This is a genomic window from Streptomyces sp. NPDC001153, assembly GCF_053598315.1.
The window spans coordinates 133256-188383 of record NZ_JBSFJZ010000014.1; the positions used below are offsets into that span (position 1 = coordinate 133256).

Genomic DNA, 55128 nt, shown 5'->3' on the forward strand with positions numbered 1-55128 from the left:
GAGGCCGGCGGCGAGGCCGGCGGTGCCCGGGACGGCGTACTGCTTGCCCGCCCCGGCCCGCGCGGCTACGCGGACGGCTCCTGCGGGGGGTCCTGCGGCGGCCACGGTGTCCCGATTCCGTGCGGGGCGGGCCACCGTGATCCGCGGCACCGCCTTGAGGCCGGCGGCGAGGCCGGCGGTGCCCGGGACGGCGTACTGCTTGCCCGCCCCGGCCCGCGCGGCTACGCGGACGGCTCCTGCGGGGGGTCCTGGGGCGGCCACGGGTCTCCCCACTCGGCGTCCCGGGCGGCCTTGTACAGGTGGCCGTGGCGTTTGGTGACCGTGGTACGGGCCAGCCGTTCACCCGCCTCGCACAGGTCCAGGAGCACCTGGCCCTTGCGGATCTGCGGGCGCCGGATCACGCGGGAGGGGGCCGGCTCGGCGGGCAGGCGGGTGGCGGCGACGTACGAGAACTTCTCGTCCTCGTACGGCAGGGTGCCGCCCTTGACCCGGCGGTGCAGCGAGGAGCGGGCGACCCGGGCGGAGAAGTGGCACCAGTCCCGGCCGGGCTCGATGGGGCAGGCGGCGCTGTGCGGGCAGGGGGCGACGACGTGCAGTCCGGCGCGGATCAGGCGGTCGCGGGCCTCGATGACGCGGGCGTAGCCGGCCGGGGTGCCAGCCTCCACGATCACCACGGCCTGCGCGGCGGCCGCGGCGGCGTCGACGAGGGCGGCGCGGTCGGGCTCGGAGAGCTCGTTGAGGACGTACGACACCGTGACGAGGTCGGTGGCCTCCAGGGTGAGGTCGGCGCCTATCCGGGCGCGCTGCCAGCGGGCGCCCCGCAGGTCCGGGTTGGCGGCGGCGAGCTCCCGGCCGAGGGCGAGGGCGGGCTCGGCCCAGTCCAGCACGGTGACGCCGCGCTCGCCGGGCCAGGTCGCGGTGACGGCCCAGGTTGCGGCGCCGGTGCCGCCGCCGACGTCGACGTGGCTGCCGGGCGTCCAGTCGGGGAGGGCCTGCGCGAACGCCTCCAGCGCCGAGTGGACCGCTTCGAAGGTGGCCGGCATGCGGTAGGCGGCGTAGGCGGCCACGTCGGCGCGGTCGCGGAGGATCGGGGCGTGGGTGGGGGTGTCGCCCCGGTAGTTGGCGATGAGCCTGTCGACGGCGCCGGCGGCCTGGGTGGGCGGCAGTCCGTCGAGCAGGTCGGCGAGGCTTCTGCGGAGGGCTTCCGCCGGTGGTACGGGGGCGTTCACCCGGAGATTCTATGGCGCCCCGCGCTGGTGCGGACCCTGCTGCGGGCTCCGCCCCCAGACCCCGGCCCATGCCCACCCACCAGCCGTCCCGGTCGGCTGGAAGGAGCCGTCACGAGATAACCGCCCTCGCCAGCCGCGTGGCCAGCGCTGCCCTTGGCCCGCTGTCCGGCGGGCGCCTTCTCGGGTGGACCGTGTTCGCCAGCAGCACCAGGAACGTGTCCGTCCTCGGGTCGAGGACGAGCGACGTACCCGTGAAACCCGTGTGCCCCGCCGCCCCGTGGCCCGAGAGTTCGCCCATGAACCACGGCTGGTCGACGGCGAAGCCCAGCCCCGGCGGGGTGAGCAGGAGCTCGACGAAGTCGGGGCCGAGGATGCGGGCGGGGCCGTAGGAGCCGCCGGCGAGCAGGGCGCGGCAGAAGACGGCCAGGTCGCGGGCGGTGGAGAAGAGCCCGGCGTGTCCGGCGACCCCGCCCAGCGCCCAGGCGTTCTCGTCGTGGACCACTCCCCGCAGCATCCCGCGGTCCGCCTTGGCCCAGGGCCGTCGCTGGTCCTCGGTGGCGGCCGCGCCGGGGCACGGCCCGAAGCAGGTCGCCGTCATGCCGAGCGGGCGGGTGATGCCGTCCTGGACGAGGACGTCGAGGCCACGGCCGGTGATGCGCTCCAGCACGGACTGGAGCACGAGCATGTTCAGGTCGGAGTACAGGTACCGGCCAGGCTCGCCGGCCGGGGCCTCGGCGCGCAGCCGGGCGAGCCGGCTCGCGTGGTCCGGGCAGTCGTACAGCGGCAGCTCGGGGCGCAGCCCGGAGGTGTGGGTGAGCAGCTGCCGCACGGTGATGCCATGGGCGGCCGCGGCGTGGAAGTCGGGCAGGTAGTCGCCGACCCGGGCGTCCATGCCGAGGGTGCCGCGCTCGATCTGCTGCACGGCGGCGACGGAGGTGAACAGCTTGGTGAGGGAGGCCAGGTCGAAGGGGGTGCCGACGGTGGCCGGAACCCGGGCGGCGGGCGGCAGTTCGACGCCGGCGTCGCTCTCGGGGTCGTAGGCGGAGTAGCGGACCGCCCAGCCCGTGGCCTCGGCCACGGCGATCACCGGTCCGCGTCCGGCCAGCACGACGGCGCCGGCCGCCCAGGGGCGGTCTCCGGCGGTGAGGGCGTGCACCTCGCCGACCAGGTGCCCGAGTTCGGCCGGGTCCAGCCCGGCCCGTTCCGGTGTGTCGGCGCGCAGTCTCGGTGCGCTCAGTTCTCGTCTCCCTCCGACCCCGCACGTGTGTTCCCACGCGTGTTCCAGGGACGGCACATTCCCATGAAGCAGGCCGCCGCGACCAGTGATCCCGCCAGTTGGACCACCGCCATGGGGACGGCGGTGTGCTCTCCGGCGACGCCGACGAGCGGTGAGGCCACCGCTCCGACGAGGAAGGAGGAGGTGCCGAGCAGCGCGGAGGCGGAGCCGGCGGCGTGCCGGGTGCGCAGCAGGGCGAGGGACTGGGCGTTGGGGAGTGTGATGCCCATGGCGGACATGAGGACGAAGAGCGCGGCGGCGATCGGCGGCAGACCGACCTCGCCGAGGGCGCCGGCGGACATCAGCAGCAGGGCGGCCGCGGCGAGCACGATCACCGCCAGGCCGCAGGCCAGCACCTTCTCCAGGGCGACCCGGCCGACCAGCAGCTTGCCGTTGACCTGCCCGGCGACCACAAGGCCGACCGAGTTGAGGCCGAACAGCAGGCTGAAGGTCTGCGGGGAGGCGCCGTAGATCTCCTGGATGACGAAGGGGGAGGCGGATATGTACGCGAACAGCGCCGCGAAGGCGAAGCCGCCGGCCAGCATGTAGCCGGTGAAGGGCAGGTCGGCGAGCAGGCCGCGCATCGCGCGCAGGGCCGTCCCGACTCCCCCGTCGTGCCGTTCCGACGGCGGCAGGGTCTCGGGCAGCCGCAGCCAGACGAGCGCGGCCAGCAGCACGCCGACCGCCGTCAGGACGACGAACACCCCCCGCCAGTCCGTCACCCGCAGGATCTGCCCGCCGATCAGCGGCGCCACGATGGGCGCGACCCCGGAGATCAGCATCAGGGTGGAGAAGAAGCGGGCCATGGCCACGCCGTCGTACAGGTCGCGTACGACGGCCCGGGCGATGACGATCCCGGCGGCGCCCGCGAGGCCCTGGGCCAGCCGGAAGGCGACCAGCGTCTCGACGTTCGGGGCGAGGGCGCACAGGGCGGTGGCGAGGAGGTAGACGGCGAGTCCGGCGAGCAGCGGACGGCGGCGGCCCCAGCGGTCACTCATCGGGCCGACGACGAGCTGCCCGAGGGCCATGCCCAGCAGGCAGGCGGTGAGGGTGAGCTGGACGGTGGCGGCGGGCGCGTGCAGGGACCCGGTGACCTCCGGCAGGGAGGGGAGGTACATGTCCATGGCGAGCGGGGGTGTCGCGGTGAGGCCGCCCAGGACGAGGGTGACGAGCGGGCCGGTGCGGCGGGTGGCAGCGGATGTCCGGGGCGGGGTGGGCGACCGGTGGGTGTCCGGTGTCGGTGCCGCGGCGTACTCGGGCATCTGTCCCCTCCCCTTGGTGAAACGACCGCCTCGGTGAAACGACCGCCTCGGTGAAACGACCGCCTCGGTGAATCGGCCGCTTGCCGAAAACGACCGGCACCCATGCTCTCAGCTCGCACACACTGCCGGGGTACACATGACCGATGGATGGGGTGAGGGCGGAGCGGAGGTGGCGCCCGCCCTACGCGGGTCCCGCGTGAACGGCTCCCGCCCGTTGCGAGGTGGCCGCCATCCCGGGTAACCGTATGGCGGACGCGGCATTCCGCATGGCGGACTCGCCGCCTACGCTGCGGTGCCATGACTGACAGGGAATCGAAGATCGCGGTGGTGACCGGCGCCGGGTCCGGCATCGGGCGGGCCGTCGCCGTGGAACTGCTGCGGGCCGGCTGGTCGGTGGCGCTGGCCGGCCGGCGCACCGAGACGCTGACGGAGACCGCGGCGCTGGTGCCGGAGGGCGCCTCCCTCGCCGTCCGCACCGACGTGTCCCGGCCCGAGGACGTGGACGCGCTGTTCGCGGCGACGGCGGACCGGTTCGGGCGAGTGGACCTGCTGTTCAACAACGCGGGGACCTTCGGGCCCGGCGGGGTGCCGGTCGAGGAGCTGTCGTACGACGCCTGGCGGCACGTGGTGGACACCAACCTCAACGGGGCGTTCCTGTGTGCCCAGGCGGCGTACCGGCGGATGAAGGAGCAGGATCCGCAGGGCGGCCGGATCATCAACAACGGCTCCATCTCGGCCCACACGCCCCGCCCGTTCTCGGTCGCCTACACCGCCACCAAGCACGCGCTGACCGGCCTCACCAAGTCGCTGTCGCTGGACGGGCGGCCGTACCGCATCGCCGTCGGGCAGATCGACATCGGCAACGCGGCGACCGACATGACGGCCCGGATGGAGACCGGCGCGCTGCAGGCCAACGGCGAGGTGGTCCCGGAGCCGGTGATGGACGTGGCCGACGTGGCGCGGACCGTGCGGCACATGGCCGAGCTGCCGCTGGAGGCGAACGTGCAGTTCGCGACGGTGCTGGCGACGGCGATGCCGTACATCGGGCGGGGCTGAGCCCACGTCCGCAAGCGGAATTCGAACATCCGCGGTATTGCGGCATGTCGCGCCTATATGCTCAACTTTCCTTCACGAGAGCTTCACAGTTGAAGCACGGGGATTCCGCAGCCATCACCGAGGGGGGAGGCGACGGCCGTTCCACCGGGCCGGAGTTGGGGGTGGACCTCGCGACGGGACGCGAGGTGCACGCCGGTCGGTGGAACGGCCGCCGCACTGTTCAGCGCCGGTGCCGGCCGCCGGGCTCCGTGGCGCCCGCATCATCCCCGTCGGGCCTGTCGAACGCCCCGGACCTCTCGGACCTCTCGGATCTCTCGGACGTCCCGGCCGGTGCTGCCGCCGCAGCCGCCCTGCGCCGCCGTTTGACCACCACCGCCCCCGCCGCCGCCAGCAGCAGCGCCGTACCGGCCGCGCCCTCCACCAGCCGTCCGGGGGACGGGCCGCCGGAACCCGAGGAGGGCGCGCCGGCCGCCGCCTGTGCCGCATTCCGCGCGGGCGCCGGACCCGCCTTCGCCCCGCCCTCGCTGAGCGGATCGACCAGCGTGCCCACGGCCCGCGCCGAACGCCCGGGCCCGAAGCCCCAGTCGAGCAGCGCGGCGGTCTGCTCGTAGACGGCGTTGCTGCCCTCGGCGGGGTGCATGACCGTCACCAGCAGGGTGCGGCCGCCCCGGGTGGCGGCGCCGGTGAAGGTGTTCCCGGCGTGGCTGGTGTAGCCGTTCTTGACGCCGATCAGGCCGTCGTACGTCCTCAGTCCCCACGCCCCGGTCAGCAGGCGGTCGGTGTTCTGGATCTGGAAGGTCTTCCTGCCGCCCGCCGGGAAGTCGGCGGTCCGCGTGCCGCAGTAGCCGCGGAAGTCGGCGTTCTTCAGACCGTGACGGGCGAACAGCGTGAGGTCGTACGCCGAGGAGATCTGGCCCGGGTGGTCGAAGCCGTCGGGGCTGACCACATGGGTGTCCAGGGCCTGCAGGTCCTCGGCCTTGGCCTGCATCTCGGCGACCGTGCCGGCGATGCCGCCGTTCATGTGGGCGAGCACGTGCACGGCGTCGTTGCCGGAGCGCAGGAACACGCCCTGCCACAACTGCTCGACGGTGTAGGTGATGCCGGGCTTGACGCCGACCAGGCTGGAGCCGGCCGGTACGTCGGCGAGGTCGGAGTCCTTCACCGTGTACCGCTCGGTGCGGTCGAACTTCTTCAGCACCGTGTCCGCGAACAGCATCTTCAGCGTGGACGCGGGCGGGAGCCGCCGGTGCGCGTTGAACGCGGCGAGTACCTCACCGCTCGCGCAGTCGGCGATCAACCAGGAACGGGCGGTGAGCTTCTCGGGCAGTCCGGAGGCACCGCGCACCTGGACGCCGGTACGGGCCAGTTGCTCGCCGCCGATCACGGTCGCGGCGGACGCCGGGGTGGACGCGGACAGGGGAAGGGCGGCGGCCGTCAGTCCGAGGACGGCACGCCGGCTGAGCCGGGAACATTCGCGCACTCGGGGACGGTACACCGCGCCCAGCAGCGGATTCGGCAGCGCGGGCCCGTCGCGGCCGTGGAATTTGCCACGTTATGAAAATCGGATGAGTTACCCGGTTTCCTCAGCCCTTGCACACCCTTCGCCCAGGGCGGCTCAAGGTTCCTCCCTGGCCTGTGGCCGCGCCCCCAGTGGGCGCCAAGTACCCTCGAGAAACGGGATGTTCGGCATCTGCCCGGGTCTGCATCTGCCCGAGTCCGGCGCTCGGTATCGCGCTGTTCATCACCGTCAACTCGGTGTCGGCCGGCATGACGCAGGCACGGGACAAGGTCCTGAAATCGCTCTACGGACTACGGCCTACGGCCTCGGCACCGACGGCGGGCAGCTCGCCTCTCAGGGGCCGCGATTCCAGTTCGGCCCGGCGGTGGCTCGTCCCAGGGTCCTCTTCGTGCTGTCCGTCATGCCCAGGGACGCCAGGAGGTGGAGCGCACACGAAGGCAAGACCCGGAGCCTTCTATGCCTGCCCGGTCTCGAACCGCGAGATCCGCCCGTCGTCCTCGACGGTGAAGGCCCACTTGGTGCGCATCTCGCCCCAGGTGTCGTTGCGGTAGCGGGCGATCAGGGCCCGGCCGCCGGCGGACTCGTTGTCGACCTCCATGTGACCGTGGGAGGAGAAGATCTCCCGGTCGATCCACTCGGCGAGGTCACGGTCGGAGCCGTCGTCGGCCATGGTGGCGCCGGGGGCGAGCAGCGCCATGAAGCCCTCCCTGTCATGGGAGTTGACGGCGTTGACGAAGGCCCGGACGGCCGGATGGCTGAGTTTGGCTGGCTGAATCGTCATGGCGTCAGAGTCACACCGCCACCCCGGTCCCGCCACCCGAACGCCATCCACAGCGGGCCGACCGGTGCCGGACCTGCGACGGTGGGCACACGAGCCTCTCCGCCTCTCCTTCCGGGAGTCACCGTGAGCTGTTCCGACCGACGTGATCTGGGCCTGCTGCTGCTCCGGCTGGGCACGGGCGGGGTGCTGGCCGCGCACGGCGCGCAGAAGCTGTTCGGCTGGTTCGGCGGGCACGGGCTCGAGGGCACCGGCCAGTTCATGGAGTCCGTCGGCTACGCGCCCGGCAGGGCGAGCGCGACCGCAGCCGGCCTGGCGGAAGCCGGCGGCGGCACCCTCCTCGCCCTGGGCCTCGCGACCCCGGCGGCGGGCGCGGCGGCGGCCGGCGCGATGGCCGGTGCGGCGACGGTCCACCTGCCCAACGGCTTCTTCGCCCAGGAGGGCGGCTACGAGTACGCGGCGAGCCTCGGCCTCGCGGCAGCGGGCCTCGCGGTGACGGGCCCCGGCCGCCTCTCCCTCGACCACGCCCTCGGCCACGTCTTCGACCGGGGCTGGATGGTGCCGGTGGCCCTGGGCGTCACGGCGGCGGCGACGGCACTGGTGATCGGGGCGCGGAACCAGCGGGTGCGGTTCAGGGCGGAGGGGCAGCAGGAGGTGCTGTTCGAGGAGTAGCCGATGACCGGTAGCCGGTACGGCGCGGTGCCGCGACCATGGGAAGCTGCCCGGCATGACCGATCAGGACACCACGGGCACCGCCGCCACGGCCCTCTGGCCGACCATCGACGAACTCTGGTCCCGCCTGGAGGCCACCCGCAGGCACGCGGGACAGGAGGGCCTGCTCCTGCGCATTCTCAAGCTGTCCGAAGAGGTCGGCGAAGTCGCGGAGGCGGTGATCGGGGCCACCGGCCAGAACCCTCGCAAGGGCGTCACCCACACGTGGGAGGACGTCCAGGCGGAACTGTGCGACGTGGCGATCACGGCGTTGGTGGCCCTGCGGACGTTGACACCTGAGGCACGGGAGGTGTTCGAGGGGCATCTGGAGGGGGTGCGGGAGCGGCCGCTGAAACCGCCGGTGTGAAACCGCACTCGGGTTCGCGATCCGCGCTTGCGTGATGCCCAGGCTGCCTCAGCCTACGAACGTTTCTGCACGTGAGTCCCGCTCTGCCTGCGGGCCGGCGCGTCGGCCTTCCGCTGTTCCCACTCGTCCCACGCCATCTCAGGGCCTCCCCCCGTAGTTGCTGTCTCCGTACCACGGCGTCTGCCCCGGCCCCGGTGGCATGGCTACGTGAGTCTGGGCTGCCGCCGCTGAGCGTCGGCGCCTGCGCACCGCTCCGGCGGTGAGAACCCCACCGGCAAGCACTACGGCTCCAGCGCCCCCGAGAATCCATGGCAGTGCAGAGCCGCCGCTCCCAGATGCGGATGCTGCCGGCGATGGGCTGCTGCCATCCTTCGCGGGGGCCGTGGCCGACCCGTTGGGTGTCTTGGGCGCCGCTTGCTTGAAGTCGGGCAGAGGGTAGACGTCGGCCGGGCCGGGGTCGCCGGGGTCGGTCAGCGCGATGCGGGGGCGGACGGCGCCGTAGCCGAGGTAGTCGGTGCGCTCCTTGCCGCTCGTCGGCTTGCTCGCCGTGTTGAGCATGACGCGCAGGACCTGGTTGTTGGTCCAGTACGGGTGCCTGGACCAGATCAGGGCGGCGGAGGCGGAGGCGAGGGCTGTGGCGTCGCTGGTGCCGTGCGTCTTGCACACTTCCGTGCCGCCGATGCACGCGGCGACCATGTCCTCGCCGGGCGCGACCAGATCGACCTGCGGGCCGTGCTCGGACTCCTGGGTGGCCTTGGCGTTGCTGCCGATCGCTCCGACACCCACCACGCCAGGTGTAGCCGCTGGGTACTCCACCTGGTTGAGCGCAGCACCGTCATTGCCCACACCAGCGAAGATCAGCTTGCCCTTGGACAGCGCGTAGGCGACAGCATCGGTCAGCTCCTGGGAGTGTGCGGTACTCGCCTGCGAGATATTGATGACCTGGGCATCCGAATCGGCCGCGAACCGGATGGCCTTGGCCATGTACGTGGGGTAATCATCCGGATTGCCATCGGCGCGGCTTTGCTCGATGAAGTCCGGGATACGGATCGGCATGATCTTCGCTCCCGGGGCAAGGCCGTAGGACCCGTTGGCGGGGCCACGGGCGCCTGTGCCGGCGATCAGGACAGCCATGCCGGTGCCGTGGCCGTCGTAATCACTGCGTTCGTCCCCGGGACGCCTGGAATAGTTCTTGCCGGCCACGACCTGGCCCCGCAGATCGGGGATGTCGGCCTGGACACCGGTGTCGATCACCGCGACCGTGATGCCCTTGCCCGTGCTGGCCTTCCACATCTCATCGGCGTGCATGGCATCGAGGTACCACTGCCGCTCGCGGACGGTGTCGGCGTACGCGGGAGTGACGGCGATGCTCGCCAACAAGGCCCCCACGGCTGCGGACACGGCCCGGCTGTGCCGGCTTGCCCGCTCGCTGCGGCTGCGCATGGTCATCCTTCTCGTCCTATGTCTCCATCGGGCCCTTCGGGCAGGGGCGGTGGGAGCGTTCGCTTCTTCTTCTCCTCTGCCTGGTGCTCCCTGTCCTCCGTCCGGTCGGTCTCGCGGCTGCCAGAACGCCTGTCGCGGGCGGAGCGGTCGTCACGCTTCGGGGCGGGGGCGGAGACACCACGCGATGGTCCAACTCGCTGCTGCGACGGCTCGTTTGCGCTCGCTTCGCTTGCGGGTCGGACACCTCTCGAGGTGAAACCTGCCCGCTTGCGGTCTCGGGAAGGTCTGGGCTGCCCCCCGACGATCCCGTTGGACGAGGCAGGCATTCGCCCTCGCGCCGCACCCTCCCGGTTCGCAGTGCGGTCTTCGTCGCGGGCCGGCGTGGCTCCTGCGGCACGGCTTCTCAGCCCGGCGCCACGGCCGCTGGGAGCTTGCTGCTCGATCGGGGTGCCGCCGACGACGTTGCCACGTGGAATCGCACCGGCAGGCCGTCCCGCCGTTGGCGGAACGGGACGACCGCCTGTGATGCCACTGACGCTTCTGGCAGAGGGGGAGCCGGTCGGCCCGGGCTCAGCGCCGGACTGACCACCGGTCGCACCGGGGCCGTAGGGGCCGGAGAATCCGCGTCCTGGGATACGCGGGCTCGTGGATGTGCCCGGTCCGGATGGCGTGGTCAGGGGGCCCCGGCCCCCGTACACAGGACGCGAACCGCCTTCCCGAACACCCGGTGGCTGCGTTGTTCCACCCCCGAACACGGGTGGGAGCACGCCTGTCGCAGAAGGCGTCCTGACGTCCGGGCCGTTTGGCCCGGCTGGCGGCGCCGAGTGGGTGGAAGGCACGGTCGGGGCGGGTGGAAGGGAACCTGTGCTGTCGATCGCCGTGTTCGGTACCTCAATGTGAGCGTTCGGCGGCACGTGATGGGAGTCATCGACCAGGTCCTTCAGACGATGCGTCGTGGAGGGCTGAGGTACCGGGCCGGCCCCGCCGGAACGGGAGCCGGCGGCGCCCTCATACGTGTTCGACTTCACCCGCCTGGCCGTCCCTGGTCCCGCGCTTTCCTGTGTGGTCGGGGCGGAGACGTGCGTTCCATCATCGACCTTGGGCGGTACGAACCGTTCCGGCAACTCCGGAAACCTCGGTGCCTCCAGCGCGCTGATCTGCTCCGTCGAGGCCGTGTACGACTGGGCGAGCTTCATCATCAGCCCCCCGGCCTCGGCACGGGTGCTGGCGTACTGGGTCTTGGCCTTCGTCACCTCGGAGTCCGACGGGCCGCCGCCGTGATCGCCGACGTTCGTCGCCTTCGCCGCGTGCGCCTCCAGCACCGAGCGCGGGCCCGCGCTCTGCTTGCGCAGGATCTCGAGCTGCGGCTTGACCTCGTGCAGCGTGTCCGCCGCGTGGCCCAGCCATTTGCCTGCGTTCTCGCTGTAGTCGCCCAGGCTCACTGTCGTCAGCGCCGCCTGGTGGCACCAGGTCCGGAACGCCTTGCCGCCCTCGCCTTCCCACTGGACCGCCATGCTGTGGGTCAGCAGATCGCCGCCGATCTCCTTGATCGTCTTGGCGGCCTCCGTCAGAAGCTTTCCGAGGGCGCCGGCCGTCGGCCCGTCGGCCGACTCGACCATGGCCCACAGCTGTTCGGGGTCCTGGAGCAGGAACCGCTCCTGCCTGACCGACTCCCACATGCGGTTGGCGAAGTCAGACATGGAGTCCCACCGCCTTCCCTTTCGACACCATCCCGTCGCGCTGCCTCATCACCACGGACATCACAGGCCGCCCGCCTGCGAGTCGGACGTGGAGCCGTGTCGGCCATGGCCGGGTGCATCCGTCCCGCCGTCAGCGTGTCCCTTTGCCTCCGGCCGGGCCTCATCGACAGCCAGCTTGTCGGCTTCGACACGGATGCGGTGCAGGCGATCGCGAACGTCGACGTCGAGATGGTGATAGTTGCTCTTCGACGCGTCGACCGTGACCATCAGCCCCTCGATCTGCAGCGCCAGCATCTTGGAAAGGCGCTCCAGTTGGGAATGCACCTGGGTGTAGGCACCGTGGAGCGCGTCGGCTTCGTCGAAGTTGCCCAGCCGGCCCGTCGGCAGGGCGCCGTCCGCGATCCTGTGCGGGGCGGCCTTCGAGTTCTCCAGCCGGGTCAGGAGGTCGTTCACCCGGTTCCTGAAGGCGGTCAAAGTCTCGGCCTCGACCCGCAGTTCCCGGGCCATGACGGCCCCGATGCCTGCGATCGGCCCGATGCCGGACGCGGCCAGCGCGCCGGCCGCCGATTCCAGCGCAGCCGCCGTTGCCTGCGGATCCCCCGTGTTGTCGGCCATCGAGTCCTCCCCCGTGCGGTCAGCACCTCAGCGGCACCTCAGCCACTGGTTTGTGGTGCCCCTGCCATCTCCATCCGTAACAGAAGCAACCCGGGCACGATACTCGTGATCTTTCCTGCTCACGGAATCTTGACGCCGCCCCGGTGCACGACTGACCGGAAAGTGGGCATGCCGTACGTCACAGGCACGCCGCTGCCTCCAGCCATGTCCTTGTTGCAGCCGGGAACGGGGCAGGGGCGTAGGCCCCATGGCACCCGGCCGCGGTGCACAGCGCGTGCGCAGTCACCCGGGAACCCCCGCGAGGCCGCAGGTGCGGGCAGAAACCCCAGCCGGACACACAAAGGCCCCGGCCAGGACGTTCCCTGGTCAGGGCCCCCATGGCAGACGAGTCGGGCTGTACGCCGGGTTCTGTTCCCCGGTGCCCTCGCGGGCGTCGGGGCGACGGCCATCCATCTAGGGCCGGTGTTGCCACCGGCCTCGTGCGGTCTACCCGCGGACTCGGGCGGGCAGCCCTCGAGCGTCCGCGCAGAAACACCGGAGTGTTTCCTTTTGACCTTGCTCCGGGTGGGGTTTACCTAGCTGCCCAGGTCACCCTGGGCACTGGTGGTCTCTTACACCACCGTTTCACCCTTACCAGGGGCCGCAGCCCCGGGCGGTTTGCTTTCTGTGGCACTGTCCCGCGGGTCACCCCGGGTGGCCGTTAGCCACCACCCTGCCCTGTGGAGCCCGGACGTTCCTCGGGAAGCCCCCTAGGGGGACTCCACGCGGCCGTCCGCCCGGCTCGTCTGCCGTGTCGACCATGGTACCGGGCGCCGGGAGCGGCGCGGACCCGCTGCCGCCGTCGCCAGGACCGAGCCCATCAGGATCAGGGCGAAGGCCATCAGGACCGTCGCGGACAGGCGCTCGTCCAGGAAGATCGCGCCCGCCGCCACCGCCACCGCCGGGTTGACGTACGTGATCACCGTCGCCCGCGTCGGGCCCGCCTCCTTGATCAGCTCCAGGAACGCCACGAAGGCCACCGCCGTGCAGAGCACACCCAGGCCGGCCAGGGACGCCAGCGCGGAGGACGAGGGGACGGACGTCGGGCGCGTGGCCATCGCCAGCGGGGCGTAGACCAGCGCCGCCAGGGTCAGGCAGGCCGAGGTCAGGTGGAGTGACGGGACGTCCTTCATGCGGCGCGCGGCTATCAGCGGAGCGGTCGCGTAGCCCACGACCGTCACCAGGACCTCCGCCAGGGAGCGGCCGTCGCCGCCGGTCAGGTGGGGCAGGGTCAGGACCGTCACGCCGGCCAGCCCGAGGGCGAGGCCGGACAGCCGGCGGGCTCCCAGGTGTTCCGTGTCGCCCAGGAGACGGGCCGCGATCAGGCCCACGATCGGTACCCCCGCGATCAGCAGGCCCGACGTCGAGCTGGACAGGTGCCGTTCGGCGTCCGTGAGGGTGAACCAGGGGATCATGATCTCCAGGCACGCGAAGGCCAGCATGGGGCGCCAGTGGGTGCGTACGGTCGTGAGCAGGCCGCCCTGCCGTACGGCGAAGGGGAGCAGGAGGGCCGCGCCGAGCGCGCAGCGCGTGAACACCAGCACCGACGGGGACACCTCGGTCACCGCCACCTTGATCATGAGATAGGGGATGCCCCAGATCACTCCCATGAGGGAGAACAGGAACCAGCCGCGTGCAGTCATACGGTGAGTTTCGGCCGGCGCCTCACCGGGCGTCTTGAACGCTGTTGCGGTACGCCGCCGGCGTCACCCCGAGCACCCTGCGGAACCAGCGGGTCAGATGGGCCTGGTCGGCGAAGCCCACCAGCCCTGCCACCTCGGCCGGGCGCAGGCCCGCCTCCAGCAGTCCGCGCGCCCTGCTCACCCGGTACTGGGCGAGCCAGGCGTACGGGGGTATGCCCATGGTCGTACGGAAGGCGCGCAGGAGCTGGTAGCGGGACAGGCCCAGCTCGGCCGCGAGGTCGGCCAGCGGTGGGGGTGCCGTGAGGTCGTCGGCGAGGCGGTCGCGGACCGTCAGGGCGATCGCGCCCGCGCCGGGGATCTCGTCGGAGGTGGCCCTGGCCGTGGAGTGGCGGCGGGCCAGGGCCGTCAGCAGCCAGGGCAGGACGGACTCGGCCTGCAGCGGGTCCGGGCAGGCGGCGAGTTCCGTGTGGGCGCGGTGGAGGGCCCCGGCCAGCTCGGGGTCGTCCAGGAGGGGTTCGCGGAAGTGCGGGAGGCCGCAGAGGGTGCCGTCGGCCAGGAGGGACGGCTCGGCGTACAGGGCGCGGTAGGCGTAGCCGTCGGTGGCGTTGCCGGGGCCGCCGGTGTGCATCTCGCCCGGGTCGAGGACGACGATCGTGCCGGGGCCGGTGCGGATGTGGCCGCCCCGGTAGTCGATCACCTCACTGCCGCCGACGCAGACGCCGATCGTGTACTCGTCATGGGCGTGCGGGGCGTAGGTGTGCCGGCGGAAGTTCGCCGTCAGCAGGTCCAGCGGAGGTCCGCCGTGCCCCAGCCGGGCGCGCGTCCACAGCGCCTGTTCCGCCATCCCCCATCACCCCTCTCCAACCAAGAGTGCAACGCTTTCGGGCCCCGCTTCCATGCCGCACCCAGGTCGGCTTCCGCGGGAACGGCCGGAGTTCGGCACGGGGCGGGGGCTGTTCGGTGGCGAGGCGGTACAGGTGGGGGTGGAGGGCCGGGTGCCGGCTCTTCGACGGCGCCCCGGCGCCCTTCAGGACTGGCTGGGCCGGGTGGCGGCCCACCTCAGGGAACCATCCGCTCCAGCGCCCCGAACGCCGACTCCAGCCGCATCCGGTGATCCCGCGCCACCTCCTGCACCGGGTCCCCGGCCAGCAGCCGGCAGGCGGAGGTGACGTAGACCGTGCGGTACGCCGCCACGGTCAGGGCCGCCAGGAGGGGCGGATCCGGCCCGCCTGCCTCCCCGAGGGCGGTCGCGAGCGCCCGCTCCACCTCCTCGACGCCCTCGCGGGCGCGGGCGCGCAGGGCGGGCGAGGCGATCACGGTCCGCCAGAAGGGCAGGAAGGTCTCCCCCACCCCGCTCAACGGGTGCCGCCGGTCGAGGAGTTGGAGCGCGAGCCGGTGCAGGGCGGCCAGCGGGGTCTCGTCCGCCGTGCGCTCCCGTACGGCGGCGGCGAACAGCCCGACGGCCTCCGGGATGCGGTCGAGGAAGAGATCCTCCTTGCGCGGGAAGTAGTTGAAGACGGTCATCGCCGAGACGCCGGACACCCGGGCCACTTCGGCGACCGTCACCGCGTCGAAGCCCCGCTCCACGAAGAGCCCCGTCGCGATGTCCGAGATCCGCTGCCGCGTGGCGCGTTTCTTGCGCTCCCTCAGTGGAAGGCCCTCGTCCGGTTCCTCGCTCATGCGGAAAACTATAGCCACTCAAAACTTTTAGTCACTACAGTGAGGGCATGACGACGACGGATCACGCGGACACGGACTACGACGTGGTGGTGGCCGGCGCCGGCCCCGTGGGCCTCTTCCTCGGCTGTGAGCTGGGGCTCGGCGGGGCGCGGGTGCTGGTCGTGGAGCGGCTGACCGAGGTGGACGAGACGATCAAGGCGGGCTCGGTCAACATCCCGAGCGCGGTCGCCCTCTACCGGCGGGGGCTGCTGCCCGAGCTGGCGTCGGTGTGGGAGGCGGTGCGGGAACGGCTGCGTGCCTTCAGGGAGAGCGGCGGGGCCAAGGCCGCCATGAAGACCCCGCCCAAGTTCGCCGGGCACTTCGCCGGGATCGCGATGGACCCCGACCTCTTCGACGGCTCCGACCCCGCCTGGGAGGACGTCGGCCCCGCCGCCGACAGCGGGCTCGGCGTGCCCCAGGCCGAGCTGGAGCGGATCCTGGCCCGGCGGGCCGCGCGGCTCGGGGTTCAGGTGCGCCGGGGCGTGGAGCTGACCGGCTTCGACGCCGACGCGGACGGGGTCGCCGTGCACACCGGTGACGGGACGGTCCGGGCCGGCTGGCTGGTCGGCTGCGACGGCGGCCGCAGCACCGTCCGCAAGCTCGCCGGGTTCGACTTCCCGGGCACGGACCCCGAGATCACCGGCTATCAGGCGGTCGTGGAGATGTCCGGCGACGAGCGGCTGGGCGTGGGCTGGAACACCACCGACGTGGGGACGTACGTCAACGGGCCGTTCCCCGGCCGGATCCTCACCGTGGAGTTCGACGGACCCCCGGCCGACCGGTCCGCGCCCGTCACCGCCCGGGAGCTCGAGGCCGGTCTGCGCCGGGTGTCGGGCGTGCCCGAGGTCACCGTCCACAAGGTGATCACCGCGACGCGGTTCACCGACAACGCCCGCCAGGCCACCGACTACCGCAAGGGCCGGGTGCTGCTCGCGGGCGACGCGGCGCACGTCCACTCGCCGTTCGGCGGGCAGGGACTCAACCTCGGCCTCGGGGACGCGATGAACCTGGGCTGGAAGCTGGCCGCCGTCGTACGCGGCACGGCGCCCGAGTCCCTGCTGGACAGCTACACCGCCGAGCGGCACCCGATCGGCGCGTGGGTGCTCGACTGGACGCGGGCCCAGATCGCGGTGATGCGCCCGGACGGGCACGCCCGCGCCCTGCGCCGGGTGGTCACCGACCTGGCGCTGACCACCACGGGCACGACCTACTTCGTGAGCAGGATCTCCGGCATCTGGCAGCGCTACGACCTGCCCGGCGACCACCCGCTGACCGGCGCCAGCGCCCCCGACCTGGTGCTGGCGGACGGCTCCCGGCTCGGCGACCACCTGCACACCGGCCGCGCCCTGCTGCTCGACCTCGCCGACGACCCCGCGCTGCGCGCCCACACCGAGGGGTACGGCGACCGGCTGGACGTCCTCACGGCCGCGTGCCCGGACCGGCCCGCCCTGAAGGGGCTCTTCGTACGGCCGGACGGTTACGTCGCCTGGGCCGGCGAGGACGAGGGCGGCAAGGGCCTGCCGGAACCCCTGGAACGCTGGCTCGGCCTGCCGCAAGCCGCCGCTTGACCCTGCCGCGACGTCAACGTCTGTACTGGTCCCATGCGGATCGGAGAACTCGCCGCCGCCGTCGGCGTCACGACGCGCACCGTGCGGCACTACCACCACCTGGGCCTGCTGCCCGAGCCCGAGCGCCTCTCCAACGGCTACCGTCACTACACGCTCCGGCACGCCGTCGTCCTCGCCCGGATCAGACGGCTGACCGAGCTGGGGCTGGGCCTGACCGAGGCGCGGGACGTGCTCGCCGACGACGCCGGGAAGGACCTGGTCGAGGTGCTCACCGAACTCGACGAGGACCTCGCCCGGCAGGAGGCGGAGATCCGGGAGCGCCGGCGGCGGCTGCGGGCGCTGCTGGACGCCGGGGAACTGCCGGCCGAAGGCCCGGTCTCACCTCAACTGGCCACGCTGCTCGCCGAGTTTCCCGGCGACGACTCCCCCATGGCCGCCAGGGACCGCGAGGTGCTCGCCCTGATCGACACCGGGGCGGCGCCCGAGGACCGGGAGCGGCTGATGTCCGCGCTGCGTGGCGCCCTGGACACCCCGGGCGCCCTCGCCCGGGCCCGGGAGGTGTACGCGCTGCTGGACGCGCTCGCGGACGCGGAACCGGACGACCCGCGCGTGGGGGAGGCGGCGCGCGCCCTGGCCGACTGTGTCCCGGCCGGGCTGCTGCCGGCGGCGACGGCCGACGCCGACCACGCCGTACTGCGCGCCCTGTACGCCGACTTCGCGCCGGCGCAGGCCGAGGCGATCCGCCGCGGCCTCAATCTCCTTGCGGGAGGGGGAAGATGAGGGTGCTGGGCACACTGGGGCGGCTGGCCGGGCACGAGGCGCGGCTCTGCGCGAGCCTCGTGCTGTGGCCGGCCCGGCGCACTCAGGGCACCGCCGGCGGGCGGGCGTTCGGGTACATGCGCGGGCAGGGCGCGACGATGGCCGGACTCGTCTTCGTCTGCCTGGTCGAGACGGTCGGCGTGTCCGCGATGCTGCGCGGCATGCCCACCGCGCACGACGTCCTGCTGGTGCTGGACATCTACACCGTGCTGTTCGTCGTCGCCCTGCACGCGGCCTGCGTGGTCCGCCCCCATGTGCTGACCCCGGAGACGCTGCGGGTGCGCTACGGCGTCCATGTGGACCTGCGGATACCACGGGAGGCGATCAGCGTCGTGCGCCGGGAGACGCGGAACACGCACACTCCCGCGGACGAGACGCTCGACCTCGCCGTCGGCTCGCAGACGTCGGTCACGCTCGAACTCGCCGAGCCCGTCACCCACACGTCCTTCCTCGGCCGGGCGCGCGAGGTGAGCGTGGTGCGGCTGCATGCCGACGACCCCGGCGCGCTCGTCCGGGCCCTCATGCCGCGGTGACCCTCAGGCCACGGTGAAGAGGACCTTCTCCGTCACCGGGTCGGCCCGGACCAGCCGGACCCGCAGGCGTTCGCCCAGCGGCAGCCGGTCGCCCTCGATGCGGCCGATGACCGCCGGGGAGTCCACCTGGACCGTCCCGGCGGTCGGCCGGTGCTCGTCGACGTCGACCACACAGCCGTCGAAGACGTCACCGACCCGGTCCTTGAGCAGGGCCGCCTCGACGATGTCCACGCACTCGCGCTCGACCGTGCCGGCGATCCGGGAGCCGTCGGCCATCCGCCGGGGCAGCGCGTCGAGCACGGCGAGCACCCAGTCGGGCGGGGCCTGGCCGGCGACGGCGGCGAGGCAGAGCTCCGAGGCGTAGCGGTCGGCGAGGCGCCGCAGCGGGGCGGTGCAGTGGGTGTAGGGGGCGGCGACGGCGGAGTGGGTCGTGATCGCGGGGAGGACGCCGTCCCGGAAGACGGTGTAACCGGCGCCGCGCAACAGGGTGGTGCACTCCTGGAGGAAGGCCGCGTGGTGGGCGTGGTGCGGGTCCAGGGTCCGGATCAGCGCGGCGTACGACACATGGTGCGGCCAGTCGATGTGCAGCGCGGTCGCGGTATGGCGCAGCCGGGCGACGGCGCCGTCCGGGGCGGCCGGGAGGGTGCGCAGGATGCCGGTGCCGTGGGCGAGCATCAGGTCGGCGGCGGCCATCCCGGTGAGCAGGGACAGCTGGGCGTTCCAGCCCTCGGCGGGCAGCGGGGCCCGGTAGCCGAGGACGTAGGTGTGGTCCTGCTCGGTGATCTCCTGCTCGGGCACGTTCAGGGAGATGCCGCCGCGTTCGGTCTCCTGTCGCTCCCGGGCCTCGCCGATCTCCTTGAGCAGCGCGACCGGCTCCTCGGCGGCCCGGGTGTCGATCTCCCTCTGCACGCGCGCGTAGTCGAGTCCGGCGCGGCTGCGGACGAGGGCGCGGCACACGTCGACGGCGATGGTCCGGCCCTCCGCGTCCAGGTCGATCGTCCACAGCACGGCCGGGCGGACCTGGTCCGGCAGCAGGCTTGCCGCGCCCTCGCCGAGCACGGTGGGGTGCAGCGGGATCCTCCCGTCGGGGAGGTAGAGGGTGTTCACCCGCCGGTGCGCCTCGGCGTCCAGCGCTCCGCCGGGTACGACGAAGGCGGCGACGTCGGCGATGGCGTACCGGACCCGGTATCCGGTGCCCTGCCGGGAGAGGTGCGTCGCCTGGTCGAGATCGGTGGCGCCCGGGGGGTCGAGGGTGAAGAAGGGGACGTCCGTGGCGTCGTACGACGGCAGGGCGGGCGCCTTCGCCGCGCGCTCGGCCTCGGCCCGCACCTCGGGCGGGAAGTCCTGCGGCAGCCCGAGCTCGGCACGCAGCGCGGCGAGGGCCGCTCGCAGGGGAGCCTCGGGGGCACCGGTCACGCGGATCTTGCGGCGGGGCATACAGCGAGCGTAGGTCGGGGTCGCGAGGGCGGCACGCCGTACGCTGTCGCGGAGGTCTACGTGAGGAGTACGTGTTGCTGGTCCTGCTGCCGCCCTCGGAAGGCAAGGCGAGCTCGGGCGAGGGCGCCCCGCTGAACCTTCAGTCGCTGTCCCTGCCGGGGCTGACCGCCGCGCGGGAGGCCGTGCTCACCGAGCTGGTCGAGCTGTGCACGGGTGACGAGGAGAAGGCGCGCGAGGTGCTCGGGCTGAGCGAGGGGCTGCGCGGCGAGGTCGCGAAGAACGCCGTCCTGCGCACGGCCGGCGCCCGTCCCGCCGGGGAGATCTACACCGGTGTCCTCTACGACGCCCTCGGCCTGGCCACCCTGGACGCGGCGGCCGGGAAGCGCGCGGCGGACTCGCTGCTGGTGTTCTCCGGCCTGTGGGGCGCCGTACGGGTCACGGACCGCATCCCCTCCTACCGCTGCTCGATGGGCGTGAAGCTGCCGGGGCTCGGCACGCCGGCCGGACACTGGCGGGCGCCGATGGCCGAGGTGCTGCCCGAGGCGGCCGGGGACGGCCTGGTGCTGGATCTGCGCTCCTCGGCGTACGCGGCGGCCTGGAGGCCGAAGGGCGAGCTCGCGGGGCGCACGGCGACGGTACGGGTACTGCACGCGCCCACCCGGAAGGTGGTCAGCCACTTCAACAAGGCGACCAAGGGCCGGATCGTACGGAGTCTGCTGACGGCCGGTACCGCCCCGGAGAACCCCGCCGAGCTGGTCGGGGTGCTGCGGGAGCTCGGGTACGTCGTGGAGGCGGAGGCGCCGGGCAGGGCGGGCAGGGCGTGGTCGCTGGACGTGCTGGTGGAAGAGATCCACTGAGGACCTCGGGGCATTGCAGCATGCGCAACGTTCATTGCGTGTGCTGCAGCGGCTGGGCACGATGAGGGCATGACCTCACCGCCGCCCTCCTCTTCGGCTGCCTCCGTCCTGGATCTCGCGCCCGTCGTGCCCGTCGTGGTCGTCTCCGACGCCGCCGACGCCGTACCGCTGGCGCGGGCGCTGGTGGCGGGCGGGCTGCCGGCGATCGAGGTGACGCTGAGGACTCCGGCGGCGCTGGACGCGATCCGGGCGATCGCCGCCGAGGTGCCCGGGGCCGTCGTCGGCGCGGGCACGGTGATCAGGCCGGAGCAGGTCGGCGCGTGCGTGGCGGCGGGGGCGCGGTTCCTGGTCAGCCCCGGGTGGACGGACGCGCTGCTGGCGGCGATGCGCGGGTCCGGGGTGCCGTTCCTGCCCGGGGTGTCGACCACCTCGGAGGTCGTGGCGCTGCTGGAGCGCGGGGTGCGGGAGATGAAGTTCTTCCCCGCGCAGGCGGCGGGCGGTACGGCCTATCTGAAGTCGCTGGCCGGACCCCTGCCGCAGGCCCGCTTCTGCCCGACCGGCGGGATCGGGCCGGCGAGCGCGCCGGAGTATCTGGCGCTGCCCAACGTGGGCTGCGTGGGCGGCAGTTGGATGATCCCGGCGGAGGCGGTGGCCGCCGGGGACTGGGCGCGGGTCGAGGAGCTGGCGCGGGGGGCGGCGGGGCTCAGGGACGCAGGTGGGACGTGTCGTTGAACAGCCGTACGCTCGCGTTGCCGTCCGCGTAGTAGGCCACCGCCGACAGAGACGCCGCCGACAGTTCCATGCGGAACAGAGACTCGGGCGGGGCGCCGAGGGCGAGGCGGACGAAGGTCTTGATCGGGGTCACATGGCTGACCAGCAGGACCGTGCGGCCCGCGTGGGCGGCGACCAGCTTGTCACGCGTGGCCGCGATCCGGGTGGCCGTCTCGGCGAAGCTCTCGCCGCCGCCGGTGGGGTGGGCCTCCGGGTCGGCGAGCCAGGCGTTCAGGTCCTCGGGGTAGTGCTCGCGGACCTCGCCGAACGTGAGGCCCTCCCAGGCGCCGAAGTCCGTTTCACGCAGGCCCTCTTCGATCGTCACGTCGAGGCCGAGGCGGGTGGCGACGATGGCCGCGGTCTCGCGGGTGCGGGTGAGGGGGGAGGCGATGACGGCCTGGACGGTGCCGCGCCTGGCCAGTGCCTCGGCCGTGCGGTGGGCCTGTTCGCGGCCGGCGGCGGAGAGGGAGGGGTTGGTGCCGCCGCTGCCGGAGAAGCGCTTCTGGGGGGTGAGGGGGGTTTCGCCGTGGCGGAGCAGCACGAAGGTGGCGGGGGCACCGAGGTCCGGGGCGCTGCCCCACCCCGGGGTCGAGACCCGCTGCTCGTCGGGGGCGGCAGGACGCTGTCCGCCGGCGGCGGACGACGAGGTGTCCAGAGCCGCCGTGGACTCCGAGGGTGACCACTGCTCTCCCCTCACCCCCGCGTCCATCGCCTCGTTCGCCAAGCGGTCCGCGTGTCTGTTCTGCTCGCGGGGGATCCACTCGTAGGTGACCTGGTCCGGGGGGAAGACGGACCTCGACTCGGTGGCCAGGGGCTTCATGTCGGGGTGTTTGATCTTCCAGCGGCCCGACATCTGCTCGATGACGAGCTTGGAGTCCATGCGGACGTGCACCGTCGCGGTCGGGTCGAGGGCGTGGGCGGCGCGCAGGCCGGCCAGCAGGCCCCGGTACTCGGCCACGTTGTTGGTGGCGACGCCGATGTACTCGGCCACCTCGGTCAGCGGCTCGCCCGTGGCCGCGTCACGCACCACCGTGCCGTAGCCCGCGGGCCCCGGATTGCCCCGCGACCCGCCGTCCGCCTCGACGATGAACTCCCGCACCCCTGAAGCCCCTTACCGACTCTTACAGACCCGACTCGGCCGTACGCACCAGGATGCGGCGGCAGTTCTCGCAGCGCACCACCGTGTCCGGCGCCGCCGCCCGGATCTCGTTCAGCTCGGTGATGGCCAGCTCCTGACGGCAGCCCTGGCAGGTGCGGGCGTACAGCTTGGCCGCGCCGATGCCGCCCTGCTGCGCGCGCAGCTTGTCGTAGAGCTTGAGCAGCTCGGCGGGGATGCTGCCCGCGATGACCTCGCGCTCCTTCGTCACCGTCGCCACCTCGCCGTCGATCTCCTCGAACGCGGCGTCCCGGCGGCCGCCCGCGTCGTCGATCTTCGCCTGCACCGACGCGACGCGCTCGGTCAGCTCCCTCACCCGCTCCTGCGCGGCCTCGCGGCGCTCCATGACCTCCAGCACCACGTCCTCCAGGTCGCCCTGCCGCTTGGCGAGGGAGGCGATCTCGTGCTGGAGGTTGGACAGGTCCTTGGGCGAGGTGACCGCGCCGGAGTCCAGGCGCTGCTGGTCGCGGGCGGCGCGCTGGCGCACCTGGTCCACGTCCTGCTCGGCCTTGGTCTGCTCGCGGGCGGTGTCGCTCTCCTCGGTCTGCGCGGCGACGAGCAGGTCCCGCAGCTGGACGAGGTCCTTGTTCAGCGAGTCGATCTCGGCGTGCTCGGGCAGCGACCTCCGCTTGTGCGCGAGCTGCTGCAGGCGGACGTCGAGGTCCTGGACGTCGAGGAGGCGGATCTGGTCGGCGGGCGCGGCGTTCAGTTGGGGGCTCCCGAATCAGCTAGAGGTGCTAGAGGTGGTGGACGCCGCGTGGGCGGTCCAGGGGTCGGTGACCGTCTTGGAGACGTGGACGCGAAGGTCCCAGCCGTGGCGGTCGGAGATCTCGTCGAGCTGGCTCGCGGCCAGCTCGCACCAGGGCCACTCGGTGGCCCAGTGCGCCGCATCGAGCAGCGCGAGGGGGGTGTGGGCGACGGCTTCGGACGCCGGGTGGTGGCGCAGGTCGGCGGTGAGGAAGGCGTCGGCTCCGGCCGCGCGGACCTGGTCGAAGAGGCTGTCGCCGGAGCCGCCGCTGACGGCGATCGTGCGGACGAGCCGCTCGGGGTCACCCGCCACCCGGATGCCCTGCGCGGTGGCCGGCAGCCGCTCGGCCACGCGCGCGGCCAGCTCGCGGACGGTGAGCGGGTGGTCGAGTTCGCAGACGCGGCCGAGGCCGCGGCGGCCCTCCGGATCGGTGGGGTCCGGGACCAGGGGGCGTACGACCCTCAGGTCCAGCGCGCCCGCGAGCGCGTCCGAGACACCCGGGTCCGCCGTGTCGGCGTTGGTGTGGGCCACGTGCAGCGCGATGTCGTTCTTGATCAGCGTGTGCACGGCACGGCCCTTGAAGTGGGTGGCCGCGACCGTGGTCGTCCCGCGCAGATAGAGCGGGTGGTGGGTGACCAGCAGGTCGGCGCCCAGCTTCACCGCCTCGTCGACGATCTCCTGCACGGGGTCGACGGCGAACAGGACCCGGGTGACCTCCTGGTCGGGGTCGCCCACGACCGTGCCGACCGCGTCCCAGGACTCGGCCCGCTCGGCGGGCCACAGGTTCTCCAGCGCGGCGATGACTTCAGACAGACGGGGCACGAAGGTAAGGCTACCTGGCTGGTCCCGGCGGCCGTACCGCATCCGTCCGGTCTGACCCCGCTCAGCACAAAGGCCCCGCTTTCCTCAGGTGAATCGCTTCTGCGCCACCCGTATGTGTGAAGCAGGAGTCGCCCCGTCCCCCGCCTGTGCGTACGAAAACTAGCTTCGTCGCCGGAGGTGACCGAACGATGACGGCCTGTGCGATCGAACCCCCCTCCACGGGCGGGCACGACAGTGTGCCGGGGACGGCGTTCGCCGTGACGGCGGACGGCGCGTACGCGGCCCGGCTCGCCCCGGCCGGGGACTGCTGGTTCCCCGAGCGCTGGACCCTGGACGGCCCGGAGCCGTACGCCGTACCGCTGCCCGGCAACCAGCCCGAGGAGCCCGGCACCGAGGTGCAGCCCCTGTCCGACGGCCGGGTGCTGATCCACCGGCTGGTCGAGCACCGGCACGCCTTCTCGCTGCTGTACCCGACCGGCCCCGGCACCGGTGAGCTGCCGCTGGGCGCGGTGGAGTGCCCCGAGCCCGGCACCCGGCTCACGCTGCTGCCGCCCGCCCCGGGAGGCGTACGGGCGTACGCCCTCGCCGTAGGGCCCCGGTCGAGTGCGGTGTGGCTGGTGGCGGGCGGGGCGTTCGGGCCCGAGCGGCTCGCCGAGGTGCCGGGGCGCTGTTCGGGCGGGGTCTGGCTGGACCGCGCCGGGCGGATGCTGGCGCTGGACCGGGAGCCGGCCGGCGGGCCGGTCAAGACGGTCGTGGTGGACCTGGAGCGCGCGGAGGTCTCGCCGCTTTTGCAGATCGCGGCCGGGAGCGACGACCGGCTACTGCTCGCCGACCCCGACAGCGGGCTGCTGCTCATCTCCTCCGACGCGCCCTCGCCGGGGCGGGAACGGCTGGGCTGGGGCGTGCTCGGCAGCACGCTGCCGGTGCGTTTCCCGGAGTGCCTCAGGGTGCCGGACTGCGCGGTGAGACCGTTCGCGATCCAGCCGGGGCAGGTGCTGATGCCGGAGAACTGCGCGGTGGCGCTGCGCGTCGACGGGCCGTTCGGCAACAGCTGGGTGGGCATCTGGCGGCCGGCCGGGCGGGAGGTGAGTCATCTCCCGGCGCCCGGGGGCTGGCGGGCCGGGGCCGGGCTGTGGACACGGGACGGGGTGCTGCGGCTGCCGTACACCACGGAGGAGACTCCGTGCGGCGTGGCGGAGCTGACGGCGCCCAGGGGGGAGATGGCCGCGGGGAGCGGTACTGCCGCGGTCATGGGGGGTTCGGGGGGATCCGGGGGCGCGGGTCTGGAGGGTCCGGTCCGGGACGGCACGGCTTCCGGGGCGCTCGGGGCGTCCCCGGAGCCGACGGAACCGGATCCTCCGGAACCTGTGGGACCAGGTACTCCGGAGCCTGCCGCACCAGGCGCTCCGCAGCCCGCGGCATGGGGCACGCCGGAACCGGCGGAACCGGCTTCGGCGCCCGCGGAACCGGGCGCTCCCGAGCCTGTGGCGCCGGGCGCTCCGGGGCCGGTGATGGCGCGTCCGGTGCCGTTGCAGCAGGCGCCTCTGGGACGTCTTGTAACGAACTAGTGCCGGTTGGCGTGTGCGCCTGGATTCGGCCCGTGGTGCGCCGGTTAGACTCGCCCGGCTGTACGAAAGATCATGTTGACGGGGTGAATACTTCCGATGAGCGACACCAGCACCACGAACCAGCTGTCTGCCGACTCTCAGGAGGCTGCCGGCCACGGCCGGCACCGGGGCCAGATCGCGGCCCAGGAGAGCGAGTCCGCTCCGCACGGCCGGCACCGCAAGCCGGCCGAGGAGACCGCGGAGGCGGCTGCCTGACGGTGGGAAACGAAAGGAGGGGGCGTCCGACGGGCGCCCCCTCTCCGTCTTTCCTCACCCGTTGTCACCCACGCTTCAGCCCCAGCACCTCCGCAGCCGCGAAGGTCTCCCCCGGCGGCCGGTCCGCGTAGTGCGGGGTGAGCAGCGCGTCGAGCTCGTCGTAGCTGAACGTCTCCTGCTTGCTGTCGAACTTCGCCTGCACCCGCGGCCGTTCGACGATCGCGACCATGCCGCCGTGCACGACGAGCAGCTGCCCGTTGACCCGGGCGGCGGCCGGTGCGGCCAGGTAGCCGACGAGCGGGGCGACATGCTCGGGGGCCAGCGGGTCCAGACCCTCGGTGGGCTGCTCGAACCCGGCGAAGACGTCCTCGGTCATCCGGGTCCGGGCGCGCGGGCAGATGGCGTTGGCCGTGACGCCGTACCTGGCGAGGGCGAGGGCGGTGGAGGTGGTCAGGCCGACGATTCCGCCTTTCGCGGCAGCGTAGTTGGGCTGCCCGGCGGAGCCGGCGAGGAACGCCTCCGAGGAGGTGTTGACGATCCGCCCGTAGACCTTCTCCCCCCCGGCCGCCTTGGACCGCTCCCGCCAGTGCCGGGCGGCGAAGTGGGTGGTGTTGAAGTGGCCCTTGAGGTGGACGCGGATCACCGAGTCCCACTCGTCCTCGGTCATGGAGAAGACCATGCGGTCACGCAGGATGCCCGCGTTGTTGACGAGGATGTCGAGCCTGCCGAACTCGGCGATCGCCGACTGCACCAGCTCTTCGGCCTGTTGGAAGTCGGCGACGTCTCCGGTGTGGGCGACCGCCCGGCCGCCTTGTGCGCGGATCTCGGCGGCGACCTGTTCGGCCGGTCCCGCCGAGGCCTCCCCCGAGCCGTCCCGGCCGGGCTGCCCGTAGTCGTTGACGACGACGGCCGCGCCGAGCCGCGCGAGTTCCAGGGCCTCGGCCCGGCCGAGCCCGCGTCCCGCACCCGTGACGACGGCGGACAGCCCCTTCAAAGGTCCCTCGGATGGCAGTGCCATGCCGGTCCCCGTCCTCAGATCTCGATGCACGTACGCAGGGCGGTCCCGGTACGCATCTGGTCCAGTGCCTCGTTGATCCCGGTCAGTTGGACCCGGTGGGTGATCAGGCCCGCCAGGTCGACGCGGCCGGCCCGCCACAGGGCGATGGTGCGCTCGTAGGAGCGCAGCACGTCGCCGCCGCCGTACATGGACGGCAGGATGCGCTTCTCGTCGAAGAACAGCTCGAACATGTTGAGCCGCAGGAAGTCGTCCATGGCGCCGGCGCCGACCACGACGAGGGTGCCGCCGCGCCGGGTGTTCTCGTAGGCGGTGCGGGCGGTGGCGGACCTCCCGACGACCTCGAAGACGTAGTCGAAGCCCTCGCCGCCGGTGACCTGCTGCTTGGCGTCGGCCAGCTCCTCCGGCGCGACCGCCTTCGTGGCCCCGAACCTGAGGGCCGACTCGCGCCGGGAGGCGACCGGGTCCACGGCGACGATCTCGGCGGCGCCCTTCAGCCGCGCCCCTTGCACCGCCGAGATGCCGACCCCTCCGCACCCGATGACGGCGACCGACGAACCGGCCTCCACATCGGCGGTGTTGAGGGCGGCACCGAGACCGGTGGTGACCCCGCAGCCGATCAGCGCGGCGATGTCGAAGGGCACGTCGTCCGGGATCGGCACCGCGCAGCCGGCGTCGACCACGACCTCCTCGGCGAAGGTGCCGGTGCCGGCGAAGCCGAAGACGTCACCGCCGGAGCGCCTGAAGTTGGGGGTGCCCGCGTTCATGAACCCGGCCAGGCACAGCTCGGTCTGCCCGCGCCTGCAGGCCGGACAGGCGCCGCAGGCGGGCAGCCAGCAGATGACGACCCGGTCGCCCGCCTTCAAGTGCCTTACGCCCTCCCCCACTTCGAGGATCTCGCCCGCACCCTCGTGCCCCGGCACGAACGGCGCGGGCTGCGGCAGCACCCCGTTCATCGCGGACAGGTCCGAGTGGCACAGCCCCGTCGCCCGCACCCGGACCCTGACCCTGCCGGGGCCGAAGCCCACCGCCTCGACGTCGTCGAGGACCTCCAGCTTTTCCTGGCCGATCTCGTGCAGTACGGCTGCGCGCATGGTGCGGCTCCCCTCGATGCTGGTTTCAGGAGTGCTCTACGACGGTGTCCACGAGGACCGGCGCATCCCCCCGCTCGACGGCGCTCACGGCCACCCGCACGCTTCCGTCCTGCCGCCACATGCGGATGCGCAGGGTCTCCCCCGGGTAGACGACGCCCGCGAACCGGGTGGCGTACGACCGCACCCGGCTCACGTCGCCGCCGAGCAGCGTGTCCACGACCGCCTTGAGCGTGATGCCGTAGGTGCACAGGCCGTGCAGGATGGGCTTGTCGAAGCCGGCGAGCTTGGCGAACTCGGGGTCGGCGTGCAGCGGGTTCCAGTCGCCGGAGAGGCGGTAGAGGAGGGCCTGGTCCTCGCGGACGGGGCGTTCGACGATCCTGTCCGGTTCACCGCTGGGCGGATCGAGCCGGTTGGAGGGGCCCCGGTCGCCGCCCCACCCGCCCTCCCCCCGTACGAAGATCTGGGCGTCGTTCGTCCACAGCGGGCCGTCGGCGTCGGCGACCTCCGTGCGCAGGACCAGGATGGCGGCCTTGCCCTTGTCGTAGACGGCGGCGAGCCGGTGGGTCGCGGTCGCCGTGCCCTCGGCCGGGATGGGGCGGTGGATCTCCAGGGTCTGTCCGCCGTGCAGGACCTTGGCGAGCTCGACCTCGACACCGGGCATGGACAGCCCGCTGATCACGCCGGGCGCGCCGGAGCCGGCGACGGTGGCGAAGCTCGGCAGGACGTGCAGCCGGGACTCCAGGGTGTAGCGCAGCTCGTCGGGGTCGGTGGCGGGGGCGTCCTTGTCGGGGTTGGCTCCCGCGCCGATGCCGAGGTGGTAGAGCTGGACGTCCTTGGTGGTCCAGGAGATCTCGCCGGTCCGGGGTCCGGCCGCGAGGGCTCGGCTTGCGTCGATGGGCATACGGCTCCTGACACTGGCGGTTCAAGACCCCGGTGCGGACGTCCGCACCGTCGGCCGCACCGAGGTCGCTACGGGCCGATCTAGAACGCGTTCCAGTCCGGCGCCCTCTGTATAGCCCAGGGCTCCACAGTTGTGAAGGCTCCTGACACTGTGTCAGCTCAGCGGGACAGTGACATTCGTACTGCCCGAGTCCGTACATGCGCATCTGCCGGGGCGGGCCCGCGCTCCCTAGCGTCGTAGGCATGACACAGACGGAGAACACCGCCGTGTCCTTCACGGGGGCGGTCAAGACGTACGGCGCGGTGCGCGCCGTGGACGGGGTGGACCTGCGGATCGGGCGCGGGGAGACCGTGGCGCTGCTGGGCCGCAACGGCGCCGGCAAGTCGACCACGATCGGCCTGCTGCTCGGGCTGTACGAGCCCGACGCCGGCGCCGTGGAACTGTTCGGCGCGGCGCCCGAGCGGTCGGTGCGCGCGGGCCGGGTGGGTGCGATGCTCCAGGACGCCCGCCCGGTGCCCCGGGTCACCGTGGGCGAGCTGGTCACCTTCCTGGCCTCCCGCTGTCCGGCGCCGATGCCGGTGGCGCGGGCCCTGGAGCTGGCCGGGATCGCGGACCTGGCCGGGCGGCGGGTGGACCGGCTGTCCGGGGGTCAGGTCCAGCGGGTGCGGTTCGCGCTCGCGCTGGCCGGGAACCCCGCGCTGCTGGTGCTGGACGAGCCGACGGCGGCGCTGGACGTGGAGGCACGGCACGCGTTCTGGGAGTCGATGCGCACGTACGCCCGGCGCGGCCACACCGTGCTCTTCTCCACGCACTACCTGCAGGAGGCGGACGCGTACGCCGACCGGATCGTGGTCATCGACCGGGGCCGGGTCGTCGCCGACGGCACGGGCGAGGAGCTGCGGCGCGCGGCGAGCGGCAACCTGGTCGCCGTGGACCTGGCGGGGCGGGAACCGGAGTCCTTCGGCCTGCTGCCCGGGGTGCACTCGGTGGAGGTGCAGGGCGACAGGGTCCGGCTGCGCACCGACGACTCGGACGCGACGGTGATCGCCTTGGCCGAGCTGGGGGCCATCAGGGGGCTGGAGGTGACTCCGGCGTCCTTGGACGACGCGTTCCTGGCCCTGACGGCCAGGGGAGGCGCCCCCGAGGGGCGCGGGGAACTGCGCGAGCGACCACACACATCCCGCACTCGAAGGACGACCGTCTGATGCTCGCCTACATCCGCCTGGAAACCTGCCGCACCCTGCGCGACCCCGGCTTCGTCATCGGCGGAATTGCCATGCCGGTAATGATGTACCTCCTGTTCACCAACCTCGGCGGCGAAGACAGCGGCCAGCGCACGGCGGCCATGGTCGGCATGGCCGCCTACGGCGCCGTGGGCTCCGCGCTGAACACCGGCGGCGCGGTGGCCGAGGACCGCGCGACCGGCTGGCTGCGGCAGCTCCGCGTGACCCCCATGACCCCACGCGAGGTGGTGACCGGTCGGGCCCTGACCGGTGTGGTGACCGTGCTGCCCTCGATCGTCGCGGTACTGGCGGCGGGCGGACTGTTCAACGGCGTACGGCTGGCGGCCGGCCAGTGGGCGGCGATCGCGCTGCTGCTGTGGCTCGGCTCGGTCCCGTTCACGCTGCTCGGCCTCGGCAACGGCTACCGGCTGACCGGGCCGAGCACCGGCGTGGTCAACATGGCGTGCAACCTGGGGCTCGCGGTGCTCGGCGGCCTGTGGTTCCCGATCAGCCTGTTTCCCGGCTGGCTGCAGGCCCTGTCGGCGTACACCCCCACCCATCGGTTCGCCCAGCTGGGCACCGCCGTATCCGAGGGGCACGCACCGGGTGCCGGTGCCATCATCGTGCTGACGGCCTGGCTCTTTCTGTTCGGTTCGTACGCTGTGCTGTCGTACCGCCGTCGTGCGGGGACCATCTGACCGGGGGAAACATCAGACATGACGTGGGTACGGGGAGTTGGGTGCCAGCTACAGGCCTTTCGGGCCGAGCGGCGCCAGTGGCGGGCCGAGCACGAACGCTTCAAGGCCGCGCAGCGGGCGGCCCGGAAGGAGGGCAGGGCGCCGGACGTCGACCATCCGGGCCCGCCGCCCACCGGCTTCGCCCTGCTGCCCTGGCTGCTGATGGGGATGGGGTCCTTCTCCAACCTGCTCCAGGGCAAGACCCCCAGCCCATGGGTCGGCGGGCTGGGCCTGATCGCCTTCAACTCCCTGTACATCTACGTCACCTTCCGCTCCTTCGACCGCGAGAGGCGGGCGGCCGCCTCCACCCGGGTGGCGCTGCTCCTCATGGTCCTGGTGACCACGGGCCTCGCCCTCGGCTACGGCGGCAACTGGCTGATGTTCTTCCCGTTGCTCGGCCTCGCCGTGGGCGCCGCCCTGCGCGGGCCGTGGCTGGGCCGCACGGGTCTGCTGCTGACGGTGTACGCGGCCTGCGTCTCCGCCGTCCGCGGCGGCTGGGGGGACGCGACGAACATCGGCTATGCCACCTTCCTGTCCAGCATGGTGACCGCCGCCATCCTCGGCCTGTCCGAGGCCGTACGGGAACTGCGTGCCGCCCGCGAGGAGTTGGCACGGCGCGCGGTGGAGAAGGAGCGGCTGCGCTTCTCCCGGGATCTGCACGACCTGCTCGGGCACACGCTGTCGGTGATCGTGGTGAAGTCGGAGGCGGCCCGGCGGCTGGCCGCGCGCGACATGGACGCGGCGCTGGGCCAGATCACGGACATCGAGTCGGTGGGCCGGCAGGCGCTCACCGAGATCCGCGAGGCGGTGACCGGCTACCGGGAGGGAAGCCTGGCCACCGAGCTGGCCCGGGCCCGTTCGGCGCTGTCGGCGGCGAGTGTGGAGGCGGTGGTACGGCAGTCGGGGGCACCGCTCGAACCGCAGACGGAGGCGCTGCTGAGCTGGGTGGTGCGTGAGGCGGTGACGAACGTGGTCCGGCACAGCGACGCGCACCGCTGTGAGATCACCGTCGAGAGCGGGGCCGAGCAGGCCCGGCTCACCGTCACCGACAACGGCAGCGGCAAGGCGGTCAGCCGGCCCCAGCAGGGCATCGGCGGCACCGGACTGAAGGGGCTCACCGAGCGCCTCGCGGCGGCGGGCGGCTCGCTCACGGCCGGCCCGTCGCCGCGCGGCGGTTTCACGGTGACCGCCGAACTCCCGGTTCAGTCGGCGGAGTTCGCCAAGGCGGTGGCTACGGCGCCCAGGGCGGGCTGACCGCCCAGGTGACGTCGTCGGTCCAGGACGTGCTGCTGTCGAAGTCGTTGGACCCGCCGTCGCTCGCTATGTACAGGTTGTAGTCGTAGTGGCGCAGGTACCTCGTCGGGTAGTTGTACGAGGCGAACGAGGTGCCGGTGCCGCTCTTGCCGGTCTGCGGACAGAAGGTGGCGTCGGCCCGGAACTGGGCGGTGCCGTCCATGGGCTGCCGGTAGAGCTTGTAGTTGTAGTGGCGCAGGTAGTCGCCGGGGTAGTTGCGTGACTCGAAGGAGACGCAGGAGCTGCTCGCGAGTCCCTTGCGGACGATCCAGGTGGCGTCGTTCTTGTCCAGGCCGGAGCTGCCGGAGGTGATGGCGGAGACTACGCCGGCGTTGTTCTGGTGGCGGACGTAGTCGCCGGTGCAGCAGGAGGTGGTGGCGCGCAGCGAGATCTCGGAGCCGGCGCCGAGCGTGCCGGCGCTGCCGGTCGCGCCGCCGTAGCCGACGGAGACGATGTCGGCCTGGACGGCGTTGTCGGCGGCGTCGGTCGGGATGCCGGAGGTCATGACGCCCTCGAAGAAGGAGCCGATGGAGCCGTTGCTGTTGTCGCCGCCGGTGCCGAGGACGATCGCCCCCTCCTGGTGCATGGGCGAGTATCCGCTCGTGGTCGGCTCACCTCCGGAATAGGTGGTCGTCAGCCCACCGGATTGTGCATTCCCCCATTTGAGTGCGAAATGGTTCTGGCCGTTGTTCTTGAGCAGCGCGGTCACGAACGGCAGGGGTCCGGTGCCCGTGTCGGCGGAGTTCTTGCTGTATCCGGCGTCGGACTGGAACAGCCCGTTCTCCAGGTCGGCCTGGACCCAGGGGCCCTGTCCGTAGCAGGGGGAGAACCAGCACTCGGTGCCGAAGTTGATGGCGTCCATGTGGCCGTTGCCGGTGTCCTTGTTGTTGGTCTCGGCGTTGCCGTAGTCGAAGCAGCAGGCGCCGTTGACGTGGGTGCCGGAGGTCACCATGTACATCCCCTCGGCGGCGCCGTTGGTGGCGACGCCGGAGGTGGCGTCGTTCCGGTAGCCCATGCCGGCGGAGATCTCCAGGCCGTAGACCTGGTGGCCGCCGACGGTCACCGGCAGCGCGTCGGCGGGCGCCCCGACATCGGCCTTCCCGGCCCCGCCCGCACCCTCGACGGTGAGGTCGTTGTGGCGGGAGGACTGGTCGTAGATCCTGGTGATGATGCAGGTCGTGCCGGAGCAGAAGGAGTCCTGGGCGGCGGCGTCGGCGTAACCGCCGGCGGTCAGCAGCCCGATGTCCTTCGTGGCGCCGTCCGAGGCCCGCTGCACCCGGTAGAGCGGGCCGTTGTACGAGGAGTACAGCGCCCGGACCAGGCTGTGCGCGGCGACGCAGGGGGTGCCCGCGGCGGCGTAGACGTCACAGGGCAGCGAACTCGCGGCGGCGGCCTGGGGCGTGCCGACGCCGAGCAGCAGCGCGGCGAGGGTCGCGCAGACGGCGAGCACGGACAGGGCGGCGCTTCTCAGCCGCCGGGGGCGGACGTGGGGGGAGCTCACGGGCACGAGGCACCTCGGATTCTCTGGGGCTCTCAGGTTCGATATCTCGGACACTGTTCGATCGAAATACCGAACCTATTTCGACGGTGGAAATTGCATGGATTCCTGGAAATGCAGGGGCGATTGTTTGAGCACCGCCTGAGACCGTCAACCCCCGCCGCATCGGACAATGCCAAGTCTTTAATCGACGGCGGCTGCCCGTACCCTGGGCAACGATCGGAAGAAATCCGTCTCTTCGGGCATCGGCCAGGCGATGTCCGGCGAGGCCGGTGGACCGAGGGCTGCGATGGACCGGGGTTTCCGGCCGTAACCTGTGACCATGAACGAGATGCCCCGGGAGCACCGGACCGGCACGTCGATTCGGGTGCTGCTCGCCGAGGACCAGGGCATGATGCGGGGTGCGCTCGCCCTGCTGCTCGGTATGGAGGAGGACATCGACGTGGTGTCCCAACTGGGCTCGGGCGACGGCATCGTGGACGCCGTGCTCACCCACCGGCCGGACGTGGCCCTGCTGGACATCGAGCTGCCGGGCATCAGCGGGCTGGACGCGGCGGCCGAGCTGCGCGAGCAGGCGCCCGACTGCCGGGTGCTGATCCTCACCACCTTCGGCCGGCCCGGCTATCTGCGCCGGGCCATGGAGGCCGGGGCGGCCGGGTTCCTCGTGAAGGACGGGCCGGTGGAGGAACTGGCCGCGGCGATCCGGCGCGTGCTCACCGGGGAGACCGTCGTGGACCCCGCGCTGGCCGCCGCCGCGCTCAGCGCCGGGCCCAGTCCGCTGACGGCCCGTGAGTGCGATGTGCTGAAGGCCTCCGTGGACGGGGCGACCGTCGCCGACATCGCCGGCAAGCTGCATCTGTCCGAGTCCACCGTCCGCAACTACCTGTCCTCGGCGATCGGCAAGACGGGCACCCGGAACCGGGCGGAGGCGGTCCGCGAGGCCCGGCAGCAGGGGTGGCTGTGAACCACTGGATCACCATCGCCGGCTCGTGGCATGGGCGGCCCGGACCGTTGCCTCACGTCGACGGGTTCTTCCGCGGCAGCCACAGCAGCATCAGCACCGCCCCGCCCAGCAGCACCGCCGTGCTGGTCCGGAAGGCCAGCGCGTAGCCGTCGGTCAGCGCCCCGGGGCCGTGGCCGCTGCCCGTGCCGGCCGCGGCGACGGTCGACATCACGGCGAGCCCGAGCGAACCGCCCATCGTGCGCGAGGTGTTGACCAGCCCCGACACCACACCGGCCTCGCCCGGTGCCGCCCCGGACGTGGCCAGGGAGGCGAGCGGGGTCGCCGCGAGGCCCGCGCCGAGCATCATCAGGATCCCGGGGATCATGATCGCGGTGACGTACGCCGCGTGCGCGCTCATCGTCGACTGCCGGCCGAAGCCGGCCGCGGCCACCAGCGTGCCCAGCACCGCCACGGTCCGCGGACCGGCCGACCGCATCAGGCGCGGCGCGAGCTTCGAACCGACGACCACGGACAGCGAGCTGGGAACCAGCGCGAACCCGGCCTCCAGCGGCGTGTAGCCGAGGACGTTCTGGGCGTACAGGGTCATGAAGTACCACATGCAGAACATGGCCGAGCCGGAGAGGAACATCGCCGCGTTGGCCGAGGCGACCGAGCGCAGCCGCAGCAGGCCGAGCGGCATCAGCGGGGCCGCCGTACGCGCCTCGACCAGCAGGAACAGGGCGATGAGCGCCAACCCGGCGCACAGCGGCAGCAGCGTGGCGGGGGCCGTCCAGCCCTCGGCCTCCGTCTGCGAGATGCCGTAGGCGAGGGTCGCGAGGCCCGCCGTGACCAGCAGCGCGCCCGGCAGGTCCAGCCGCCGCCCGTCGCCGGCCCGGCCCTCGGTGAGCCGGCGCACCGAGCCGGCCAGCACCAGCGCGCCCACCGGCACGTTGATCAGCAGCACCCAGCGCCAGGAGAGCACGTCCACGAGCACCCCGCCGACCAGTCCGCCCGCGGCCCCGCCACCGGCGCCGACCGCGGTCCAGGTGGCGATCGCGCGCGCCCGCGCCGCGCCCTCCGGCACCGCGGAGGTCAGCAGGGTCAGCGTGGAGGGGGCCAGCACCGCCGCGCCCAGCCCCTGCACGGCCCGCGCCAGCAGCAGCTGCCAGCCCTCCTGGGCGAGGCCGCCGCCCAGCGAGGCCAGCGTGAACAGGCCGAGGCCGACGAGGAACATCCGCTTGCGCCCGTACAGGTCGCCGGCCCGGCCGCCGAGCAGCATGAACCCGGCGAAGGCGATGGCGTAGGCGTTCACCACCCACTGCAGTCCGGACGCGGTGAGGCCGAGGCCGGTCCGCATGGACGGCAGGGCGACGTTCACCACCGACACGTCGAGGACGACCAGGAACTGTCCGGCGCAGGCGAGCGCCACGACCAGCCAGGTCGGCGCGGTCGTACGGCGGGATGTGAGGGGTGTGGTGTCGGCGGCTTCCAGCATGGGTGTCATGCTCTCAACCCGGTTACGGTCCTTGCATCGGCATTTCGGACCACGGGTGCCTAGGTCGTGCGGCCTACACCGCTCGCAGCACCGTCACCACCGCCGCGCCGCCCAGCCCGATGTTGTGCGCGAGCCCCACCCGCGCGCCCGGCACCTGCCGCTCCCCCGCCGTGCCGCGCAGCTGCCACACCAGCTCGGCGGTCTGGGCCAGGCCGGTCGCGCCCAGCGGATGCCCCTTGGAGATCAGCCCGCCCGACGGGTTCACCACCCAGCGGCCGCCGTACGTCGTCGCGCCGGACTCGACGAGCTTCCCGGACTCCCCGGGGGCGCACATGCCGAGCGCCTCGTACGTCAGCAGTTCGTTGACCGAGAAGCAGTCGTGCAGCTCGATGACGTCCACGTCCTCGATGCCGAGCCCGGCACGCTCGTACGCCTGGCGCGCCGCGTCCCTGGACATGGGCTGCCCGACGACGTCGATGCAGGAGCCGGACGCGAAGGACTCCTCGGTGTCCGTGGTCATGGCCTGCCCGGCGATCTCCACGTGACCGGTGAGCCCGCGCTGCGCGGCGAACCTCTGCGACACCAGGACCACGGCCGCCGCGCCGTCCGAGGTCGGCGAGCACTGGAGCTTGGTGAGCGGCCGGTGCACGGTGCGGGAGGCGAGGATGCCGGCCACGTCGTAGACGTCCCGGAACTGGGCGTAGGGGTTGTGCGCGGAGTGCCGGTGGTTCTTGGCGGCGACCGCGGCGAGCTGCGCCTCGGTCGTGCCGTACCGCTCCATGTGCTCGCGGGCCGCGTCGCCGAAGATCTGCGCGGTCGGCGGGGTCGTCTCGAAGCCGTGCCGGGCGGCCATGACGCCGTAGTGCCGGGCGACGGGAGACGTGGCGCTCCAGTCATCAGCGGCTCCGCCGCGGGCCCCGCCGTCGGCTCCCCCGCCCAGCGCGCCCTTCTTCATCTTCTCGAAGCCCAGCGCCAGTACGCAGTCCGCGGCGCCGCCCTCGACGAGCTGCCGGGCCAGCATCAGCGCGGTCGAGCCGGTCGCGCAGTTGTTGTTGACGTTGTAGACGGGGATGCCGGTCAGGCCGAGTTCGTAGGCGGCGCGCTGGCCGGCGGTGGAGGGCTGGAAGCAGTAGCCGACGGGAACCTGTTCCACATCGGCATAAGCAACGCCGGCATCCTCCAGTGCCGCCGTCCCCGCTTCCCGCACCATGTCCCAGTACTGCCATGAACGGGTCTCGGGCTTCTCGAACCTGGTCATCCCGACCCCGGCGACATAGGCCTTCATGGCGGGCAGACTAGAACGCGTTCCATTAACCCGCCAGCCCCTGACTCCGGATCAGAAACCCATGAGCCGGTCAAGGATTGATTAGAGGCCCGAAGCAACGGAATAGTTGCCTGTGCATACGAGGTTTACCCGTCACTTATTCCTACGGGGAGGCCTCGACTCCATGACCCACACGACGACCGACCAGCCGGCCCGGAGAGCGGGCGGCGCCGTGGTACCGGTGCTCGCCTTCGCGGGCATCGTCGTCGCGGTGATGCAGACGCTGCTCGTGCCGGTCATCAAGGACCTGCCGCAGCTGCTGCACACCGCTCCCTCCAACGCCACGTGGGTCCTCACCTCGACCCTCCTGTCCGGCGCCGTCGCCACCCCGATCATGGGCCGGCTCGGCGACCTCTACGGCAAGCGGCGGATGCTGATCCTCAGCCTCGCCGTGATGGTGGTCGGCGCCCTGGTCAGCGCGCTCACCAGCCAGCTGCTCACCATGATCGTCGGCCGGACCCTCCAGGGCTTCGCCATGGGCGCGATCCCGCTCGGCATCGGCCTCATGCGGGACATGCTGCCGCGCGAGAAGCTCGGCTCGGCCATGGCCCTGATGAGCTCCTCGATCGGCGTCGGCGGCGGCCTCGCGCTGCCGGCCGCGGCCCTGGTCGCACAGCACACGAACTGGCACGCGCTGTTCTACGGCGCCGCCGGCCTCGGCGCGCTGTCCATCGTCCTGACCCTCCTGGTCGTACCCGAGTCCCCGATGCGGGCCGAGGGCTCCTTCGACCTGCTGGGCGCGATGGGCCTGTCGACCGGCCTGGTACTGCTCCTGCTGCCCATCACCAAGGGCAGCGACTGGGGCTGGTCCTCGGGTACGACGCTCGGTCTGTTCGGCGCGTCGGTCGCGGTCCTCCTGCTGTGGGGCCTGTTCGAGCTGCGCCACCGCGCGCCGCTGGTCGACCTGCGCACCACCGCGCGCCCGGCCGTCCTCTTCACCAACCTCGCGTCGATCATGGTCGGCGTGGCGTTCTACGTCGTCTCCCTGGTCCTGCCCCAGCTGCTCCAGCTGCCCAAGGCCACCGGCTACGGCCTCGGCCAGTCCATGGTCGTCGCGGGTCTGTGCGTGGCCCCGCTGGGCCTGACGATGATGTTCACGGCTCCGGTCTACGCCCGGCTGTCCGCCAGGTACGGCCCGAAGGTCACCCTCATCATCGGCCTGCTGATCATCGCGATCGGCTACGGCGGCGGGCTCGGCCTGATGGACGCGGCCTGGCAGACGATCGTCACCTCCGTGGTCCTCGGCGCGGGCATCGGCCTCGCCTACTCCTCGCTGCCCGCGCTGATCGTCGGCGCGGTCCCGGCCTCGGAGACCGGCGCGGCCAACGGCCTGAACACGCTGATGCGGTCCATCGGCACGTCGGTGTCCAGCGCCGTCATCGGCATGGTGCTCGCCAACACGGCGAACAACGTGGGCGGCATCGCGATCCCGACCATGCACGGCTTCAGGGTGTCCTTCCTGATCGCGACCGCCGCGGTGGCGGTGGGCCTGCTGCTCGCGCTGTTCCTGCCGAAGGCCTCCCGGCCGGGTCAGCAGCACACCCAGCTGCGGGCCAGCAGCGAGGAGGACGCTTCGCTGGAGCGGGCCGAAGAGGTGCTGCGGGGATTCCGGGGACGGGTGCTCGGCGCCGACGGTGTCCCGGTCGCCCGGGCCAAGGTCACGCTGATCGACCGGCGGGGGCGGCAGGCGGGGGCGACCGTCTCCGACGAGGACGGCGGCTATGTGCTCGCGGTGCCGGCGCAGGGGGCGTACGTGCTCGCCGCGAAGGCCTCCGGCCATGGCCCGCTTGCTTCCGCCGCGACGCATTCCGGGGAGGAGCGGGCTGTCGAGCTGGATCTTTCGTTGCCTGGGGAGACTGTGAGCGCCTAGAGCTCGGGGGGTTCTGTCGTATCGCGGGTGCGGCTCCGTCGTGGCTGGTCGCGCAGTTCCCCGCGCCCCTTCGGAACGCACCCCCTGTCACATGGCTGACCGGGGGTGCGGCAGCATGGGCGGCTGGAACAGTCGTACGACCGGAAGGCCGCCCATGCCCGCCAGCGCCCCCAAGCCCGAGATCCTGGCCGCTTTCGAGGCGGCCAAGGGGTTCATGCCCGTGGACGAGGGGCTGGCGCTGTACGAGGCCGCGGTGGAGGCGGGGCGGCTGGGGCTGCCGTTGCTGGAGGTCGGGACGTACTGCGGGCGGTCCACCGTGCTGCTCGCCGACGCCGCCCGTGAGGCGGGGGTCACCGCGCTGACCGTCGATCATCACCGGGGCAGTGAGGAGCAGCAGCCGGGGTGGGACTACCACGACCCCGAGACCGTCGACCCCGAGGTGGGGCTGATGGACACCCTGCCGGCCTTCCGGCGGACGCTGTTCAGGGCGGGCCTGGAGGAGCACGTGGTCGCCCTCGTGGGCCGCTCCCCGCAGATCGCGGCCATCTGGAACTCCCCGCTCGGTCTCGTCTTCGTCGACGGCGGCCACACCGACGAGCACGCGGGCGCCGACTACGAGGGCTGGGCGCCCCATGTGGCCGAAGGGGGACTGCTGGTCATCCACGACGTCTTCCCGGAGCCCGAGGACGAGTTCACCGGGCAGGCGCCGTACCGCGTGTACCTGCGGGCGCTCGGGTCCGGGGCGTTCACGGAGGTCTCGGTGACCGGCTCCCTGCGCGTCCTGCGGCGAACGGGAGCGGGGATCTGAGGCCCCGGTTAGAGTCACAGACGTGTCGTACCTAGGCCCGGAGTTCGATTCCCCGCAGCCGCGCCGCCCCCGGCGCGGCCCGCTGACCGTGGCGCTCGCCGCGCTGGTGCCCGGTGCGCTGCTCGGCTGGGTGGTGTACGAGGCGGTGGGCGGCGGTGCCGGCAGCGGCGGCGCGGGCCGTGCGGCCTCCGCCGCTCCGGCGTCCGGTACGTCCGCCGCGCCCTCGTCGTCCGGTCACTCGGCCTCCCCTTCCGCTTCCGCGACGGACGACGGCAAGCAGCCCTCGGGAGGTTCCGCCTCCGGTCCGCTCAAGGGCAAGGTCGTCGTCATCGACCCCGGGCACAACCCCGGCAACTTCCAGCACACGGCCGAGATCAACCGCAAGGTGGACATCGGCACGAACTGGAAGGAGTGCGACACCACCGGGACGTCCACCAACGACGGGTACACCGAGGCCCGGTTCACCCTGGACGTCGCCCACCGGCTGCGCACGCTGCTGGAGCAGCAGGGCGCCACGGTGAAGCTGACCCGCGACGGCGACAGCCCGGCCTGGGGGCCGTGTGTGGACGAGCGGGCCCGGATCGGCAACGACGCCCACGCCGACGCGGCGATCTCCATCCACGCCGACGGTTCGGTGGAGGGCAACCGGGGCTTCCATGTGATCCTGCCGGGGTCCGTGCACGCGGGTGCCGCCGACACCCGGCCGATCGTCGGGCCCTCGCACGACCTCGGAGTGCGTATCGCCGGGAACTTCGTGCGCGACACCGGGGAGCCGCCCTCCAACTACCTCGGGAACGGTACCGGTCTCGTCACACGTACGGACCTGGGCGGTCTCAATCTGTCAACGGTTCCGAAGGTGTTCATCGAGTGCGGCAACATGCGCGATAGCAAGGACGCGGCACTGCTGACCAGCGGCGCCTGGCGGCAGAAGGCCGCGCAAGGGATCTCTGAGGGAATCGTGAGTTTCCTGCGCGCTTCGTGACCGACGGGCGGAACCGACCGGACAGCCGGATCTTGCGGACGGTAGTGTCTACGGACGACGAGACGACTACGAAGGACCTGAAGTGAATATCCGCTCCCTCACTAGAGGCGACGGCGTGGTGATCGGAGCAGCGGTGGTGCTGTTCATCGCGTCGTTCCTCACTTTCGAGAGCTTCTCCGGCTTCGGCACCAGCGAGAGCCGGAACGCGTGGGACAGCCTTGGTACAGGCCTGGGCATCTACATGGGCGCGGTGATCGGTGCCGTCCTCATCGTCGTCAACCGCTGCCTGCCGCAGCCCCGCAAGGTGCTCGGGCTCGACCTCGGACAGGTCGGCACCGCGTTCCCGGTCCTGGCGGCCTGGGCGCTGCTGTGGACGCTGATCGACGTGCCCGACGGTGTGGACGCCGGCGCCGGTCTCATCCTCGGCCTCATCGCCGCTCTGGTTCTCGCGGGTGCCGCCATCGCCACCCCGCTCTCCCCGCCGCTGCAGGCCGCTCTGATGCCGGCCCCCAAGCCGGTCGCCCCGCAGCCCTACGGCGCCCAGCCGCCCGGTGGTTACGGCTACCCGGGCGCCCAGCCGCAGCCGGGACAGCCGTACGGTGCCCAGCCGCAGCCGGGCCAGCCGTTCGGCCAGCAGCCTGCCGCGCAGGGTGCTCCGGCGCCCGCGCAGCCGCCCGCCGGGGACTTCTCGCCGTTCTGGTTCGCCGTGCCGGTGACCCGCCCGCTGTTCGCGGAGGACGGCTCGCCGACCCCGATCGCCGAACTGGCGCCGGGCACCTGGTACCTGGCCGTCGAGCAGCGCGGTGCCGCGCTCGTCGCGCAGACCCAGGACGGCCGCCGCGGTGTGCTCCAGGACACCTCCGGCATCCAGCGCGGCTGAGCCGCGCACACCGCCGCGCACGGCCCCTCGCCCTTCCGGGCGGGGGGCCGTTGTCGTACAGTCGCCTCCCGGCAGTGAACTGACGGATCGTCAGGAGGCAGGCGCATGCGGCTCGGTCTCGCACTCGGTTACTGGGGACGCGGCCCGGACGCCGGTCATGTGCCGCTCGCCCGGGAGGCGGAGCGGCTCGGGTACCACTCGGTGTGGACGGCCGAGTCCTGGGGCTCGGACGCCTTCACCCCGCTGACCTGGATCGCCGCGCGGACCTCAACGATCAGGCTGGGCACGGCCGTTGCCCAGATGGCCGCCCGCTCGCCGGCCACCACCGCGATGCACGCGCTCACCCTGGACCACCTCTCCGGCGGGCGGATGCTGCTCGGGCTCGGGCTGTCCGGGCCGCAGGTGGTGGAGGGCTGGTACGGCCGCCCGTTCCCGGCGTCGCCGCTGACCGCGACCCGGGAGTACGTGGACGTCGTACGACAGGTGCTGCGGCGGGAGGCGCCGGTGACCTCCCGCGGGCGCTTCCACCCGCTGCCGTACCCGGGGCCGGACGGCACGGGACTCGGCAGGCCGCTCAAGCCGATCACCCATCCCCTGCGGGCCGATCTGCCCGTCCTGCTCGGCGCCGAGGGCCCGAAGAACGTGGCCCAGACCGTCCGCATCGCCGACGGCTGGCTGCCGCTGTACTGGGCGCCGAGCCGGCCGGAGGTGTACGGGGACGTGGTGCACGAGCTGCCGGAGGGGTTCCTGGTGGCTCCGATGGCCCGGGTGAAGGTGTGCGACGACGTGGCCGAGGGGCTGCTGCCCGTGAAGGCCATGCTCGGCTTCTACATCGGCGGCATGGGCCACACCTCCCGCAACTTCCACGCCGACCTCATGGCGCGCATGGGGTACGAGAAGGAGGCCCGGCGGATCCAGGACCTGTTCCTGGCGGGCCGGCGGGAGGAGGCCGTGCTGGCCGTGCCGGACGCCTTCGCCGACGAGATCTCACTGGTCGGGCCGCGTGAACGCATCGCCGAGCGGCTGGAGTTGTGGCGCGCGGGCCCGGTGACGGACCTGCTGGCCCTGTCACCGGACCCGCACACCCTCAGGGTGCTGGCGGAACTGAACTCCTAGCCGCCGGAGAGCTGGGACGCCGAGGGCACCTGTTCCTTGACCGGGGCGCCGGCGCTGCTGCCCGCGTCCTTGACCTTGCCGATGATGTCGTTGAAGGAGCCGGCCGCGGCACCGTCGCCGCTGCGGAGCTTGGACGGCAGGTTCTTCAGGGCGTCGATACCGGCGCTGAGCGGCGCCAGCGCCTTCGACAGCAGCGGGTCGCCCTGGGCGTTCCGCTGAGCCGCCTTGAGCCGGTGATAGGTGAACGCGCCGGCCAGACCGGCCTTCACCAGGGTCATCTTGCGGCCCTTGGCGCCCTTCTTGAACTGGCCCGCCTTCCAGGGCTTCACGATCCACTGGTAGGTCGCGCCCGCCGCGAGTCCCGCGTTCGCCACGAACCGGGCCTTGGCGAACTTCTGCCGTTCGGCGGAGGTGGTCGGGCTGGGGGTTTCGGCGGCGGGGACGGCGGCCCGGACCGCCGCGGTGTCCCGCGTACTGGTCTTCTCGCTGCTGCCACAGGCGGTGGAACCGGCCAGCAGGGCGCAGCACAGCGTGAGCGCCATGCAGAGGCGCCGTATGGGTACGGGCACTGGATCCTCCGGACGTGTCCTCCCCGAGCGGACTGCTTCCTCCGGAAGCGTCACCCGGGAGCGCCGGTCGCGCCACTCGGCGTCCGCCGTTCGGGTTTCACCGCTCGCCGCCCGGCAATCCGGAAGGTATGTCCCCTCGATATCGCAACGGTGCCCATCAGGCCGGAACGGTCATCGCGGTCGTCGCCGACATCATGGCGGTGATCCTCGGCCTGTGGATTCTGATGTACCTGCTGGCCGCCAACCGCGCCAACAGCCTGGTCCGGGTCGTCCACCACGCCGCCGCCTGGCTGGCGGGCTGGTCCCACGACCTCTTCACGTTCAACGAGGCCTGGGCGCGGGTGGTCGCGGGCTACGGCCTGGCCGCGGTGGTGTACCTGTTCGTGGGCCACGCCATCGCCAACCGGATACACCGGCTCTGAGCCGCGTGGGCTAGCCGCAGCAGTCGGGGGCGAGCCCCAGCGGCAGATGCTCCCCGCCGAAGACCGCGCAGGTCGCCTCGTGGCCGCCCAGCGCCGCGACGGCGAGGAGCAGTGAACCGGCCGTCCACGTGGTGAGTTCGCGGGGCCAGATCGCGTCGTCCTCGAAGACGTAGCCCGTCCAGTACAGACCGCTCTCCGGGTCGCGCAGGTGCTGGATGGACTGGAGGATCTCCAGGGCGCGGTCCGACTCCCCCACCGCCCACAGGGCCAGGGCGAGCTCGCTGGACTCGCCGCCGGTGACCCACGGGTTGGGGACCACGCAGCGCACGCCGAATTCCGCTACGACGAACCGGTCCCAGGACTCCGCTATGCGGGCCCTGGCCTCCTCGCCCGTGAGCGCGCCGCCGAGGACCGGGTAGTACCAGTCCATCGAGTAGCGGTCCTTGTCGAGGAAGCGCTCCGGGTGCCGGCGGATCGCGTGCCGCAGTCCCCCGACCGCCAACTCCCAGTCGGGCTGCGGCTCTTCGCGCTGCTCGGCGATGGCGAGGGCGCAGCGCAGCGCGTGGTGGACCGAGGAGCTGCCGGTCAGCAGGGCGTCCCCGGTGGGCGTGCCGTCGTCCTCGCGGCGCCAGCCGATCTGGCCGCCGGGCTGCTGCAGGGCGAGCACCCACTCCATGGCCGCGTAGACGCACGGCCACATGCGGTCCAGGAACGTGTCGTCGCCGGTGGAGAGGTAGTGGTGCCAGACTCCTACGGCTATGTAGGCGACGAAGTTCGACTCGCGGGCGCGGTCGGTGACGTCGTCGTGGGCGCCGTCGGCGTAGGCGGCGTACCAGGAGCCGTCCTCGTTCTGGTGCCGGGCCAGCCAGTCGTAGGCCCGCTCGGCGGCCTCGTGCTCGCCGGCCGCGTCCAGGGCCATCGCGGCCTCGGTGTGGTCCCAGGGGTCCAGGTGATGCCCGCGGAACCACGGGATGGCGCCGTCCTCCCGCTGTACGGCGAGGATGCCACGGACGGTCGCGGCGGCCTGCTCGGCGGTGAGGACCCCGGGCAGGACGAGGTGTTCCGTCCGGGGAGTGGTCACTTGGCGGCCGCCTCTTCGTCGAGACGCGGAAGGTGCGGCTTGGTCGCGTAGACCACGAAGCTCTTGCCGATCAGCGGGTTCAGCGCCTGCTCGGCGACCCGGGTGGCGAGCGGCTTCTTCATGATGTCCCAGACCAGCAGCTTGTGGTACGCCCGCACCGGCAGCGCCTTGTCGTTGTCGACGCCGAACGCGCACTTCAGCCACCAGTACGGCGAGTGCAGCGCGTGGGCGTGGTGGCTGCCGTACGGCTTCAGGCCCGCCTCGCGGATCTTCGCCACGAGTTCGTCGGCCTTGTAGATGCGGATGTGGCCGCCCTCGACCTCGTGGTAGGCGTCGGACAGCGCCCAGCAGACCTTCTCCGGGCCGTAGCGGGGCACGGTGACGGCGATACGGCCGCCCGGCTTGAGCACGCGGACCATCTCGGCGAGCACGCCCTTGTCGTCGGGGATGTGCTCCATCACCTCGGAGATGATGACCACGTCGAAGGACTCGTCCGGGAAGGGCAGGGCGAGCGCGTCGCCCTCCATGGCCGTGGCGGTGGCGCCCTCCGGTGCCTCCCCGGCCTCCTTCATCGCCGCGAACCACTTGGCGACCTCGCGGATCTCCTCGCCGTTCTGGTCCAGGGCCACGACCTGGGCGCCGCGCCGGTAGCACTCGAAGGCGTGGCGGCCGGCCCCGCAGCCGAGGTCCAGGACTCGGTCGCCCGGGGCGAGCGGGAACCGGGAGAAGTCGACGGTCAGCACGTGGCCCTGCTTTCGGAAGAGACGCCTGCAACGCTTGCGGGGGCCGCGGGGCGGCCGGGAATCGGGGCGGCGGTGGGGGCGGTGGGGACGCCCCGGTGCGAGCCGGTTCGCACGGGTGAGCGGCCGGCGCGGGCGATGGCCTCGCGGTAGTGCGTCACCGTGCCCTCGGCGGCGCGGGCCCAGGTGAAGTGCCGTAGCACCCGCTCGCGGCCGGCGCGGCCGAGCCGCACCCGCAGCTCACGGTCCCCCAGCAGCCGGCCGAGGCCGGCGGCCAGCGCCCCCGCGTCGCCGGGCGGCACCGCGAGGCAGGTCTCGCCGTCGCGGCCGGCGACCTCGGGGATCGCGCCGCCGGTCGTGGCGACCAGCGGGGTGCCGGTGGCCATGGCCTCGGCAGCGGGCAGCGAGAAGCCCTCGTACAGCGAGGGCACACAGGCCACCTCGGCCGAGCGGATCAGGTCGACCAGCTCGGCGTCGGAGATGCCCTTGACGAACTCGACGGCGCCCTCGAGGCCGTACCGCTCGATCGCGGCCGCGACCGGCCCCTCCTCGGGGCGCTTGCCGACGACGACGAGATGGGCGGCCGGGTGCTCGGTGCGCACCTTGGCCAGCGCCTCCACCAGGAACATCAGCCCCTTGAGCGGCACGTCGGCGCTGGAGGTGGTGACGATCCGGCCCGGCACCTCGGGCACGGCCGGATTCGGCGCGAACAGATCGGTGTCGGCGCCGATGTGGACCACGTGCACGCGGTCGTCACGGACGCCGAGGTGGTCGACGATCTCCTGCTTGGAGCTGCCGGAGACGGTGAGGACCGAGGGCAGCCGGCGCGAGACGCGCTTCTGCATCCGGGTGAAGGCGTACCAGCGGCGCACCGAGTAGCGGCGCTGCCAGCCCTCGGCCGCGTCCAGCTCCAGCTGCCGGTCGACGGTGATGGGGTGGTGGACGGTGGTGATCAGAGGGGCGCCGATGTCTCCCAACAGCCCGTACCCGAGGGTCTGGTTGTCGTGGACGACGTCGAACTCGCCGCGCCGGGCGCGCAGATGGCGGCGCGCGCGGAGGGAGAAGGTCAGCGGCTCCGGAAAGCCGCCGGTCCACATCGTGGCGACTTCCAGGGCGTCGATCCAGTCCCGGTACTCGCCCCGCCCGGGGGTGCGGAAGGGGTCGGGCTGGCGGTAGAGGTCGAGGCTGGGCAGCTCGGTGAGCGTGAGCCCGGGGTACCCCTCGTCGAGCACCGGATACGGCTGCGAGCCGATGACCTCGACCCGGTGTCCGAGCCGGGCCAGCTCACGCGAGAGATGCCGGACGTAGACGCCCTGGCCGCCGCAGAACGGGTTCCCTTTATAGGTGAGGAGGGCGATGTCGAGCGGTCGCTCGCCGTCGGCAGCGGGGTCCTGCTCGACGCCCGCCGCACGGGCCTCAGCGGTCACTCCGTGCCCCCTTCTGCCTGCACCGTCCCGCGACACTACGTCGGGACGCTAATCTAGAACAAGTTTCAGACTTGATCGTTCAAGAGGCTCTGAATCTACCGGCAGGTAGGGGCGCTGTGAGCAGTGGATCAGGTGATTCACGCCACGGCGCGGCGCCCTGCCCTGCTGTGTGATCACGTGCCCCACAGACGCCTTCACCGACTGTCACGGAACGGGACCCATGCCTGCGGAAGCCAGTGTTTCGAGGCCTTCCCCCACGCTCGAACGAGCTCGCGCGGGGGGACCCCCATCGCCGCCTCTGACCGAGCGCCAGGAGGCCCGCCGCCGCCGGATCCTGCACGCGAGCGCCCAGCTGGCCAGCCGGGGCGGTTTCGACGCCGTGCAGATGCGCGAGGTCGCCGAGTCCTCGCAGGTCGCCCTCGGCACCCTGTACCGCTACTTCCCCTCCAAGATCCACCTGCTGGTGGCGACGATGCAGGACCAGCTGGAGCACATGCACGGCACCCTGCGGAAGAAGCCCCCGGCCGGCGACACGGCCGCCGAGCGGGTCGCCGAGACCCTCATGCGGGCCTTCCGCGCCCTGCAGCGCGAGCCGCACCTGGCCGACGCGATGGTCCGCGCCCTGACCTTCGCCGACCGCAGTGTCTCGCCGGAGGTCGACCAGGTCTCCCGCCAGACCACCCTGATCATCCTGGACGCGATGGGCCTGGAGAACCCCACCCCCGAACAGCTCTCGGCGGTCCGCGTCATCGAACACACCTGGCACTCGGCCCTGATCACCTGGCTGTCCGGCCGCGCCTCCATCGCCCAGGTGAAGATCGACATCGAGACGGTGTGCCGGCTGATCGACCTGACGGAGCCGGGGGTCGAGCGTCGCTCCGGTTCCCGTCGCCAGAGGCTGAGATGAGGCCGATCGGTCATACCCGGTCGGCGATGTGGTCGCCTGTCCGAAGTCCGGCCACCCCGTCCTCGATGTGACGGAATCGACCACCGATGTCTGGGATTCCGGCCGGAACCATGACGAGGCCGGTACGCGGGTCCCGGTCCGTCACCCGGTCCCGCCGGACGGTGCCTTGGGGCGAGCGCGGCGTCGTACCAGCACACCGCGCTCACCCTCGGCGGGAGGGCGACCCGGGGACCCGCGGCCCTACTCCTCGGGCGGGAACACCGCCTCCCCGCTCCCCACCAGTGTGATCACGATCGCCTCCACGGGGCAGCTCTCGGCCGCCTCCAGGACCGGTTCGGCGGCGTCGGTGTCCGGTTCCACCGGGTGGGACTGGCGGGCGGAGTCGAGGCGGAAGGCGTGCGGGGCGTGGTGGAGGCACTGGGCCGAGCCGATGCACACCGACCGGTCGACCTCGACGTGCCAGCGGTCGCCCATGGCCTACGCCCCCGCCGGCAGGTGGATCATCTTGTGCTCGAGGTAGGCGCCGTACCCCTCCGGGCCGAACTCCCGCCCCAGCCCGGAGTTCTTGTAGCCGCCGAACGGGCCCAGCATGTCCAGGCTGAAGGTGTTGACCGAGTAGGTGCCGGTGCGGACCTGCCGCGCCACGTCGATGCCGTGCTCGACGTCGGCCGTCCACACGCTGCCGGACAGGCCGTAGTCGGAGTCGTTGGCGATCTTCACGGCCTCGGTCTCGTCGCCGTACGGGAGCAGGCAGATGACCGGGCCGAAGATCTCCTCGCGGGCGATGCGCATGGAGTTGTCCACGTCACCGAAGAGGGTCGGTTCGACGTACCAGCCCCTCTCCAGGCCCGCCGGCCGGCCGCCGCCGATGAGGATCTTGGCGCCCTCCTCCTGGCCGATCCGGATGTAGTCGAGGTTGCGCTGCTGCTGGCGGCGGGCGACCAGCGGGCCTACCTGGGTCGCCGGGTCCAGCGGGTCGCCGACCTTCAGCGCGCCGGCCGCTGCCGCGAAGGCGTCGGCGAACTCGTCGTAGCGGGCGCGCGGGACGAGGATGCGGGTCTGGGCCACGCACGCCTGCCCGTTGTTCATCCAGGCCGCCGGGACGATCCCGGCCACCGCCGTCCGCACGTCCGCGTCCGGCAGGACGACGGCCGCCGACTTCCCGCCCAGCTCCAGCGTGACCCGGGTGAGGTTGCGCGCGGCGACCTCCATCACCCGCCTGCCCGCCGCGACCGAGCCGGTGAAGGAGACCTTGTCGATGCCGGGGTGGCCGACCAGGCACTCGCTGACCTCGCGGTCGGCGGGCAGTATGGAGAGCACGCCCTCGGGGAGACCGGCCTCCCGCACGATCTCGCCCAGGAGATACGCGTCGAGCGGGGACTCCGGGGACGGCTTCAGTACGACCGTGCAGCCGGCCAGGAGCGCGGGCGCGAGCTTGGCGGCGGCGACGAACTGCGGGACGTTCCAGGGGACCACGGCGGCGACCACACCGACCGGTTCGCGGCGGACGAGGATCGGGCCGAGGACACCGTCCCGGCGCTCCTCGTACGGGTAGTCCCGCGCGACCCTGATCGCGGCGTCCCACACCATCATCGCGCCGAGCGCCTGGGCGAGGACGCTCCAGGAGTACGGGGATCCGTTCTGGGCGGAGATCACCCGGGCGATCTCCTCGTGCCGGGCCGCGATGCCGTCCTTGATGCGGGTGACGACCTCGATCCGCTCCGCCAGGGTCGCCCGCGGCCACGGCCCCTCGTCGAAGGCACGGCGCGCCACCGCCACCGCCCGGTCCACGTCCTGCCCGGAGGCGTGCGGCACCCGGCCGATGACCTCCTCGGTGTGCGGGGAGATCACCTCGATGACGTCCTTGCCCAGGGGCTCGGTCAACTCCCCGCCGATGAACAGCTGTCCGTGTTCCACGAGCTCGGTCATGGCCGACTGCCTCCCACCGCACCGCACGTTTCTGACGCTGTTTCAGAACTGATATCAGTTCTAGTTATAGGGGGCAATGGCCGGCACCGGACGGGCTGCACCAGCGGATTCGCCGTCGGCGCGGGGAGGCGGTGACGCCGCCGCAGCGGGTCCCCCGAACGGAGGCCCTGCATTGTTTCAGAACCCATGGGGCCGTTCGAAGGAATCGAGGCCCCGAGACAGCCAGGAGCGTCACGCGCGGTCAACCGCTCTTTTCCCTGCCCTCAGCGTGATTCCGAACCGGGACAGGGCCGGCACCCGGACCCCTCCCCGGCATGAATGGCCCATACAAGGGAGGGCTACAGACATATCCGCGCTTTGTAACGCGGAACCGTTCCTTCCTCCGGTGCCGCCGTGGAGGGCCACAGTGTGGACCCTCGGCACAGAGCCGGGAATTTCCGGATTTGCACGCCCATCCCTGCCAAGGATGGTGTGCAACGAACGTGAGGTGACAGATTCATGTCTGTTTCTCGTACGACGGCCCGCCTGATCGCCACCTGTGTGGCCACGGGCGCCCTCGTCGGCGCGGCCGCCATGCCGGCCCTGGCCGCCGGGGGCGGCCAGGAGCGCGACAACGGAAGGAGTTACTCGCTCAGCCACAGGATCGACCACGACCACGACGGCCGCTTCGGTGACCGGGACCGCGACCACGACCGGGGCTGGGGCCGGGACCGCGACCGGGGCTGGGGCCACGACCGGGACCACGACCGGGGCCGGGACCGGGACTGGCGCTGGGACCGGGACCACGACCGCGGTCGGCACCACGACCGGGACTGGGGCCGGGACCACGACCGGGGCCGGCACCACGAGCGGGGCTGGGACCGGGACCGGGATCACGGCCGGCACCTCGGCCACCGCTAGCCCGCCCCGGAGGCCGTGCCGTGACGCGGGGGCGCACGCCCACCGCCTCCCGTCGCCATAGCCGGCACCACCGCTGAACCCAACCGGAGGGCCGAAGCTCCCTGCAGTCTTCGGCCCTCCGACCACGCCCTGGGCCGGGCCGTGTGAGGGTCACCGGCAAAGCAGACGCTCAGCGGTATCTGACGTTCCATCAGTTCTCGTTATAGTGGGCCATGGCCGTGGGTCCGGGCGGTGGGGCGGAGGACAGATGGCGACGACGTTCGAGCACGGCGGGGGCGTACGGTCCGTGGCCGTACCCATCCCGGACAACCCCCTCGGTCACACGCTGGTCTACGTCGTGGCGACCGACCGCGGCCCGGTGCTGGTCGACACCGGGTGGGACGATCCGGCGTCCTGGGACACGCTCGTGGCGGGGCTGGCCGCGTGCGGTACGGCGGTGCCGGAGGTGTACGGCGTCGTCATCACGCATCACCACCCGGACCACCACGGCCTGTCGGCCCGGGTGCGCGAGGCCTCCGGCGCCTGGGTGGCGATGCACGCCGCCGACGCGGCGGTCGTACGGCGCACCCGGGAGGCACGGCCGGAACGCTGGTTCAGCTACATGAGCGCCAAGCTCGCGGCGGCCGGCGCGCCCGAGGAACACCTGGCGCCGCTGCGCACACCCCGTACCCCCCGCACCCTGCCCGGCCTCTCCCCCGCCCTCCCGGACCGGGAGATCGTCCCCGGCGAGCTCCTCGACCTGCCCGGCCGCAGACTGCGCGCGATCTGGACCCCCGGCCACACACCGGGCCATGTGTGCCTGCACCTGGAGGAGGATCACCCGGACCGTCGACTTCCGGGACAGGGGCGGCTGTTCAGCGGTGACCACCTCCTGCCCCGGATCACCCCGCACATCGGCCTGTACGAGGACCCCGACGACACGACCGTCACCGACCCCCTCGGCGACTACCTCGACTCCCTGGAACGGATCGGCCGCCTCGCCCCCGCCGAGGTCCTCCCCGCCCACCAGCACGCCTTCACCGACGCGCCGGGCCGGGTACGGGAGTTGCTCGCCCACCACGAGGAGCGGCTGGCCGGTCTGCTCGCCCTGCTCGCCGAGCCGCTCACGCCCTGGCAGCTGGCCGAGCGCATGGAGTGGAACCGCCCCTGGGCCGAGATCCGCTACGGCTCCCGGAACATCGCCGTCTCAGAAGCCGAGTCCCATCTGCGCCGCCTGGTCAAGCAGGGCCGGGCGGAACCGGTGGCGGGGAGCGAGCCGGTGGCGTACGTGGCCGTGTAAATGGTTCGCCTCCCCTGGGGCGCCCCTGCTACACAGCCTCATGGACCCCATGAAGCGGCTTTTCGCCGAGCGTGCCTGTGAGCGAGCGGTCGTCGAGTTCGTCCACCGCCTCGACCTCGGTGAACCGGCCGCCGTGGCCGACCTGTTCACCGAGGACGGTCTGTGGGAGTGGCCTGCGCCGGGAGACGGGCGCCGGATCCAGGGACGACAGGCCCTGCGCGCGTATTTCGGCTCCCGCCCCGCCAACCGGCTCTCCCGCCGGATCATGTCCAACATCCTGGTCACGGTGACCGGTCCGCGCGCGGCGACCTCCACCGCGTACTTCACGACGTACCGCGTCGACGGACACGACGGGAGCGGCGGCCCCGTCCCCGCCGGGCCGCCCGTCCAGGTGGGTCACTACGAGGACACCTTCCGCCGGGTCGACGGCACGTGGCTGATCGCCTCCCGCACCCTGCACCTGCCCTTCGGCGGCGACACCCCGAGGGTCGGCTGACCACTCCCCGTCCCGTCACGGCCGTGACCCCGGTCACCGCACCCCCGTGTGCACAGCCACTCCTCAGCCCACTCGGCGCGGCCGGTAAAGTGGCGGCGTCGTCATCACACCCGTACGGGGGGAAGCCGGTGCAATTCCGGCGCTGACCCTCCCCCAACTCTCGGCTTCGCTCGAGCCGGGGGCACCCCCATCCGTGAATCGTTCGTCATCGAACGGTGAGCCGGAACGCCCCGGGCGGGACGTTGACCGGCTCGCGTGCGTCGGCGGTCCGCCGCGCACGGCACCGTCGAGGTTTACGGAGCCGAGCCGCCCGGGGGGTCTCCCGTGCGCTGCCCGGCTCCCCGCAGGAGAGGCAGTCGCCGACCATGAACGTCCGCCGCAGTGCCGCGGCTCTCGCCGCCATAGGCGTGCTGGCCGCCGCCGCGCCCGCCACGGCCGCCGGGCAGTCCCCGTCCCCCTCTCCCAAGGTCGCGATCCCGTCCGGGCTGTACGGAAAGTCCGACCCGACCTACGACGGCGTGTGGCGCCAGTCGCTGACGCTCATCGCCCAGCGGACCCTCGGCTACCGGCCGGCGGCGAAGGCCGTGGACTGGCTCAGCGGCCAGCAGTGCGCGAGCGGCGCCTTCCCGGCGTTCCGCGCCGCCCCCGCCAAGGCCTGCGACGCCAAGGTCATGGTGGACACCAACAACACGGCCGCCGCGGTCCAGGCCCTGAAGGCGGTCGGTGGGCACGACGACGCCGTCGGCAAGGCGGTGGCCTGGCTGAAGTCCGTGCAGAACAAGGACGGCGGCTGGGGCTATGCGCCGGGCGGGGCCAGCGACACCAACTCCACCTCCGTCGTCATCGGCGCGCTCGCGGCAGCGGGGACGGATCCGGCGAGCGTCGGCAAGGCGGGCAAGTCCCCCTACGACCTCCTCGCCGCCCTGTCCCTCCCCTGCGACCAGGACGGCGGCGGCGCCCTCGCCTTCCAGCCGGACAAGAAGGGCAAGCCGGCCGCCAACGCGGACGCCACGGCGGCCGGGGTGCTCGGCGCCCTCGGCAAGGGGTTCGTGACCCAGGCCGGCAAGGCGCCCGCGCAGAACGCGTGCGTCAAGGCGGGCCGTCCCACCCCGGCCCAGGTCGCGGACAACGCCGGCGCCTATCTGGCCGCGGCCGTCGGCACGACCGGGCACCTGCAGTCCGCGCTGCCCGGCGCCAAGGACCAGCCGGACTTCGGCAACACCGCGGACACGGTCGTCGCCCTCGCCGCGGACGGCCGGACCGAGCAGGCCAAGAAGGCGTACGGCTGGCTGGAGAAGAACGCGGGGCAGTGGGCGGTGCAGAGCGGTCCGGCGGCGTACGCCCAGCTGATCCTCGCCGCGCACGCGATCGGCGCCCAGCCCGGTGACTTCGGCGGCACCAGCCTCGTCCGGTCCCTCAACGAGCTCGGCCCGGCACCGGCGATGGACTCCGGCGCGCACGAGACGAAGAAGGCCGAGAAGTCCGACAGCGGGTCGAGCCTCGGCGTCTGGTGGTTCGCCGGCGTCTGCCTCGTCGCGGGCATCGGCATCGGTTTCCTGCTCAGCGGCCGGAAGAAGCGGCAGCCGTGAGGCCCGTCCGCCGCGCCACGAGCCTGCTGTGCGCCGCGCTCGTCCTGCTCGCCGGGGCGGGCCAGGCGCACGCCACCGGTTACCGCTACTGGTCCTTCTGGGAGCGGTCGGGCGGACGCTGGACGTATGCCACGCAGGGCCCGTCGACCGCCCGTCCCGACGACGGCGCCGTGGAGGGCTTCCGCTTCGCGGTGAGCGCGGACTCGGCGGACGCGAGCCGGCCCCGCGGGGCGGCGGACTTCGGCACGATCTGCTCGGGTACCCCGGCCACGTCCGGTACGAAGCGGGTGGCTCTCGTCCTCGACTTCGGCACGCCCGCGGATGCGCCCTCCGGCGAGACACCGCCGGCCCGCCGTACGGAGTGCGCCCGCGTGTCCCCCGACGCGACGACCGCCGACGCCCTGGCGGCCGTCGCCCCGCCCCTGCGCTACGACACCAACGCCCTGCTGTGCGCGATCGCCGGGTATCCGAAGAAGGGGTGCGGGGAGCAGGTCTCGGCGGGCGGCACGTCAAACGCGGCCCAGCCGAAGCACGGCTCGGACAGCGGGCCGTCCCTGGGATTGCCGATCGGCGTGGCGGTGGTCGTCCTCCTGGGAGGCGCGGCGGTGTGGCAGTTCCGACGGCGACGCGATGACTCCGTCTGACTGCGGGCCGGTGGGGGCTGTTCGTGCAGTTCCTCGCGGTGCTGTCCACCCCGGTGCCTGGTGGCTCTGGGCGTC

Annotated in this window: 53 protein-coding genes, 1 other RNA gene and 2 pseudogenes (1 of these 56 running past the window's edge); 27 read left to right on the forward strand and 29 right to left on the reverse strand. The window is 72.5% G+C overall.

Going from position 1 to position 55128, the window contains the following annotated elements; genetic code table 11:
- From ACWDEN_RS18180 to ACWDEN_RS18195, 4 genes and pseudogenes are all read right to left on the reverse strand, one after another.
- Positions 1-261: pseudogene (locus tag ACWDEN_RS18180) on the reverse strand (hypothetical protein); the annotation flags it as partial.
- Complete coding sequence (locus tag ACWDEN_RS18185) at positions 222-1229, reverse strand: small ribosomal subunit Rsm22 family protein (RefSeq protein WP_450859636.1); 1008 nt, start codon at positions 1227-1229, stop codon at positions 222-224. The pseudogene ACWDEN_RS18180 and the gene ACWDEN_RS18185, both read right to left, overlap by 40 nt.
- Before the next feature lie 109 nt (positions 1230-1338).
- Positions 1339-2523: a serine hydrolase domain-containing protein gene (locus tag ACWDEN_RS18190; protein ID WP_450859637.1), complete on the reverse strand. Its 1185-nt coding sequence runs from the start codon at positions 2521-2523 to the stop codon at positions 1339-1341.
- Positions 2463-3767, reverse strand: a complete 1305-nt coding sequence (locus ACWDEN_RS18195) for a multidrug effflux MFS transporter (RefSeq protein ID WP_351604487.1) — start codon at positions 3765-3767, stop codon at positions 2463-2465. Before ACWDEN_RS18195 ends, ACWDEN_RS18190 begins: the two co-directional genes overlap by 61 nt.
- Positions 3768-4064: 297 nt before the next feature.
- Between ACWDEN_RS18195 and ACWDEN_RS18200 the strand changes: the two genes are divergently transcribed.
- Entirely contained in the window at positions 4065-4823 is a 759-nt protein-coding gene (locus ACWDEN_RS18200) for an SDR family oxidoreductase (RefSeq protein WP_351604485.1), read from the forward strand.
- 220 nt (positions 4824-5043) lie between these two features.
- Here the strand turns inward: ACWDEN_RS18200 and ACWDEN_RS18205 are convergent, their stop codons facing one another.
- Together ACWDEN_RS18205 and ACWDEN_RS18210 are read right to left on the reverse strand one after the other, a co-directional pair.
- Positions 5044-6303 (reverse strand): D-alanyl-D-alanine carboxypeptidase family protein, encoded by a 1260-nt coding sequence (locus ACWDEN_RS18205; RefSeq protein WP_450859638.1) that lies wholly within the window; start codon positions 6301-6303, stop codon positions 5044-5046.
- 493 nt (positions 6304-6796) lie between these two features.
- On the reverse strand, positions 6797-7123 hold the full coding sequence (locus tag ACWDEN_RS18210) for a nuclear transport factor 2 family protein (RefSeq protein WP_450859639.1): 327 nt from the start codon (positions 7121-7123) through the stop codon (positions 6797-6799).
- A 123-nt stretch (positions 7124-7246) separates the two neighbouring features.
- Here ACWDEN_RS18210 and ACWDEN_RS18215 point away from each other — a divergent pair, with 123 nt between their 5' ends.
- Both ACWDEN_RS18215 and ACWDEN_RS18220 read left to right on the forward strand, forming a co-directional pair.
- Positions 7247-7792: a DoxX family membrane protein gene (locus ACWDEN_RS18215; protein ID WP_351604480.1), complete on the forward strand. Its 546-nt coding sequence runs from the start codon at positions 7247-7249 to the stop codon at positions 7790-7792.
- A 55-nt stretch (positions 7793-7847) separates the two neighbouring features.
- Positions 7848-8198, forward strand: coding sequence for a MazG-like family protein (locus tag ACWDEN_RS18220; protein WP_351604478.1), 351 nt, complete (start codon positions 7848-7850; stop codon positions 8196-8198).
- 138 nt (positions 8199-8336) lie between these two features.
- Here ACWDEN_RS18220 and mycP read toward each other — a convergent pair whose 3' ends face one another.
- From mycP to ACWDEN_RS18255, 7 genes and pseudogenes are all read right to left on the reverse strand, one after another.
- Positions 8337-9647, reverse strand: coding sequence for a type VII secretion-associated serine protease mycosin (gene mycP / locus ACWDEN_RS18225; RefSeq protein WP_450859640.1), 1311 nt, complete (start codon positions 9645-9647; stop codon positions 8337-8339).
- Positions 9644-11341 (reverse strand): hypothetical protein, encoded by a 1698-nt coding sequence (locus tag ACWDEN_RS18230; RefSeq protein WP_450859641.1) that lies wholly within the window; start codon positions 11339-11341, stop codon positions 9644-9646. The genes mycP and ACWDEN_RS18230 overlap by 4 nt, the downstream gene beginning before the upstream one ends.
- A gap of 60 nt (positions 11342-11401) precedes the next feature.
- Positions 11402-11956: a hypothetical protein gene (locus ACWDEN_RS18235; RefSeq protein WP_351604474.1), complete on the reverse strand. Its 555-nt coding sequence runs from the start codon at positions 11954-11956 to the stop codon at positions 11402-11404.
- A gap of 381 nt (positions 11957-12337) precedes the next feature.
- Positions 12338-12740: RNase P RNA component class A (gene rnpB / locus ACWDEN_RS18240), an RNA gene on the reverse strand.
- 118 nt (positions 12741-12858) lie between these two features.
- A pseudogene (locus ACWDEN_RS18245) lies at positions 12859-13638 on the reverse strand (DMT family transporter); the annotation flags it as partial.
- Positions 13639-13660: 22 nt separating this feature from the next.
- Positions 13661-14482 carry a helix-turn-helix domain-containing protein gene (locus tag ACWDEN_RS18250; protein WP_351604472.1) on the reverse strand — a complete coding sequence of 274 codons (822 nt, stop codon included), beginning with the start codon at positions 14480-14482 and terminating at the stop codon, positions 13661-13663.
- Positions 14483-14697: 215 nt separating this feature from the next.
- On the reverse strand, positions 14698-15318 hold the full coding sequence (locus ACWDEN_RS18255; protein WP_450859642.1) for a TetR/AcrR family transcriptional regulator: 621 nt from the start codon (positions 15316-15318) through the stop codon (positions 14698-14700).
- A 47-nt stretch (positions 15319-15365) separates the two neighbouring features.
- Between ACWDEN_RS18255 and ACWDEN_RS18260 the strand changes: the two genes are divergently transcribed.
- The 3 genes from ACWDEN_RS18260 to ACWDEN_RS18270 are packed head-to-tail and all read left to right on the forward strand — an operon-like array spanning position 15366 to position 18277.
- The gene (locus tag ACWDEN_RS18260) at positions 15366-16925 is read left to right on the forward strand and encodes an FAD-dependent monooxygenase (RefSeq protein ID WP_450859643.1); all 1560 of its coding nucleotides are present in this window, start codon (positions 15366-15368) and stop codon (positions 16923-16925) included.
- Positions 16926-16958: 33 nt separating this feature from the next.
- Positions 16959-17705, forward strand: a complete 747-nt coding sequence (locus ACWDEN_RS18265; protein ID WP_450859644.1) for a MerR family transcriptional regulator — start codon at positions 16959-16961, stop codon at positions 17703-17705.
- On the forward strand, positions 17702-18277 hold the full coding sequence (locus tag ACWDEN_RS18270; RefSeq protein WP_450859645.1) for a hypothetical protein: 576 nt from the start codon (positions 17702-17704) through the stop codon (positions 18275-18277). Before ACWDEN_RS18265 ends, ACWDEN_RS18270 begins: the two co-directional genes overlap by 4 nt.
- A gap of 3 nt (positions 18278-18280) precedes the next feature.
- On the opposite strand, the gene ACWDEN_RS18275 is transcribed toward ACWDEN_RS18270, so the two are convergent.
- The gene (locus tag ACWDEN_RS18275; RefSeq protein WP_450859646.1) at positions 18281-19714 is read right to left on the reverse strand and encodes an RNB domain-containing ribonuclease; all 1434 of its coding nucleotides are present in this window, start codon (positions 19712-19714) and stop codon (positions 18281-18283) included.
- 74 nt (positions 19715-19788) lie between these two features.
- On the opposite strand from ACWDEN_RS18275, the gene yaaA reads away from it, so the two are divergent.
- Both yaaA and eda read left to right on the forward strand, forming a co-directional pair.
- A complete protein-coding gene (gene yaaA / locus ACWDEN_RS18280) occupies positions 19789-20571 on the forward strand; it encodes a peroxide stress protein YaaA (protein WP_351604563.1) in 783 nt (260 codons plus the stop codon).
- A 69-nt stretch (positions 20572-20640) separates the two neighbouring features.
- Entirely contained in the window at positions 20641-21303 is a 663-nt protein-coding gene (gene eda, locus ACWDEN_RS18285; protein WP_450859647.1) for a bifunctional 4-hydroxy-2-oxoglutarate aldolase/2-dehydro-3-deoxy-phosphogluconate aldolase, read from the forward strand.
- Here the strand turns inward: eda and ACWDEN_RS18290 are convergent.
- From ACWDEN_RS18290 to ACWDEN_RS18300, 3 genes are read right to left on the reverse strand one after another with little or no spacing between them, the layout of a single operon-like run.
- Entirely contained in the window at positions 21275-22441 is a 1167-nt protein-coding gene (locus tag ACWDEN_RS18290; RefSeq protein ID WP_351604458.1) for a bifunctional RNase H/acid phosphatase, read from the reverse strand. The genes eda and ACWDEN_RS18290 overlap by 29 nt on opposite strands.
- Before the next feature lie 22 nt (positions 22442-22463).
- Entirely contained in the window at positions 22464-23207 is a 744-nt protein-coding gene (locus ACWDEN_RS18295; RefSeq protein WP_351604561.1) for a zinc ribbon domain-containing protein, read from the reverse strand.
- 15 nt (positions 23208-23222) lie between these two features.
- Positions 23223-24068: a Nif3-like dinuclear metal center hexameric protein gene (locus ACWDEN_RS18300; protein WP_351604456.1), complete on the reverse strand. Its 846-nt coding sequence runs from the start codon at positions 24066-24068 to the stop codon at positions 23223-23225.
- Positions 24069-24256: 188 nt separating this feature from the next.
- On the opposite strand from ACWDEN_RS18300, the gene ACWDEN_RS18305 reads away from it, so the two are divergent.
- Both ACWDEN_RS18305 and ACWDEN_RS18310 read left to right on the forward strand, forming a co-directional pair.
- The gene (locus ACWDEN_RS18305) at positions 24257-25636 is read left to right on the forward strand and encodes a hypothetical protein (protein ID WP_351604454.1); all 1380 of its coding nucleotides are present in this window, start codon (positions 24257-24259) and stop codon (positions 25634-25636) included.
- Positions 25637-25732: 96 nt separating this feature from the next.
- Positions 25733-25891, forward strand: coding sequence for a hypothetical protein (locus ACWDEN_RS18310; protein WP_351604452.1), 159 nt, complete (start codon positions 25733-25735; stop codon positions 25889-25891).
- A gap of 64 nt (positions 25892-25955) precedes the next feature.
- Here the strand turns inward: ACWDEN_RS18310 and ACWDEN_RS18315 are convergent, their stop codons facing one another.
- From ACWDEN_RS18315 to ACWDEN_RS18325, 3 genes are read right to left on the reverse strand one after another with little or no spacing between them, the layout of a single operon-like run.
- On the reverse strand, positions 25956-26909 hold the full coding sequence (locus ACWDEN_RS18315) for a 3-oxoacyl-ACP reductase (protein ID WP_351604450.1): 954 nt from the start codon (positions 26907-26909) through the stop codon (positions 25956-25958).
- 14 nt (positions 26910-26923) lie between these two features.
- Positions 26924-28000 (reverse strand): Zn-dependent alcohol dehydrogenase, encoded by a 1077-nt coding sequence (locus tag ACWDEN_RS18320; RefSeq protein ID WP_351604448.1) that lies wholly within the window; start codon positions 27998-28000, stop codon positions 26924-26926.
- A 25-nt stretch (positions 28001-28025) separates the two neighbouring features.
- Complete coding sequence (locus tag ACWDEN_RS18325) at positions 28026-28901, reverse strand: MaoC/PaaZ C-terminal domain-containing protein (protein ID WP_351604446.1); 876 nt, start codon at positions 28899-28901, stop codon at positions 28026-28028.
- Between the two features lie 242 nt (positions 28902-29143).
- Between ACWDEN_RS18325 and ACWDEN_RS18330 the strand changes: the two genes are divergently transcribed.
- From ACWDEN_RS18330 to ACWDEN_RS18340, 3 genes are read left to right on the forward strand one after another with little or no spacing between them, the layout of a single operon-like run.
- Positions 29144-30106 (forward strand): ABC transporter ATP-binding protein, encoded by a 963-nt coding sequence (locus ACWDEN_RS18330; RefSeq protein WP_351604444.1) that lies wholly within the window; start codon positions 29144-29146, stop codon positions 30104-30106.
- Entirely contained in the window at positions 30106-30822 is a 717-nt protein-coding gene (locus ACWDEN_RS18335; RefSeq protein ID WP_351604442.1) for an ABC transporter permease, read from the forward strand. The genes ACWDEN_RS18330 and ACWDEN_RS18335 overlap by 1 nt, the downstream gene beginning before the upstream one ends.
- 18 nt (positions 30823-30840) lie before the next feature.
- Positions 30841-32115 (forward strand): sensor histidine kinase, encoded by a 1275-nt coding sequence (locus ACWDEN_RS18340; RefSeq protein ID WP_351604440.1) that lies wholly within the window; start codon positions 30841-30843, stop codon positions 32113-32115.
- On the opposite strand, the gene ACWDEN_RS18345 is transcribed toward ACWDEN_RS18340, so the two are convergent.
- Positions 32093-33661: an alpha-L-arabinofuranosidase B gene (locus ACWDEN_RS18345; protein ID WP_450859648.1), complete on the reverse strand. Its 1569-nt coding sequence runs from the start codon at positions 33659-33661 to the stop codon at positions 32093-32095. The genes ACWDEN_RS18340 and ACWDEN_RS18345 overlap by 23 nt on opposite strands.
- 313 nt (positions 33662-33974) lie before the next feature.
- Between ACWDEN_RS18345 and ACWDEN_RS18350 the strand changes: the two genes are divergently transcribed.
- Positions 33975-34616 (forward strand): response regulator transcription factor, encoded by a 642-nt coding sequence (locus tag ACWDEN_RS18350; protein ID WP_351604436.1) that lies wholly within the window; start codon positions 33975-33977, stop codon positions 34614-34616.
- A 52-nt stretch (positions 34617-34668) separates the two neighbouring features.
- Here ACWDEN_RS18350 and ACWDEN_RS18355 read toward each other — a convergent pair whose 3' ends face one another.
- Positions 34669-36099: an MFS transporter gene (locus ACWDEN_RS18355; RefSeq protein ID WP_450859649.1), complete on the reverse strand. Its 1431-nt coding sequence runs from the start codon at positions 36097-36099 to the stop codon at positions 34669-34671.
- A gap of 64 nt (positions 36100-36163) precedes the next feature.
- Positions 36164-37375 (reverse strand): lipid-transfer protein, encoded by a 1212-nt coding sequence (locus ACWDEN_RS18360; protein WP_450859650.1) that lies wholly within the window; start codon positions 37373-37375, stop codon positions 36164-36166.
- A gap of 163 nt (positions 37376-37538) precedes the next feature.
- Between ACWDEN_RS18360 and ACWDEN_RS18365 the strand changes: the two genes are divergently transcribed.
- The 5 genes from ACWDEN_RS18365 to ACWDEN_RS18385 all read left to right on the forward strand — a co-directional run bounded on the left by ACWDEN_RS18365 (position 37539) and on the right by ACWDEN_RS18385 (position 43070).
- Positions 37539-39284, forward strand: coding sequence for an MFS transporter (locus ACWDEN_RS18365; RefSeq protein ID WP_351604430.1), 1746 nt, complete (start codon positions 37539-37541; stop codon positions 39282-39284).
- Between the two features lie 154 nt (positions 39285-39438).
- The gene (locus ACWDEN_RS18370; RefSeq protein WP_351604428.1) at positions 39439-40092 is read left to right on the forward strand and encodes a class I SAM-dependent methyltransferase; all 654 of its coding nucleotides are present in this window, start codon (positions 39439-39441) and stop codon (positions 40090-40092) included.
- A 22-nt stretch (positions 40093-40114) separates the two neighbouring features.
- Entirely contained in the window at positions 40115-41074 is a 960-nt protein-coding gene (locus tag ACWDEN_RS18375) for an N-acetylmuramoyl-L-alanine amidase (RefSeq protein ID WP_351604427.1), read from the forward strand.
- Between the two features lie 82 nt (positions 41075-41156).
- Positions 41157-41954 (forward strand): DUF5336 domain-containing protein, encoded by a 798-nt coding sequence (locus ACWDEN_RS18380; protein WP_450859651.1) that lies wholly within the window; start codon positions 41157-41159, stop codon positions 41952-41954.
- Between the two features lie 105 nt (positions 41955-42059).
- Positions 42060-43070 (forward strand): LLM class F420-dependent oxidoreductase, encoded by a 1011-nt coding sequence (locus ACWDEN_RS18385; protein WP_450859652.1) that lies wholly within the window; start codon positions 42060-42062, stop codon positions 43068-43070.
- Here ACWDEN_RS18385 and ACWDEN_RS18390 read toward each other — a convergent pair.
- Entirely contained in the window at positions 43067-43639 is a 573-nt protein-coding gene (locus ACWDEN_RS18390) for a hypothetical protein (protein ID WP_351604423.1), read from the reverse strand. The two genes, ACWDEN_RS18385 and ACWDEN_RS18390, sit on opposite strands and share 4 nt — an antisense overlap.
- A gap of 128 nt (positions 43640-43767) precedes the next feature.
- Between ACWDEN_RS18390 and ACWDEN_RS18395 the strand changes: the two genes are divergently transcribed.
- Positions 43768-44061, forward strand: coding sequence for a hypothetical protein (locus tag ACWDEN_RS18395; RefSeq protein WP_351604421.1), 294 nt, complete (start codon positions 43768-43770; stop codon positions 44059-44061).
- A gap of 10 nt (positions 44062-44071) precedes the next feature.
- On the opposite strand, the gene ACWDEN_RS18400 is transcribed toward ACWDEN_RS18395, so the two are convergent.
- Genes ACWDEN_RS18400 through ACWDEN_RS18410 form a run of 3 tightly spaced genes read right to left on the reverse strand, consistent with a single transcriptional unit; the run spans position 44072 to position 47309 of the window.
- Positions 44072-45142 (reverse strand): prenyltransferase/squalene oxidase repeat-containing protein, encoded by a 1071-nt coding sequence (locus tag ACWDEN_RS18400; protein ID WP_351604419.1) that lies wholly within the window; start codon positions 45140-45142, stop codon positions 44072-44074.
- Positions 45139-45885: a class I SAM-dependent methyltransferase gene (locus tag ACWDEN_RS18405; RefSeq protein ID WP_351203473.1), complete on the reverse strand. Its 747-nt coding sequence runs from the start codon at positions 45883-45885 to the stop codon at positions 45139-45141. Before ACWDEN_RS18405 ends, ACWDEN_RS18400 begins: the two co-directional genes overlap by 4 nt.
- Positions 45879-47309: a glycosyltransferase family 4 protein gene (locus ACWDEN_RS18410; RefSeq protein WP_450859653.1), complete on the reverse strand. Its 1431-nt coding sequence runs from the start codon at positions 47307-47309 to the stop codon at positions 45879-45881. Before ACWDEN_RS18410 ends, ACWDEN_RS18405 begins: the two co-directional genes overlap by 7 nt.
- Before the next feature lie 220 nt (positions 47310-47529).
- Here ACWDEN_RS18410 and ACWDEN_RS18415 point away from each other — a divergent pair, with 220 nt between their 5' ends.
- Positions 47530-48216 carry a TetR family transcriptional regulator gene (locus ACWDEN_RS18415; protein ID WP_351604415.1) on the forward strand — a complete coding sequence of 229 codons (687 nt, stop codon included), beginning with the start codon at positions 47530-47532 and terminating at the stop codon, positions 48214-48216.
- A gap of 240 nt (positions 48217-48456) precedes the next feature.
- On the opposite strand, the gene ACWDEN_RS18420 is transcribed toward ACWDEN_RS18415, so the two are convergent.
- Both ACWDEN_RS18420 and ACWDEN_RS18425 read right to left on the reverse strand, forming a co-directional pair.
- Positions 48457-48690, reverse strand: a complete 234-nt coding sequence (locus ACWDEN_RS18420; RefSeq protein ID WP_228620044.1) for a ferredoxin — start codon at positions 48688-48690, stop codon at positions 48457-48459.
- Positions 48691-48693: 3 nt separating this feature from the next.
- Positions 48694-50145: an aldehyde dehydrogenase gene (locus ACWDEN_RS18425; RefSeq protein ID WP_450859654.1), complete on the reverse strand. Its 1452-nt coding sequence runs from the start codon at positions 50143-50145 to the stop codon at positions 48694-48696.
- A 498-nt stretch (positions 50146-50643) separates the two neighbouring features.
- On the opposite strand from ACWDEN_RS18425, the gene ACWDEN_RS18430 reads away from it, so the two are divergent.
- From ACWDEN_RS18430 to ACWDEN_RS18455, 6 genes are all read left to right on the forward strand, one after another.
- Positions 50644-51045, forward strand: coding sequence for a hypothetical protein (locus tag ACWDEN_RS18430; RefSeq protein WP_351604411.1), 402 nt, complete (start codon positions 50644-50646; stop codon positions 51043-51045).
- A gap of 247 nt (positions 51046-51292) precedes the next feature.
- Complete coding sequence (locus tag ACWDEN_RS18435) at positions 51293-52324, forward strand: MBL fold metallo-hydrolase (protein WP_351604409.1); 1032 nt, start codon at positions 51293-51295, stop codon at positions 52322-52324.
- A 40-nt stretch (positions 52325-52364) separates the two neighbouring features.
- Positions 52365-52820, forward strand: coding sequence for a nuclear transport factor 2 family protein (locus ACWDEN_RS18440; protein ID WP_351604407.1), 456 nt, complete (start codon positions 52365-52367; stop codon positions 52818-52820).
- 365 nt (positions 52821-53185) lie between these two features.
- A complete protein-coding gene (locus ACWDEN_RS18445; RefSeq protein ID WP_351604405.1) occupies positions 53186-54409 on the forward strand; it encodes a prenyltransferase/squalene oxidase repeat-containing protein in 1224 nt (407 codons plus the stop codon).
- Positions 54406-55053 (forward strand): SCO2322 family protein, encoded by a 648-nt coding sequence (locus ACWDEN_RS18450; RefSeq protein WP_351604403.1) that lies wholly within the window; start codon positions 54406-54408, stop codon positions 55051-55053. The genes ACWDEN_RS18445 and ACWDEN_RS18450 overlap by 4 nt, the downstream gene beginning before the upstream one ends.
- Positions 55040-55128, forward strand: the 5' end (the start) of a protein-coding gene (locus tag ACWDEN_RS18455) for a CbiQ family ECF transporter T component (protein ID WP_351604402.1). 1033 nt of this gene lie beyond the right edge of the window; 89 of the gene's 1122 nt are visible here — the first part of the coding sequence; the start codon lies at positions 55040-55042; its stop codon lies off the right edge, out of view. The genes ACWDEN_RS18450 and ACWDEN_RS18455 overlap by 14 nt, the downstream gene beginning before the upstream one ends.

What these genes read in the sequence shown, in the direction of transcription:
- ACWDEN_RS18195 (WP_351604487.1), bottom strand. Translation starts at nt 3,767, where the DNA reads ATGCCCGAGTACGCCGCGGCACCGACACCGGACACCCACCGGTCGCCC.
- ACWDEN_RS18200 (WP_351604485.1), top strand. Translation starts at nt 4,065, where the DNA reads ATGACTGACAGGGAATCGAAGATCGCGGTGGTGACCGGCGCCGGGTCC.
- ACWDEN_RS18210 (WP_450859639.1), bottom strand. Translation starts at nt 7,123, where the DNA reads ATGACGATTCAGCCAGCCAAACTCAGCCATCCGGCCGTCCGGGCCTTC.
- ACWDEN_RS18220 (WP_351604478.1), top strand. Translation starts at nt 7,848, where the DNA reads ATGACCGATCAGGACACCACGGGCACCGCCGCCACGGCCCTCTGGCCG.
- mycP (WP_450859640.1), bottom strand. Translation starts at nt 9,647, where the DNA reads ATGACCATGCGCAGCCGCAGCGAGCGGGCAAGCCGGCACAGCCGGGCC.
- ACWDEN_RS18230 (WP_450859641.1), bottom strand. Translation starts at nt 11,341, where the DNA reads ATGTCTGACTTCGCCAACCGCATGTGGGAGTCGGTCAGGCAGGAGCGG.
- ACWDEN_RS18235 (WP_351604474.1), bottom strand. Translation starts at nt 11,956, where the DNA reads ATGGCCGACAACACGGGGGATCCGCAGGCAACGGCGGCTGCGCTGGAA.
- ACWDEN_RS18250 (WP_351604472.1), bottom strand. Translation starts at nt 14,482, where the DNA reads ATGGCGGAACAGGCGCTGTGGACGCGCGCCCGGCTGGGGCACGGCGGA.
- ACWDEN_RS18255 (WP_450859642.1), bottom strand. Translation starts at nt 15,318, where the DNA reads ATGAGCGAGGAACCGGACGAGGGCCTTCCACTGAGGGAGCGCAAGAAA.
- ACWDEN_RS18260 (WP_450859643.1), top strand. Translation starts at nt 15,366, where the DNA reads ATGACGACGACGGATCACGCGGACACGGACTACGACGTGGTGGTGGCC.
- ACWDEN_RS18265 (WP_450859644.1), top strand. Translation starts at nt 16,959, where the DNA reads ATGCGGATCGGAGAACTCGCCGCCGCCGTCGGCGTCACGACGCGCACC.
- ACWDEN_RS18270 (WP_450859645.1), top strand. Translation starts at nt 17,702, where the DNA reads ATGAGGGTGCTGGGCACACTGGGGCGGCTGGCCGGGCACGAGGCGCGG.
- ACWDEN_RS18275 (WP_450859646.1), bottom strand. Translation starts at nt 19,714, where the DNA reads ATGCCCCGCCGCAAGATCCGCGTGACCGGTGCCCCCGAGGCTCCCCTG.
- eda (WP_450859647.1), top strand. Translation starts at nt 20,641, where the DNA reads ATGACCTCACCGCCGCCCTCCTCTTCGGCTGCCTCCGTCCTGGATCTC.
- ACWDEN_RS18305 (WP_351604454.1), top strand. Translation starts at nt 24,257, where the DNA reads ATGACGGCCTGTGCGATCGAACCCCCCTCCACGGGCGGGCACGACAGT.
- ACWDEN_RS18310 (WP_351604452.1), top strand. Translation starts at nt 25,733, where the DNA reads ATGAGCGACACCAGCACCACGAACCAGCTGTCTGCCGACTCTCAGGAG.
- ACWDEN_RS18315 (WP_351604450.1), bottom strand. Translation starts at nt 26,909, where the DNA reads ATGGCACTGCCATCCGAGGGACCTTTGAAGGGGCTGTCCGCCGTCGTC.
- ACWDEN_RS18320 (WP_351604448.1), bottom strand. Translation starts at nt 28,000, where the DNA reads ATGCGCGCAGCCGTACTGCACGAGATCGGCCAGGAAAAGCTGGAGGTC.
- ACWDEN_RS18325 (WP_351604446.1), bottom strand. Translation starts at nt 28,901, where the DNA reads ATGCCCATCGACGCAAGCCGAGCCCTCGCGGCCGGACCCCGGACCGGC.
- ACWDEN_RS18330 (WP_351604444.1), top strand. Translation starts at nt 29,144, where the DNA reads ATGACACAGACGGAGAACACCGCCGTGTCCTTCACGGGGGCGGTCAAG.
- ACWDEN_RS18335 (WP_351604442.1), top strand. Translation starts at nt 30,106, where the DNA reads ATGCTCGCCTACATCCGCCTGGAAACCTGCCGCACCCTGCGCGACCCC.
- ACWDEN_RS18340 (WP_351604440.1), top strand. Translation starts at nt 30,841, where the DNA reads ATGACGTGGGTACGGGGAGTTGGGTGCCAGCTACAGGCCTTTCGGGCC.
- ACWDEN_RS18350 (WP_351604436.1), top strand. Translation starts at nt 33,975, where the DNA reads ATGAACGAGATGCCCCGGGAGCACCGGACCGGCACGTCGATTCGGGTG.
- ACWDEN_RS18355 (WP_450859649.1), bottom strand. Translation starts at nt 36,099, where the DNA reads ATGACACCCATGCTGGAAGCCGCCGACACCACACCCCTCACATCCCGC.
- ACWDEN_RS18360 (WP_450859650.1), bottom strand. Translation starts at nt 37,375, where the DNA reads ATGAAGGCCTATGTCGCCGGGGTCGGGATGACCAGGTTCGAGAAGCCC.
- ACWDEN_RS18365 (WP_351604430.1), top strand. Translation starts at nt 37,539, where the DNA reads ATGACCCACACGACGACCGACCAGCCGGCCCGGAGAGCGGGCGGCGCC.
- ACWDEN_RS18370 (WP_351604428.1), top strand. Translation starts at nt 39,439, where the DNA reads ATGCCCGCCAGCGCCCCCAAGCCCGAGATCCTGGCCGCTTTCGAGGCG.
- ACWDEN_RS18385 (WP_450859652.1), top strand. Translation starts at nt 42,060, where the DNA reads ATGCGGCTCGGTCTCGCACTCGGTTACTGGGGACGCGGCCCGGACGCC.
- ACWDEN_RS18395 (WP_351604421.1), top strand. Translation starts at nt 43,768, where the DNA reads ATGTCCCCTCGATATCGCAACGGTGCCCATCAGGCCGGAACGGTCATC.
- ACWDEN_RS18415 (WP_351604415.1), top strand. Translation starts at nt 47,530, where the DNA reads ATGCCTGCGGAAGCCAGTGTTTCGAGGCCTTCCCCCACGCTCGAACGA.
- ACWDEN_RS18420 (WP_228620044.1), bottom strand. Translation starts at nt 48,690, where the DNA reads ATGGGCGACCGCTGGCACGTCGAGGTCGACCGGTCGGTGTGCATCGGC.
- ACWDEN_RS18425 (WP_450859654.1), bottom strand. Translation starts at nt 50,145, where the DNA reads ATGACCGAGCTCGTGGAACACGGACAGCTGTTCATCGGCGGGGAGTTG.
- ACWDEN_RS18430 (WP_351604411.1), top strand. Translation starts at nt 50,644, where the DNA reads ATGTCTGTTTCTCGTACGACGGCCCGCCTGATCGCCACCTGTGTGGCC.
- ACWDEN_RS18435 (WP_351604409.1), top strand. Translation starts at nt 51,293, where the DNA reads ATGGCGACGACGTTCGAGCACGGCGGGGGCGTACGGTCCGTGGCCGTA.
- ACWDEN_RS18440 (WP_351604407.1), top strand. Translation starts at nt 52,365, where the DNA reads ATGGACCCCATGAAGCGGCTTTTCGCCGAGCGTGCCTGTGAGCGAGCG.
- ACWDEN_RS18445 (WP_351604405.1), top strand. Translation starts at nt 53,186, where the DNA reads ATGAACGTCCGCCGCAGTGCCGCGGCTCTCGCCGCCATAGGCGTGCTG.